The organism is Actinobacillus equuli, from assembly GCF_900636745.1.
Lineage (GTDB): Bacteria > Pseudomonadota > Gammaproteobacteria > Enterobacterales > Pasteurellaceae > Actinobacillus > Actinobacillus equuli.
Genome location: NZ_LR134310.1, coordinates 1,232,501 through 1,290,171, shown reverse-complemented (window position 1 = coordinate 1,290,171; position 57,671 = coordinate 1,232,501). Strand labels below are relative to the sequence as shown.

The window sequence follows — 57,671 nt, the reverse complement described above, 5'->3', positions numbered from 1 at the left end:
TGTTCGTCAAGAAATTCTGGCTGCAAAATAAGATATAAATAAAAACCCTCGTGAATAGATGCACGAGGGTTTTAATCTTTGAACAAGCGTTATTCATAGCAAAAAATTTCCACAAATCGACCGCTTGTATGCTTTAACGCAACACTAAATATTACGCCCAATATTTATCAATTTCAGCACGAATCGCTTCGGCGGTTTGTTTTCCTTTTTCACCGACTAAAGCGCGACCGGCAATAAAGGCCTTCGCATTTTTAATTTCTTTAAATAAATGAATTTCTTCCGGTACGATACCACCGGTAATCGATAATTCTAAGCCGAGTGCAGAAAGTTGTTTCATCAGCTCAACGTCTTCCGCCGTCCAACCCTTACCTGCTAATTCCGCATCGCGAGAACGGTGGTAAATCGCTTGTTTTACGCCTAATTCAACCCATTCTTTCGCATCTTTTTCTACTGTCCAGTTGCCGTAAATTTCGATTTGGATTTCTTTCTTCACTTTTAATTCCGGATGTGCCGCATTGAAATCATCCGCTACTTTCTTACACGCCGCTTTAGTTGCCGGATGTGCTGCTGCTGAAACCGTTAACCAGTCTGCGCCCGCTTCAAATGCCATTTTCGCTAAAATCGCCCCACCGTCCGTGGTTTTTAAGTCACATACGATAATATGGTTCGGGTGTAACGCACGTAAAGTTGAAACCGCTTTCATCCCTTCTGCACAGGCAAGAATCGTACCGCACTCAATAATTTCTACTACACTTTCCGCTTGTTTTGCATCTGCAACCGCTTTTTCTAAACTTAATGAATCTAATGCAATTTGAAGTAATGGTTTTGACATATTTTGTTCCTTTTACGAATTTTTAAATGGTACTTTATTCCACTCTCCCGCTGGCGGGAGAGAGACCGCTTGTTAAAGCGTTGAGCGAAACAAGCAGAGAGAGGAAATTTCTAGCCAGCCAACGCTTGATCAATCACCGCATAAACATCTTCTTTAGTTTGGCAGCGTAAGATTTTGGCTAAATCGACTCCCGTATCACTTTCCGGATCATCCAATACTTGGGTAATTTCCATTAAACCTTCCATATGTTTATCCGAATCACTACCGGCTAAGGTGACAAATACCGAAACAGGCTCATCTTCGCCATCAAAATAAACCGGCTCTTTTAAGGTCACTAAGGCGAACGAGGTTTTAATAACACCTTCTTCCGGGCGAGAATGCGGCATCGCAAGACCCGGTGCAAGAATGATGTAAGGCCCCATTTTTTCAATATTTTCAATAATACTGGTGTAATAACGAGGTTCAATCGCACCTGATTTTTCTAAAACATCTGTGCCTAATTTAATCGCTGCTTTCCAATCTGCCGCACTTTGATTTAAAAGGATTGAGTTATTTTCGATAAGCGATTCTTTTAACATAGCTTTACTTCCTTTAAGTTGGATAGGTTTAAATCGAGGTGACCACCTCCCTTCTTGGAAGGTGGCCTTGAGGGTTATTGATATTTTTTGATAAGAGCCAATAACTCTTCACCAAAGGTATTCGGATTTAACATATTTTGTACGCCTAATACCGAGATATGATCATTGGCCACAATCTCATTTTGTAAGTGTTTAGAACATACGATGATATCTACCGAACCGACTTTACCTTTATGGTCGGTTACCGCACATGAATCCATCACATTTGGAATACCGCGTTTATCAAGGTATTGTTTAATTTTCATTTTCATCATCATTGATGAACCTTGACCTGAACCACATACCGCTAAGATACGCACCGCTTTTGCATCACCTTCTACATTGCTTTCCATAGTCTGAGCCGGTTCAGCTTCTTGTTCCGCCGGTTCACCGAAACCGTATAATTGGTCTACGGTTTTGCCTTCTGCTTTCGCTCTTGCTTCGTCAGCACGTAATTGTTTGCCCGCAAATGCCATATATACAAGCGCTAACACGATACATACGAAAGTTGCACCGGTCGGGCTAAAGAACATACCCTGGATAATCGGTGGGAATAATAACGCCCAGTCCGCCATACCCATCCAGCCGTTAAAGCCTGCACCACCTTCTGTGCTGGTAATTAAACTTACTACCCATGCAGAACCGAGTACTTCAATAATACCCATCACGAAACAGATTTTCATCACCGCTTTCCAACCACCGAAATGGTTTGCGAATACACCGATTGTCGCATTAGAGAAGAACATCGGGATAAAGCCCGGAATAATTAATACCGCAGCTGAAGCGTCACCACCACCGAATTGTTGATAAGCAATTAATCCGCCCACCGCAACAAACTGACCGATAGCACCCCACATGAAACCGAATACCACCGCATTTGGCGAGAATGCATAAGTTGCCGCACAGTCAATCGCTAATACTGCATTTGGAATTAAACGTTCAGAAATCCCTTTGAATGATTCAGATAATTCCGCTACGAACATACGCACACCAAGCACGATAACTTGGATTGCCACCGCAAATTTTAAGCCGGTTTCAAAGATGTAAATTGTCCAGTGCGTTTTACCTGCCATTTGTTGTAGGTTATCTAAACCGAATGACATCAGGATAATACCGAAGAACACCGTCATCACGATTGCTGTTGCAGAGATACTATCATGGAAAATATGTAACCATTTAGGTAAGTTGAGTTTATCAACCGTTTCTTCTTTTTTACCTAATTTCGGTGCAACTTTTGCCGCTAACCAAGACGCAAATTGTTGTTGGTGACCGATAGAGAAACCCGCACCACCGGTAATTTGTTGGGTTGCTTGGTACATCATATTAGAGAAGATACCCCAATAGAGCGCCATAATGATTGCGGTATATACAACCACTTCCCACGGTTTTGAGCCGAGTACCCAGAACACTACTGCAACTAAGCCTGCTTGTTGGAACATAATATGACCGGTAAGCATAATGGTACGAATACCGGTAAAGTGTCTGAATAATACAAGTAGGATATTAAGGAATAAGGCTAAAATTACCGCATAGCCCACATACGCATAAGCATCCCCCATAGTACTCATTGTGGCTTGCCAACTTGTATATGGGTCAATCACCGCACCTTTTAGGTTGTGATATTTAGATAAGCCTTCAATAACCGGTTTAAAGTTTTGTACAAGCGTACCTGAACCGACTTGTACCAACATAAAACCGACGATCGTTTTAATGGTACCTTTAAGAATGGTAGTTGAATCTTTTTTTAGGAAAATGTAACCGATACACGCGACAAGACCGAGTAACAACGGCGCTTTCGAAAGAATCTGGTCATTGATTGCCATAAAGATACTCATTACTGTATCCATAGTGAGCCTCTCTTTTATATGTTGAGTAAGAATGATGAGATTTGGAAGATCTCGTTATTTTTAGATTGGTTAAGTTAAAGATTAAAATATATAGGCATATTTATACCTACAGAACAAATGATAAACAGTTATTGCACCTCAAAAAAGATTATTTTTGATTATTTGTGAGCAAGATCACATTTTATTTTTCATTTTCGTGATTTTCGTGTTCATTTGTTAAAAATATGTATAATCCATTTTCCTCCCCTTCCACCACAAAAATAAATAACTCATTGATTTTATTAGAAAGCAACCGTTTGTTAAATTTTACAGAAAACACAAGAAAAATAAGAACAATTCCTATCTATGCAGAATCGACGAAAAAATTAGAGGTAGATCACATTTTTAACAAAAAGCGTTTTACAAAAAAATATGATTATTTATGATTGCACTTGATTAAATCTTTCATCTTTTCCTTATTACACAAACTAGGAGTTTACTATGGCGAACGTTAATGAAATCACACGTGAAAGTTGGATTCTTTCTACCTTCCCTGAATGGGGTACTTGGCTAAACGAAGAAATTGAAGAAGAAGTGGTACCGGAAGGTAACTTCGCAATGTGGTGGCTAGGTTGCGTAGGCGTGTGGATTAAAACACCTGCAGGTGCAAACATTTGTATGGACTTATGGTGTAGTCGTGGTAAGTCTACTAAAAAAGTAAAAGATATGGTGCGTGGTCATCAAATGGCGAATATGGCGGGTGTGCGTAAATTACAACCGAATCTACGTGCGCAACCGATGGTATTAGACCCGTTTGCAATTAACGAAGTGGATTTTATTCTTGCGTCTCACTATCACAGCGACCATATTGATGTAAACGTTGCAGCAGCTATCGTAAACAATCCTAAGTTAAATCATGTGAAATTTGTTGGTCCATGGCACTGCGGTGAATTATGGAAAAAATGGGGCGTGCCGGAAGATCGTATCATTGTAGTAAAACCGGGTGATGTCGTAAAAATTAAAGACGTAGAAATTCACGCATTAGATTCTTTCGACCGTACTTGTTTAGTGACCTTACCGGTGGAAGGTGCAGAAGAACGTGGCGGCGAATTAAAAGGTTTATGCCCGTCTGACGAAGAAATGGGTCGCAAAGCGGTAAACTACGTTTTCAAAACACCGGGCGGTAATATCTATCACGGTGCAGACTCACACTACTCAATCCAATTTGCGAAACACGGTAAAGAATTCGATATTGACGTAGCGTTAAATAACTATGGTGAAAACCCGGTGGGTATCGCAGATAAAATGACTTCTATCGACTTACTCCGCATGGCGGAATGTTTACGTGCGAAAGTCATTATTCCAGTACACCACGACATTTGGACAAACTTTATGGCAAGTACGCAAGAAATCATTGATTTATGGCGTATGCGTAAAGATCGCTTACAATACAAATTCCATCCATTTATTTGGGAAGTTGGTGGTAAATATGTTTATCCGCGCGATAAAGACTTAATTGAGTATCACCACCCACGTGGCTTTGATGATTGCTTCGAGCAAGAACCAAATATTCAATTTAAATCTATGCTTTAATTGAAGTAAAGCCACTCTTAATTCTAATTAGGAGTGGCTTCTTTAGTAATTGTTCATGATTTAAAACGTGATAAGAATGAAAAGGGAAATAGTCATGAATGAAAGTTTTAGACATAAGAAATTATTAGCCATGTTAGAAGCAAGACAAATGCTTTCTACCTTGGAAATTATGAATCTTTTAAATATTTCGCCGGCAACCGCCAGACGAGATATTAATAAATTAAGCGAACAGAAAAAATTACGTAAAGTGCGTAACGGTGCTGAAGCAATCACACCGCATCACTCGCTAGAAAAAGACAAACCGATTAATAATTTTGAAGAAAAACGCCGCATTGCCGAAGCAGCCAGTAAATTATGCCGAGAAGGTGATAGCGTTCTTCTTACATGCGGCTCGACCATGCAATTGCTCGGGCAGGCTTTATGCGGCCAAAAATTGCAAATTATTACCAATTTTCTACCGCTTGCGAATTATCTGATCGAGCACCAACACGAAGATATCGTGATCATGGGCGGACAATACAATAAAAATAAAAAAATCACCCTATCGCTCAATCAACAAAATGAATTTACTTATGCGGCAAATATTATGTTTACCAGCGGAAAAGGCTTTACCCATGAAGGTTTATTTAAAACCGATATGATTATCGCTAATTCCGAAGCGCAAATGTCATCAAAAGCGAATAAATACGTGGTATTGCTAGATAGCACCAAACTCGGCACGGAAATCGGTATGCTGTTTAGAGAGATTAGTCAGGTCGATTTACTGATCACCGGCAAAGAAGCTGACCCGAAAATCATTCAAGCGATTCGAGATAAAGGACTGGAAGTAATCCTTGCATAGTAACATTTAGAGAAACCATCAAAACAAGCGGTTAAATTTACCTGATTTTTTACCAAAAGCATCATTCAAACCAGGGGATGAATATGAGAAAACATAAACTCGGTATCTATGAAAAAGCATTGCCAAAACATATTTCTTGGCAAGACAGGCTTTCTATTGCTAAAGCATGCGGTTTTGATTTTGTGGAAATGTCTGTTGATGAAACGGATGAACGCTTAGCTCGCTTAGATTGGACAAAAGAACAACGTATCGAATTAGTGAAAGCGATCATCAATACCGGTGTAACAATTCCGTCAATGTGTTTATCCGGTCACCGCCGTTTTCCGTTCGGATCTCGTGACGAAGCTACACGTCAAAAAGCCTATGAAATCATGGAAAAAGCAATCCAACTTGCGGTGGATTTAGGTATTCGTACCATTCAATTAGCCGGTTACGACGTGTATTACGAAGAACAAGATGAAGGCACGATTGAACGTTTCCAACAAGGCTTAGAATGGGCAACCGAGCTGGCGGCAAGTAACCAAGTTACTCTCGCAGTCGAGATTATGGATACCAAGTTTATGAGTTCGATTAAACGTTGGAAAAAATGGGACGAAATTATCAAATCACCATGGTTTACCGTCTATCCGGATATCGGCAACGTTTCGGCTTGGAATGATGATATTGAAGCGGAATTTGCCTTAGGCATCGATAAAATCTCGGCGATTCATTTAAAAGACACGTATAAAGTGACCGAAACGTGTAAAGGACAATTCCGTGACGTGCCGTTCGGTGACGGCTGTGTTGACTTTAAAGGCTTCTTTGAAATTCTCGCCAAATTAAATTATCGCGGTGCGTTCTTGATTGAAATGTGGACGGAAAAAGCGGAAGAGCCAATTGCAGAAATTATTAATGCTCGCCGTTGGATTGAACAAAAAATGAAAGAGGGTGGTTTCCAATGTTAACAGAATTATCTCCAAAATTACTGGCAATGCGTGATCGCGTATTTAAAGCAAATCTTGAATTACCAAAATACAAATTAGTCACTTTCACTTGGGGCAACGTGAGTGAAATCGACCGTGAAACCGGTTACGTTGCAATTAAACCTTCCGGTGTGGAATATGAAACAATGAAGCCGGAAGATATCGTGTTTGTCGATTTGCAAGGTAACAAAGTATTCGGCGATAAAAAACCTTCGTCTGATACCGCAACCCATTTAGAGTTTTATCGTCAATTCCCGAATATCGGCGGCGTAGTACACACCCATTCACGCCATGCAACCGCATGGGCGCAAGCTGGTGAAGATATTCTTGCGTTAGGCACAACACAAGGGGATTATTTCTATGGTTCAGTGCCTTGTACACGTCGTATGACACCGGAAGAAATTGCCGGCGAGTACGAATTAGAAACCGGTAAAGTGGTCGTGGAAACCTTCCGTAAACGTGGTATTAATCCGGATATGGTACCGGGCGTATTAGTCCACTCACACGGACCTTTCACTTGGGGTAAAGATGCGCATGATGCGGTACATAATTCCGTGGTGTTAGAAGAAGTGGCGTATATGAACTTCGTTAGCCACCAAATCCGTCCGAACATCGGTTCAATGCAACAAGAATTACTTGATAAACATTACCTACGCAAACACGGTGCGAATGCGTATTACGGTCAATAAGCTTTTTTGAGTTTGTGTGTGTTTAAGCGGTCAAATTTGCAGAATTTTTTGCAAATTCGACCGCTTTTTTATCAGCTATTTCTGAATTAAATAACGTAAAGTCGGTCCGTCCTGCTCCACGCTTAACAAGGTATAACCGTGATTTTTAACATCTACGGGAATATTATTAATCGATTGAGCGCAATCACTTAACACTTCCAACACTTCACCTGATTTTAACGTCGGCATCGTTTCTAAAGTTGCAATCGCCGGATAAGGGCAAGGTTCACCGAGCATATCCAAAGTGTAATCCGGTGTAATTTCCGAAGGGTGCTTATCTTGTTGTTGAATTACTGTAAAAGCCATAATGTTTTCCTTATTTCTTAATTACGACAAGCGTTATGCCGTTGTATCACGCTGAGTTGCTGCCAGGCGAGCTTTTGCTTTGCGAATAAAGCGTTTTTCCCACCAAACCACAAACACTAAACAAGCAATCATTAAGCCGTAATTGAGTAATAACCCCGAGATAGGCCCAAATGATTTCAATAAATTGATTTTTTCATAATCTAACGCCAATACCGGTGCGAGACTATCCCACCAATATGCAAGCAAGGTTGAGCCGGCGACATTACCGACACCCACCCACATAAAATGAACTTGTCCTTCCATCGCTCGATACATCCAGCCGGTTTCACAACCGCCGGCAACGACAATACCGAATCCAAATAACAAGCCACCGATCACTGCGTTTGGCCCCGCCCACATAATTTTCGGATTCGCGCCAAGCTGAATATAACTAAACACACAAATCGTACTAATCAACATGCCATAAATAATCGCCTTACCCATATAAGCACGACCGGTTGCCCACAAGTCACGAAAGGCGGAAGTAAAACAAATTTGCGCCCGTTCAATTAACAAACCGAAGCCCAAACCGAATAGCATCGCAAAACCTAATTTGATTGAATTTTGCATCACATATAAAGAAGCGATTAACCAAATCGAAAAGATCAACATACCGAATCTAAAACGGCGTTTAGCTTGCTGAGGATCCGCGTGCTCTACTTTGCCCGCGCCTTTTTTGAGTTTCAACGGCGGACGAAATATCGGTAGTAAAGTAAATTTCACCCCCACATAAGCACCGATTGCGGTGGTTAAGGTGAAAAACCAAGCATGTAATGAAAACTGAGGAATACCGGTAAACAACGAAGCCAAATTACAACCCATGGCTAAACGCGCCCCAAAGCCGGCTAATGCGCCGCCGATTAAAGCTTGCACAATACGAATCCGATTTTGCGGCATCCGAATCTTGATATTGTTTGCCCATAACGCAGCGGCAATACAGCCGGCAAACATCCCCAGAATCATCAACCCGTCAATGCGGCTGAAGATCGTACCGTCTAAACCAATTATTTTGTAATAGCCCCAGTCTGAGACATTTACCCCCATAGACTCTAGAATTTCTCCGCCCCAACGAGTGAATTCTCCCGTCACTGCCCAATATGTGCCGGTTAGCCCAAAATAATAGGCAGAAAGAATACCTGCAGCAATAACCGCCGCAGTCGGGTTCCAAAATCTAATCAGGTAATCTTGTTTGAATTGTTGCCAAATTTCTAACATAAAATTTCCTAAGCAAAATATGAAGAAAGGCAAGCAGGTATAACGATGAATAAATAGAATTGCGCCTAAAGCGACGATTGGATTTGCTCATTTCCTATACACAAAACTTGCGATATAAATAAATGATGTCAAAAGACGTATAAATTCTAGCCTTTTTTCTTCCATTGTCAATTTAGATGTAAAAAAGCCCCGAACTGAGTTTGCTCGGGGCTTGGATTTCTATAACAAGCGGTCAAATTCCGCCGTTTTTTTGCAAATTATAGGATATCTAATAATTCCACTTCGAAAATTAAGGTTGCAAACGGAGGAATTGATGCACCTGCGCCACGCTCACCGTATGCTAACTCTTGTGGAATAGTTAAACGCCATTTTGAACCGACTGTCATTAATTGTAACGCTTCCGTCCAACCTTTAATTACGCCGCCAACCGGGAATTCTGCCGGAGTACCACGTTTTACTGAACTATCGAATACCGTACCATCAATTAAAGAACCGGTGTAATGTACACGAACCGTGCTGTCTGCTGTTGGTTTTGCACCTGAGCCTTCCGTTAATACTTCATACTGTAAACCAGACTCAGTAACCACAACGCCTTTTGCTTTCTTGTTTTCTTCTAAGAATGCTTTGTTGTCTGCTTCAATGGCTTTAAATGCTTCCGCTTGCGCCGCTTCCGCACGAGCACCTAACTCTTGTAACGCTTGAGTCACTTCGTTAAGGTCAATTGCCGGTGGATTTTGATTTAATACATCATTGATACCACGTGCAACCGCTTCGGCATCCACTTCCATACCGCTACCTAATAATTGTTGACCGATTTGTAAACCGATACCGTAGCCACCTTTTGCTTCTGTGCTTTCTAAAGCAACCGCGTTGAAATCTAATGCCATTTGTTGTTTCCTTTTTTGTTAAAAAATATAAAGATGTTCAATGTTATGGGGGTAATTTTTGAAAATACAAGCCTGATAACAAAGAAAGCGGTCAAATTTGGCAAATTTTTTGCTAAATCCGACCGCTTGATTCGTATTGAGTTTAAATTAGAAACTTAAATACGGCACAACTTTTTGAATGGTTGCTTCACCAATACCGGAAATGTTTGATAATTCTGCGGCGTTTTTGATTTTGCCAACTTTGTTACGATAATCAATAATGGCTTGAGCCTTCACTTCACCGATACCGCTTATTGTTTGTAACGTTTTCGCATCTGCCATATTTACGTTTACTTTTTTCGCTGCTGGTACTTTTACGGTTGACGTTTTAGCCGCTACCGTTGTTTTTTCCGCAGCCTGTGTTTTAACCTCTCTCACTTTTTCTTTCGTACTTGCTTTCACATCATCTAATGCGTTTGCTTTGCTCACTTTAGACGTATTCAACGCCTCTTTTGCATTGGTTACTTTATCAGTTGCAGACACTTTCGCTTTAGCTAAGTTTTCTTTTGTCGCCGTCACTTTGTCAGTCACTTGTGTTTTAGCTGTTGCTAATGCTTCTTTTGCGGTAGGCGCTTTACTTGCTACCGAAACTTTTGCTTGCGTCACTTGATTGCTTACGGCACTTTTGGCTTTATCGTTTACCGAAGTTAACGGGTTTGCCACCTCAGCGAATGAAGCTGCCGAAACAGTCATTGCAATACCTAATGCTAAAAGAGTTTTTAATGATTTCATAATTTTTGCTTCCTATAAAAGTTGCGGATATCCAAAAAGGGAAAAGTCTCGAGAGGTCAACTCAACTTGAGCTGAATTCTAAGACTGAATAATAAAATATTAGTTCAAGTTTATTAAACGAATGAATATTGTACAGCATTTTGTGTAAAATTTTGTTCTAATAATAACCTTTTCGCCTATCGTTAAGATAAGCAATTAAATGAGTGTGACAGGATAAAAAATAATGAATATAAATAACGAATTATCACAAGCGATTTTAGCTACCGTGCAACAAGAAGTTGTACCTGCGTTAGGCTGCACCGAACCTGTTTCTTTAGCATTAGCATCTGCCGTTGCCCGACAATATTTAGGCTCATTGCCGGATCGTATCGAAGCCAAAGTCTCACCTAATTTGATGAAAAACGGCATGGGTGTAACCGTACCCGGTACAGGTACGGTCGGCTTAACGATGGCGGCGGCAATTGGTGCAATTGGTGGCGATCCGAACGGTGGTTTAGAAGTCTTAAAGCACATTACCACTGAACAAGTAGCACTGGCAAAACAAATGATCAATGATCATAAAATCGAAGTCAGCATTTCCGACACTGAACATATTCTCTATTCTGAAGCGACACTCTTTAATGCGGATCAGCAGGTAAAAGTACGTATTGCCGCTCACCATACCAATGTCATTTATATTGAGAAAAACGGCGAATTACTGTTTTCCAAACCGTGTGTAGTTGAAAATGAGCACGCGGAAAATGTTTTTGCTAACCTTACGGCGAAAGATATTTATGATTTTTCCTTAAATGTAGAATTAGAAAAGATTCGTTTTATTCAACAGGCGGCAATTTTAAATAGCGCACTTTCACAGGAAGGACTGAATCAAGATTACGGTTTACATATCGGACGAACTTTGCAAAAACAAATCGGCAAAGGATTAATTAGCGATGATTTGCTCAATCGTATCGTGATTGAAACCACCGCTGCCAGCGATGCACGTATGGGGGGAGCAAATTTACCGGCGATGAGTAATTCCGGTTCGGGTAACCAAGGGATTACTGCTACCATGCCGGTAGTGGTGGTGGCTCGTCATTTAAGCGTAACGGAAGAACAACAAATTCGCGCGTTATTCCTTTCGCATTTAATGGCGATTTATATCCATAGTAAATTACCTAAGCTCTCCGCATTATGTGCGGTAACCACCGCAGCCATGGGCAGCTGTGCCGGTGTAGCATGGTTATTAACCGGTAAATTTGAAGCGATCAGTATGGCGATCAGCAGCATGATCGGCGACATCAGCGGCATTATTTGTGATGGTGCGGCAAACAGTTGTGCCATGAAAGTATCAACCAGTGTCAGTTCAAGTTATAAATCGATTTTAATGGCGTTGGATGATACGCAAGTAACTGGTAATGAGGGAATTGTTGAGCATCAAATTGACCGTTCAATCAACAACCTTTGTGCAATAGCTTCTCGCAGTATGCAATATACTGATCGCCAAGTGATAGAAATTATGGTGAGCAAACCTAAAAACCTCTAATCATATTCCCATAAAATCATGGTGCTAATACGATTTTATTAGCACCATATTATTTATCTAATATTTGACAAAAATCTAAAAATCATATACAAATCATTATTAATCTTTAACAATTACTGAAAAAATCTGATTTATTATTGAACAATTGTAAATTTTGAAATATAATTTATAGCCTCTTTTTTGATCGATACGAGGTACTCGAAACGGATGCTTAGAATTATCAACAAAATTGTCTCTTCTTCTCTTTCAATGGCTTTTCTTGGAGCGCTTAGTTGGTCAGCAGCTTATTCATACGGATGGGCACAAGCTTACTTCTATGGATTTTCATGGTGGTATGTTGATGTCGGCGCAGGTAACGTAGCTCGTAGTTTAGGCTATGTGTTATATGTCACTTTAATACTTTGTTCCACCTATTTAATCGGTTTATTCTTATTAGTAAAAGCCAAACCCTATCTCAGTCAAGCTTGTATAAAAATGGTACGCGCAGGCGTTTTATGTGCAGTAACCTTCTTACCTATTTTAATCGTAACCGTTTTAATTACTGGTAAAATTTATCAACTATCAGTAATTGCCTACTTCTGTACCGTGTTAGGTTCTACACTTTTATTCCGCAACCCGATTAATCGCCATATTAGTAATATCAATGTTCATACGGCAATTAACTTTGTTCAAAGTCACAAAAATTATGTGATGATTTCTACCTACGCTTACTTCGTATTATTTGCCTTTCTGGTCGGTTACTTGCGCCCAAACTTTAAAACCCGTTTTGATATGCTAGAGGTCGATCACAAGATGTATTATGTACTCGCTAAATATAACAAGACCTTTATTCTGTCCGAAGAACTTAGAATTGATAACGATGATTTTTATCTCTACGAATTAATACCTAACCAATTAGGTCATGTTCAAATGGTTTGTATTAATCATCCGTTTTAAACGATAAAAAAGCGGTTAGATTCTGCAAAAATATTGCAAAATTTAACCGCTTGCTCTATGTGTTAAATTAGTTTTTCATTGACTGAACCGGTGCCGGAATACGTCCGCCACGATTCACAAATACTTCGCATGATCCTTCTTTAACCGGCATAATCGGCGCATAACCGAGTAAGCCGCCGAATTCCACGCTTTCACCAACATCTTTACCGGTGACCGGAATAATACGCACCGCTGTGGTTTTGCTGTTGATCATACCGATTGCCGCTTCATCAGCGATAATACCGGAAATAGTATGTGCCGGTGTTTTTCCCGGTACGGCGATCATATCTAAACCAACCGAACAAACTGCCGTCATCGCTTCTAGTTTATCTAAAGTTAAGATTCCGCGCTCTGCGGCTGCAATCATACCTTCATCTTCCGAAACCGGAATAAATGCACCGCTTAAACCACCTACAGAGCTAGACGCCATCATACCGCCTTTTTTCACCGCATCATTTAACAATGCTAACGCAGCTGTTGTGCCGTGTGTACCACATACACTTAAACCCATCGCTTCTAAAATACGAGCAACGGAATCACCGATTGCCGGTGTTGGTGCCAGTGATAAATCTAAAATACCGAACGGAATATTCAGCATTTTTGACGCTTCTTGACCGATTAATTCGCCGACACGCGTGATTTTAAATGCGGTTTTCTTCACGACTTCAGCCACTTCGGTTAAGGTTGTCGCATTTGAATTTTCTAACGCTTCTTTCACCACACCCGGGCCTGAAACCCCCACGTTAATAATCGCATCCGCTTCACCCGAACCGTGGAATGCACCCGCCATAAACGGATTATCTTCCACCGCATTACAGAACACCACAATTTTGGCACAGCCGAAACCTTCCGGGGTAATCTCGGCAGTACGTTTAATCGTTTCGCCGGCAAGTTTTACCGCATCCATATTAATTCCGGCACGGGTTGAGCCGATATTGATAGAGCTACATACGATATCGGTGGTTTTCATTGCTTCCGGAATCGAACGAATTAAAACTTCATCGGAAGGTGACATGCCTTTTTGTACTAATGCAGAAAAACCGCCGATAAAAGATACGCCGATCGCTTTTGCCGCTCGGTCGAGTGTCTGTGCAATAGAAACATAAGAATCCGCTTTAGTTGCCGCAGCAATTTGTGCGATAGGCGTGACGGAAATACGCTGATTAACGATAGGTACGCCGTATTTGGCGGAAAGGATTTTTGCGGTTTCGACTAAGTCTTTGCCGACAGTAGTAATTTTGCGGTAAATATTTTGGTTTAATTCCTCGATATCGGCACTGATACAGTCGTGCAAATCGATACCGATCGTAATGGTTCGCACATCAAAGTTCTGGTCGGCGACCATTTTTATCGTTTCAATAATTTCGCTGGATTGAATACTCATTTCGCCACTCCCTTAAATACGGTGCATAGCTTTGAAAATTTCTTCGTTTTGGATACGAATATCTAACGCCAATTTTTTGCTTTCTTGCGTAAAAAATTCGGCTAATTCCGGGAATGACTTTTCACATTTTGTTGTATCCACCAAAATCACCATCGTGAAAAAGTCATCCATTAATTGTTGGCTAATATTCACGATATTAATTTGATTTTCCGCTAAGATTTTCGATACATCGTATACGATACCTACACGGTCTTTACCGATAACAGTAATCACTGAATTGCTCATTGTTGCTTCCTCGAGTTTGCATATTATTAGATAGGAATGTCGAGTATAACGCTGTTTTAATTATTTGACCAGCTCACTTACGCAAACGTTTGCGCAATTAAAAATAAAAAACCACGGAACGCACCCCGTGGTTAACACTTACACTAAATCAAATAATAAAAATTCAACATCACTATCGGCTTGAATCGTAAGAAATTGCTCCGCTCTAATCCCTAACGCATCGCTAGTTTCAACCTTTGTACCGTTTACGCTTAATTGACCTTTTACCACTTGTAGCCAATATGAACGATTCGAATCTAATTCAATTTGCACATTTTTGTTTGCCGCATATTGATAACGCCAAAGTTTCATATCTTGATAAATCTTAAATGAACCTTGTTCGGCAGTCGGCGATAAAATTAACGTGCCGCCTTCACGATCGGCAAATTTATCTTGACTATAACGAGGCGTTACGTCTTTTTGATTCGGGATAATCCAGATTTGATAAAGATGTAGCGTTTCCTCTAAATCCGGGTTCATTTCCGAGTGGAAAATGCCCGTACCTGCCGACATAATTTGGAATTCACCCGCTTTAACCTCGGTTTGGTTACCCATACTGTCCTTGTGTGCAACACGTCCGTTAAGTACATAAGTGAGGATTTCCATATTGTCGTGCGGATGCATACCAAAGCCACGTGCCGGTGCAATAAAATCTTCGTTAATCACACGTAAATGTGAAAAATGGATATGCTTCGGATCATAATAATTGGCAAAAGAGAATGTATGATAGCTTTCCAACCAATCAAAAGAACCGTCACCTCGTTCATTTGCCTTTCTAACTTGTAACATTTTAAATTCCTTATATTTGCTATTTTTTGCGGAAATTAGACCGCTTGTCGATGACGAACATTGTAATATTGATCTTACAAGTAAATAAATATACGGAATATTGAATAACTATTTACTGTTAGTTAATAATATGCTTATTGCAAATGAATTTCAGAATCATTAATAGAAATTAACTATCACAATACACTATTTTGATTAGTGTTAACTATTAAAACCAATCACACTTATCAGTGATAACAATTAGACAGTAGCATAACTTTTACTCATAATTCGCCCAGTTAAATGATGAAAAAGAAAACAATAGGAGTATAAATTATGATAAACAAAACGATTACTTTCCCAGTATTAAAATTAAATACCCAAACACAAGAATTAAGTGCTGATATCAATAAAAATGCGACACACACAGTTCCCGGTTTAACCGTGTCTACCGGTCATTTAATTGCTGATGCGTTACAAATGCGCTTACAAGGTTTAAATGAATTATCAATGATCTTAAAACATGCACATTGGAATGTTGTCGGCCCAAATTTTGTCGCGGTACACGAAATGTTAGACAGCCAAGTGGATGAAGTACGTGATTTTGTCGATGAAATTGCGGAGCGTATGGCGACATTAGGCGTTGCACCGAACGGTTTATCAGGCAATTTAGTTGCAATACGTCAAACGCCTGAATATCCGTTAGGTCGTGCCACAGCGCAAGATCACTTAAAAATGATTGATTTATATTACTCGCACAATATCGAAGCGCATCGAGTGGTACTTGAGCATAATGGTCACCTAGATCCGATTAGCGAAGATTTATTAGTAGCACAAACTCGTGCATTGGAAAAATTACAATGGTTTATCCGTGCCCATCTAGATAACGGCAGTGGTAATATTTAGTTAATCATTCAAATGTTCTCTTCTAACAAGCGGTCAAATTTGCAAAAAATCTTACAAATTAAACCGCTTGTTATCCGTTATGGAATATCATACCCTTGCGAGGCGACATAAACGTTAATCCACTCCTCTTCACTAAAAGCAATATCTAACGCTCGTACTGCATTTTCGACTCGGGTAATCTGTCCGGAGCCAATAATCGGCATAATCTTCGCCGGATGTGCTAAAAGCCAAGCGTAGCTCAAAACGTCCAATCGCTGTTCACCGTATTTTTCACCAATTGTTCTCAATGCTTTTGCCACTCGTAAACTTCGCTCGTCTTGATTAAACATTTTACCGCCGGCAAGTGGCGACCAAGCCATTGGACGAATCCGTTTTTCCAATAAGAAATCTAGCGAGCCGTCATCAAACGGTGCTAACTGCAATGGGGAAATTTCAATTTGATTGGTTACTAAAGGCAGGGAAAGATAAGACTGCAACATCGAGAACTTAGCCGGTGTGTAATTCGATACACCAAAATGGCGCACTTTTCCGGCTTGATGTAAATTTTCAAACGCACGGGCAATTTGTTCCGGATCGGCACAAGGCGAGAGGCGGTGAATCAATAAAACATCCAGATAATCACTATTGAGTTGTTGCAAAGAACGTTCTGCCGACCAAACGATATGTTCATAACTGTTATCATAGTGGTGTGTTTTGATAGCCGGTAATGTTTGATTCGGGTATAAAATTCCGCACTTTGTGACTAACGTCAGTTTCTCACGCAAAGACTTATCCAGCGCCAATGCTTTGCCAAATTGTCCTTCGGATGTAAAACCGCCGTAACACGCAGCGTGGTCTAACGTATCAATCCCGAGTTCTAACCCCTGCTGTACAAAGCGTAACAGCTCCTGCGGTGTTTTCTGCCATTCATTTAATCGCCAAAATCCTTGAATCAAGCGGCTAAATCTCAGTGTCGGTGTGAGTTGAATATATTGCATAGCGGCTCCTATCACTCTTGTTTAAATTACAGTCAGTGTACACCCGCGCATTTATTTATTCTATGCTTTTGATATATCCATTTAGATAAAAAAATACCTTTAACGTATTACAAACCGCTAAAGGTATTGATATGTAAGAGCCATTGGTTCTCTAAGCATTACAGCAATAATGCCGAACCCCATTTAATAATATCGAAGAAGAATTTGTTATCATTCGTTGCAACACCGTCTCCGCTTTTCGCATCGGTTTTTACTTCTTCAACCATTCCGCTCTTATACTGACCTTTGACTACAGCCAAGTCATCTTTGGCTTGAGCACGTAGAGTTTGGCACTGTTTATTGCTCATCTTTTCGATATCAGCCGGCGAATTTTTAAATTTCTTAAATTGATATTGTGCATAGCCCATAGACTTCTCATCGCCTTGCACGATCTTCACGTATTGTTCGCCAATTACTTCTTCCAACGGATAGAAGAACACATACTGTGAATGAATGTAAGCATCTTCTTTAGAAAAATGCGCTTGCTGAATACGTGTCAGATTCGGATAAATACACTGAGAAGCTTGTTCGCTTAATGCTACCCAACGTTGTGCATCCTTATCCGATAACACATAATCGGCATTCGCAAATTCGCCCGGAAATGCTTCTTGCTGTACCGATTTACCTGAGAATGAACAGCCTACGGTCAACACTGTCATTCCGACTAACATAATTTTTTTTAACATGGCTAACCTTGAATTAAATCTAAATAAAGGTGGCTGATTGTAGCATTTATCAATAAATGCGCAAACAAGCGGTCAAATTTACCTATTTTTTTGCACATTTAACACAAAGCCCTCTACAAAGAGAGGGCTTTATCTATATGGCACTATTATTTAACTAATTCGCCTTTCGCCTGTAAATCTGCATGATATGAAGAACGAACAAACGGGCCGCAAGCAGCGTGTTCGAAGCCCATTTTTTCCGCTTCACTACGGAACATATCAAACTCTTCCGGCGGTACATAACGTTCTACTTTTAAGTGATGACGACTCGGTTGCAAATATTGACCGATAGTCAACATCGTTACGCCATGATCACGTAAATCCTGCATTACTTCTAAAATTTCTTCGTTGGTTTCACCAAGACCTACCATTAAACCTGATTTAGTCGGAATACCCGGGAATTCTTGTTTGAAGATTTTAAGTAACTCAAGCGACCATTTATAGTCTGCACCCGGACGCACTTCACGGTATAAACGTGGCACGTTCTCAAGGTTATGGTTAAACACATCCGGCGGATTTTGTTTTAAAATTGCAACCGCTTGTTCTACACGTCCACGGAAGTCCGGTACTAAAATTTCAACTTTACATTCCGGATTTAACGCTTTGATTTCACGTACAGTGGCAGCAAAATGCGCCGCACCGCGATCAGCTAAGTCATCACGGTCAACCGAAGTAATTACCACATATTTTAGCTTCATATCTTGTACGGTTTCCGCCACTTTACGCGGTTCTTCCGGATCTAACGGTAACGGTTTACCGTGTGCAACGTCACAGAACGGACAACGACGAGTACAAATTGCGCCCATAATCATAAAAGTTGCCGTACCGTGGTTAAAACATTCGTGCAAGTTCGGGCAAGACGCTTCTTCACACACAGAATGTAAGCCGTGGCGGCGCATACCGTGCTTGATACTATCAATTTTTGCCGAAGCCGCCGGTAATTTAATTTTCATCCAACTTGGTTTTGGTAATAACTCTTGGTCAGGGTCAATATTACGCACTTGGATTACAGAAGTTTTGGCTGCGTCGCGATATTTAACGCCACGCTCCATTTTAAATGCTTCCATTTTTGTAGGCTTAGTGCCTGTAGCAGTTGTCATTAAGTTCTATCCTTTTCTATGCAATTTTAAAGGGCGGAGATAAACCCCGCCCCTACACAGATCTTACAATTCTGATAATCTTTTTATTAACGGGCAAATGCCTTACGAACATTATTTGTTAACAATTTGTTGATCATTATACCCTAAAATGTTGCAAAAGTGAGCTACTAATTTAGGGGCAACTAAATCACATTGCGCTTCTGCTTCCACAATATAATCTTTCAATTGCGCCATTTCCAATCCGGCATAGCCGCACGGATTAATATTTCTAAACGGCGTTAAATCCATATTCACATTAAATGCCAAGCCATGAAACGAGCGACCTTGGCGAATACGTAACCCTAACGAACAAATTTTCTTACCGTCAATATACACGCCCGGTGCATCCGGTTTCGGATAACCTTCAATCCCATAATCCGCTAATGTTTTAACCACGCATTGTTCTAAAGCAGTAACAAGATCTCGTACCGATACCTCTTTGCCCTGTGCTTTTAAACGCTTGATATCGATCAGCACATACATAATTTGCTGACCTTCACCGTGATAAGTAATTTGCCCACCGCGGTCGGTTTGCACCACAGGAATATTGGTCGGATTAAGTAAATGTTCCGGTTTACCGGCAGAACCTTGGGTAAATACTGCCGGATGCTGGACGAGCCAGATTTCATCTGCAGTATTTTCATCGCGAGAATCGGTGAAATCTTGCATTTTGTGCCAGATTTCTTCATACGGTTGCACGCCAAGTTGGCGAATGATGAGTTGATTCATTAGATTATCTCCGTCCGGAAAAAGGGTTCTTATAAAACCATTCTCACGCCGGCAATTTTAGCAAGCTCGGTATAAAGCGTTTCAACTTGGTCAATATGTTCAGCAATAATATCAATTGAAACCGAGTTATAAGTCCCTTTTGAGCTACGTTGCTGACGTGGGTTGTAATCACCTTTTGCGTGAATTTGCGTTACCGCCACTACGTCATCCACTAAATCTTCACGATGTGTACCCACCACTTTGAATGTAAATGAACATGGGAATTCTAATAAATCTTTTAATTTTGCTTGGGGTAAATCTTGTAGGTTTACTGTTCTTGATTGTGTCATATTTATATCCTTTTCTCTCTTTTGCTATTAAGACCAAGCGGTATGATTTTGCAAATTTTTTGCGAAATCACACCGCTTGTTAATTTGTCGCCTGAATATGGGGGCGATTTTGAATATTACAAGCTAACAAAAATTAGTCGAATAAACTCTTAACCGTTAATACTACCCAATCCCATGCTTTGCCGAAAACACCCGCTTCTGGCACGTCTTGTAGTACTTGTAAATCGCTGCTTGCAACATCTTTGCCATCTAATTGATAAATAACTTTACCGATTACCTGCCCTTTCGCTAATGGCGCTTCAAGGTTTTTACGCTCAAGTTCATAACGCGCTTTTAACTCCGAAGCCTTACCTTTTGGCACGGTCACAAAACTGTCTTGAACTGAACCAAGCTGAACTTTATCCGCTTCACCATAATAAACACTTTGTTCGGAAACCGCTTGACCAGCCGGCAGAGATTTAATTGTCTCAAAATTTGCGAAGCCCCATTGTAACAATTTTTTGCTTTCAACTTCACGGCCTTTATAGGTTCCTACACCCATTACTACCGAAATCAAACGGGTATTGCTGTTAGTTGCCGATGCAACTAAGTTATAACCCGCTTGGCTAGTATGGCCGGTTTTCATGCCGTCCACATTCATGGTTTTATCCCACAATAAACCGTTGCGGTTTGGTTGTGGTTTTTTAATGTTGTATTTAAATTCTTTTTCAGCGTAAATCTTATATTCTTCCGGCTGATCACGAATAATATGCGCACCGATAATTGCCATATCACGTGCTGAAGAATATTGGTTTGGCTCATCTAAGCCGTGCACAGTTGTAAAGTGGGTATTTTTAAGACCAAACTGCTGTGCAAATTTATTCATTTGGTCGATAAAGGCTTGTTGTGAACCTGAAGTATGTTCCGCTAATGCCACCGCAGCATCATTACCCGATACGATAATCAAACCACGCATTAAATCCGCAACCGATACTTGCGTATTTAAATCTAAAAACATTAATGATGAGCCTGGGAATTTTTGTGCCCAAGAATTCTCAGTCACCGTCACCATATCGCTGTTTTTCACTTTACCTTGTTTAAGCGCGTCACCTACCACATAACTTGTCATCATTTTAGTTAACGATGCCGGATATTGGCGCTGATCAGGATTTAAACTTGCTAAAACATTGCCTGAGTTATAATCCATTAAGATATAACTTTGCGCATTTAATTGCGGTGCCGAAATACCGAAATCCACATTTGCGTCAGCAACGGCAAATTGGGAGAAAGCTAAAGCACAAAGGCCTACTGATTTAAATAATGTTTTTTTCATATAAAAGCATCCAATCCTTCAGGAAATGACAGGTTATATAACGTAAGCAAGGGTTTGTTGATTGCTCAACAAACCCTAATGCAAGAAAAGCTAAACGATTAACCTTCTTCTCTTACTGCTTGAGTATTTTTCTTGTTTTTATTTAGCACTGCTAATTTGACGTGAGCCGTTCCGCTATTGTGCATTCCTAATTGGCGAGCAGCCGCTTTAGATAAATCCACTACGCGAGCGTGTGCATAAGGCCCCCGATCATTTACTCGTACCACAACTGAACGTCCGTTACGCATATTGGTCACTTCTACTAAAGTGCCAAACGGCAACGTTTTGTGTGCTGCGGTCATCGCTGAATTGCTAAATCTTTCGCCGTTTGCGGTACGGCGGCCGTTAAATTTATCTGCATAGTAGCTTGCGATGCCAGACTGATAATGGCTACGTGCAGTATTTTTATGTAATTCTTTAAGCGATCTGCTTTTAACTAGTGCGATTTTATTCGCTCTCGCTTTTGCCACTAAAGCGGCGTGTTTTACTGATTTTTGTGCAGTTTTAGCAATTAAATACTTCTTTACTGCGCTAGGTTTTGCGTGTTTGGTTGCTGCAACAGAATTCAATGATCCGAATGTTAAGAATCCAGCTAACAACAGGGTTACCATTTTACTTAATCGCATAAGTTTTCCTCATTTAGATATCGTACTGTGTAACGATGTGTTTTGCCCACAAAACAGGATTATCTTGTGGTGGCTGTTTATCTTTCTTTTGATAGATAACTGCTCTTGTATGTGCTTTTTGATACCGCAAAAAAGCAAAGGTTCAGACTTTATAAATCAGTCTGTAAAGTCTGACTAAAGTTTGCTGTAAGGATTATTTGTGTACGCACGCTTACGATGAACATAAGCGGACATCATTAATCCGAACGCTGCCATTAGGGTCACATAGGAAGTTCCCCCATAGCTAAACAGCGGTAAGGGTACACCAACTACCGGTAAAATACCACTCACCATACCAATGTTTACAAAAACATAAACAAAGAATAGCAGTGATGTACCGCCTGAAATCAAGCGTCCGAAAGCGCCGTCCGACTTAGCGCCGATAACCAATCCTCTAGCAATAATAAACAAATAAATCGCTAATAAGATCAATATACCAATCATGCCGTGTTCTTCGCTCAACACGGCAAAAATAAAGTCCGTATGCGGTTCGGGTAAGAATTCCAACTGCGATTGAGTACCTTCCATCCAGCCTTTACCGTTAATCCCGCCCGAACCGATCGCAATTTTCGACTGAATAATATGATAACCGGCACCAAGAGGGTCTTTTTCCGGGTCAATTAAAGTCATTACACGGGTTTTCTGATAATCGTGCATCAGAAAAAACCACATAATAGGAATGAATCCCGCCAAGAAGACCACGCCGGCACTAATTAATTTCCAACTTAATCCGGCTAAAAACAGCACGAAAATACCGGCGGCACACACTAAAATCGAAGTACCTAAGTCCGGCTGCGCCGCCACTAATAAGGTTGGCACGATAATTATGCCCAATGCAATAAAGGTATCTTTTAAACTTGGCGGTAAAGCACGTTTTGCCAAATAAGTCGCCACCATCAACGGTACGGAAAGCTTAGCGATTTCTGATGGTTGGAAACGTACAAAACCCAAATTCAGCCAACGTTGCGCCCCTTTACTGGTCTCGCCGACCAAATCCACCAAGATCAGCATCACAATACAGACTAAGTAGAGGTAAGGTGAAACTCGCTCATAAAAACGAGGCGGAATCATTGCCATAAAGAACATGACTCCCAACCCAAGCGTCACTTGAATCACTCGGTTAGAGAACATTCGCTCACTTCCGCCACTGGCACTATATAACACTAACAGCCCGTAGCCGGTGATGGACAACAGACCTAGCAATAACCATAAGTCGAGAGAAAAAATTTTCCAGAAAAGTTTTTTAAAGCCACTATTCATTGTGAGTATTTCCTTGCTCGCTTATAAGCGGTTGAATTTGCTCAATATTTTGCGAAGGTTGTTCCGACGTTCCGATCGGTTCTTTTAGCGTTTTGCTTAATGCAAAATCCATCACTTGGCGCGCCACCGGTGCGGCATTTGAACCGCCACCGCCCGCATTTTCTAAAATAATCGCCACCGAAACTTTTGGATCTTCATACGGTGCATAACTAATAAACCACGCATGGTCGTGTAGCTCTTTTTTCAACGCATTCTTATTGTATTTACCACCGTTTAAGTTAAATACCTGCGCCGTACCGCTTTTACCTGCGGCACGATAAAACGAACCGCCGGCTTTGCGTCCGGTACCGTTTGCCGCATTCACTACATTGTACATTCCGAATTTTGCCACTTGCCAAAAACGCTCCGGCACGCCTTTAATATCTTCATATTTAAGTGGGTCTTTATACGGTTCGACTTTATCGCTGCTGATAACTTCCATCATTAAATGCGGCGTATTAACACGACCGTTATTAATTAATATCGCTTGTGCTTTTGCCACTTGTAACGGGGTTGCAATCCAGTAACCTTGTCCGATCCCTACCGGAATCGTATCACCTTGTACCCAAGGCTTTTTATGACGGCGTTGTTTCCACTCACGATTCGGATACACACCGGCGGATTCTTCAAAAATATCAATTCCCGTTTTCTGCCCAAAACCGAATTTACGCATCCATTCCGACATTTTTTCGATACCGGTATCATACGCAAGTTGGTAGAAGAACGTATCGGAAGACTCGGCAATCGCTTTATTCACATTGGTTGAACCGTGACCGCCTTTCTTCCAATCTCGATAACGCTGTGTTGTGCCTGGTAATACCCAAAATCCCGGATCGTAAATCGCCCCATAAGGCGTAATTTTGCCTTCCGCCAATCCCATCACCGCATAAAACGGTTTTACCGTAGAAGCAGGGGGATAAGTCCCTTGCGTGGCACGGCTATATAACGGACGGGCAGGATCTTCCAATAATCGTTTATAATCCGCCCCCGAGACGCCGCCGACAAATAAGTTATTGTCATAGCTCGGGTTGGTTACCATCGCCAATACACTGCTGTCACGAGGGTCAAGCACTACGACCGAGCCTTTTTGGTTGCCCAACAAATTCTGAATATATTGTTGTAACTCAACATCAATGGTTAAGCGAATACTACTGCCCGCCACACCCGGCTGATCACGCAATTTGCGAATCACTTTGCCTCGGTTATTGATTTCTACTTCTTCAAAACCGGTTTGTCCGTGTAATTGGTCTTCGTAATATTTTTCGATGCCCAATTTACCCATATCGTGCGAGCCGGCATAATTACCGAATTTTCCCTCTTCTTCGAGCTTTTTCTTATCTTTTTCGTTGATTTTCGCCACATAACCGAGAATATGGGTTAAGGTTTCGCCGTAAGGATAATTACGTTTGTAGTACGCCTGTACGTCTAAACTTGGGAAACGATATTGATTTACCGCAAAACGTGCCATTTGTTCTTCGTTTAAATTGCCCTTTAATAAAATCGGCGTATAACGAGAGGTACGTTTTTTCTCTTTGCGGAAAGCCTCCACATCTTCATCGGTTAGCCCAACCACATCTCGCAATTCAACTAACGTTTCTTCCAGGTTTTCCGTTTTCTCAGGAATGATATAAAGCCCGAAATAGGTAATATTTTCGGCTAATACTTTACCGTTGCGGTCATAAATCAAACCGCGGGTAGGCGGAACCGGGAGCAATTTGATACGGTTGCCGTTGGAACGAGTTTGGTAATCGTCATAATTCACAATCTGTAAATGATACAAATTGGTTAATAACACGCCCGTAAGCGCCAATACCCCAATAAATGCAACTAATGCACGACGAGCAAACAGATTGCTCTCCGCTTGCCCATCTCGCACTTTCTCACGAGGCTTTGGATTGGTTAATTTTCCGAGTTTACCAAACATTGTTTATCTCATTTTGTTCTAGAGCGAACGGAACAAGCGGTCAAAATTTTAGAATTTTTTACCATGTCCATTCGAGATCAAGCTATTCTCGATGATAAGGGTGATTTGTTGTCAGTGACCACGCACGATATAAACTTTCCGCTACGATCACTCGCACCATTGGGTGCGGTAAGGTTAGAGGTGAAAGCGACCAACTTTGTTCCGCTGCTGCTTTACATTCCGGCGAAAGTCCTTCCGGCCCGCCAATCAACAAGCACACATCTCGTCCGTCATTTTTCCATGCTTCCAATTGGCTCGCCAATTGTTCGGTTGTCCAAGGTTTGCCCGGAATATCCAACGTCACAACTTTGCCTTTACCGGCAGCCGCTAACATCGCTTTGCCTTCTTGCTCTAAAATGCGTTTAATATCCGCATTCTTACCACGTTTACCGGCAGGAATCTCAATCAGTTCAAACGGCATATCCTTTGGGAAACGGCGTTGGTATTCTTCGAAACCAACCTTCACCCAATCCGGCATTTTTTGTCCGACCGCAATTAGTTGTATTTTCATTGTGCCACCACAAAAATGACGGTTATGCCCAAAGTTTTTCTAATTGATACATTTCACGGGCATCCGCTTGTAATAAATGCACAATTGCTTGACCAAAATCGACCACGATCCAATCCGCTACCGCTTTACCTTCTTCACCAAATACTTCAAAGCCCGCTTGTTTTGCTTCTGCGCTTAAACGATCTGCGGTTGAAGCTACGTGACGCACCGAAGTACCGGTTGCGATAATCATGGTATCGGTAATGCTCGATTTACCGCGCACGTCAATCGCTAAAATATCTTGCGCTTTTAAATCATCTAAAGTTTTTGTTAAAAATTCGACTAAATTTTGTTCCACGTTCAGTTCTCTTTCAAATTTACTAAAATACAAACGTTAAATTTTAACACAAATTCGTTGCAATATAACAAATAGACAAAAGTAAAGCGGTCGTATTTGCAAATTTTTTTACCAATACGACCGCTTGTATTTAACCAGCTTAGAGCTGTGCCATTTGTTCTCGTTTTACTCCATACGAACCGTATGGCGCTAACTTACCCGAGCTAAATTGCGTTTTTTCCTTTAAGCAATTAATTTCTTCAAACGATATAACTCATCCAACGCTTGGCGAGGGGTGAGTTCATCTGGGTCGATGCTCATTAATGCTTTTTCCACGTCACTTTGTTGTACAACAAGCGGTTGAATTTGCGGTGTTTCTTGCAAATCAGCACCGAATAATAAATCGCCTTGCGGGTTATCGTGCGCTTCTTTGGTTTGTAATGAGATCTCTTCCAAATGCGCTAAACGCTGTTTCGCCAGTTGAATAACCTGTTTCGGCACACCGGCAAGCGCCGCTACCGCCAAACCGTAGCTTTTACTTGCCGCACCTTCTTGTACGCTGTGCATAAACACGATGGAATCCTGATGTTCTCGAGCATCTAAATGCACATTCGCCACGCCTTTTAACTGACTCGGCAGACTGGTCAGCTCAAAATAGTGCGTCGCAAATAAGGTGAGTGATTGGGTTTTCTTGGCTAGCCATTCAGCACACGCCCACGCCAGCGATAAACCGTCATAAGTGGAAGTACCACGCCCGATTTCATCGATCAGCACTAAGCTGTTTTCGGTTGCCTGATGCAGAATATTCGCCATTTCGGTCATTTCCACCATAAAAGTCGAACGACCAGAGGCTAAATCATCACTTGCGCCGATACGGGTAAAAATGCGGTCTAATGCACCGATTTCCGCACTATCCGCAGGCACAAAACTGCCGATATACGCCATTAGACTAATCAATGCAATTTGACGCATATAGGTACTTTTACCGCCCATATTCGGACCAGTTACCACCAATAAATGACGTTGTGCATTTAAGAATACAGGGTTAGCAATAAACGGATCTTTCAACACTTGCTCCACCACCGGGTGGCGACCTCCTTTGATATTCACGCCTCGTTGTAAGCTGAACGTCGGACGCACATAGTTCAAACTTTCCGCTCGCTCGGCAAGATTGGTCAGTACGTCTAATTCGGATAATGCCATCGCCGCCAACTGCAATTCGCCCAAACGCGGCATAAGTAAATCGAACAACTCATCATAAAGTTGTTTCTCCAATGCTAATGACGCACCTTTTGCTTTCAGCACCTTATCTTCATAGGTTTTCAGCTCGGGAATAATATAACGCTCAGCATTTTTCAAGGTTTGGCGGCGTACGTAGTGCATCGGGGCTTTATGCGCTTGTCCTTGGCTAATTTGAATATAGTAGCCGTGTACTGCATTAAAGCCGATTTTAAGCGTATCAATACCGGTTGCTTCTCTTTCTCGAATTTCGAGATTTTCCAAATATTGCGTTGCACCGGCAGAAAGCTCTCGCCATTCGTCCAACTCCGCATTGTAACCTGCGGCAATTACACCGCCGTCACGAATTAATTGTGGAGGCGTTTCAATAATCGCACGTTCAAGCAGTGCGTGTAATTCGCTGAAATCGCTTACTTGTGCCACAAGTGCATCAAGCGAAGCTGTCAAATTTTTCGCATTTTTTGCAATATCAGGCAATTGCGCCAAGGCGGTACGCAAACGGGTTAAATCACGAGGGCGAGCCGAGCGCAATGCAACACGTGCAAGAATTCGCTCCATATCGCCAACGTTTTGGAGTAACGGCTGAAGCAGTTCGATACGTTGCTCTTTTTGTAAAGTGTCAATTATATCTTGACGCTTTTTCAATTTTTCTAAATCACGAATCGGTTGATGAATCCAGCGTTTCAGCAAACGGCTACCCATTGGCGTAACACATTTATCTAAAACTGCCGCTAACGTATTTTCCGTTCCGCCGGCTAAATTTTGGGTCAGTTCTAAGTTACGACGAGTTGCCGCATCCAGCAAAATAGTGTCACTATTTTGCGCCAAATGAATACTGTTGATATGCGGTAAGGCGGTACGTTGCGTTTCTTGTGCATAGTGTAAAACGCAACCAGCCGCACATAATGCCACCACGGCTTTTTCCACTCCGAAGCCGGCTAAACTTTGCGTACCGAATTGGCGATTTAATAAATTAATCGCCGTGACTAACTCAAATTCCCACACCGGACGGCGACGTAAGCCTTTATAATTATTTAAAATCTCAGCGGCAGAAAAATCTTCCGCATATAGAATTTCCGCCGGTTGTAAGCGTTGTAATTCGGCAGCGAGCGCTTCTTTATTTGGTAATTCGGTAATTAAAAAACGCCCGGAAGTCATATCCAAAGTTGCAATCGCAAACACACCCTTTTCTTCGTAAATCGCTGCAACTAAATTATCCTGTCGTTCCGGCAATAACGCTTCATCACTTACGGTGCCGGGGGTAACGATGCGCACGACTTTACGTTCAACCGGCCCTTTACTGGCTGCCGGATCACCAATCTGCTCACAAATCGCTACCGATTCGCCCAAAGCGACCAATTTAGCTAAATAGCCTTCTACTGCATGATAAGGCACGCCCGCCATCGGAATCGGCTCGCCTGCCGATGCACCTCGCTTGGTCAAAGAAATATCTAACAACGCCGCCGCTTTTTTGGCGTCGTCATAAAACAACTCGTAAAAATCGCCCATACGGTAGAACAACAAAATATCGGGATTTTGCGCTTTAAGTTGCAAATATTGCGCCATCATCGGCGTGTGTTTAGAAAGATCTTGAGTCATGGCTTCGCAGTTAAGTTAGTCAAAATTGGCAGTTAGTGTAACAGATTGAGGGAGTGGAAAAAACTGCGGGGCATAAAAGGAATGATGAAGGGAATGATCAGATAAATGAAACAAGCGGTCTAAATTTGCAAAATTTTTGCTAATTTAAACCGCTTGTCATAAGGGTTAATCCGCACGAATTTGATGTAAGAAGCGTTTAGTACGTTCGTGTTGCGGATTCTGGAAAAGCTGTGCCGGCGAACCTTGCTCGACAATTTCACCGCCGTCCATAACGACCACCACATCCGCCACATCTAATGCGAATTTGATTTCGTGCGTGACCACTACCATTGTCCAGCCTTCTAGCGCCAACTCTTTCATGGTATTCAGCACATCTTGCACTAATTCCGGATCAAGTGCCGAAGTCGGTTCGTCAAATAACATCAATTCCGGTTGAATCGCTAATGCACGTGCAATGCCGACCCGCTGTTGCTGACCACCGGAGAGTTGGAACGGGTAAAGCTGCGCTTTATCGGATAAACCGACTTTTGCCAACAATTTCTCGGCTTCTGCTTTAGCTTGTTCCGGCTTTTTACCTTGCACAAATACAGGACCTTCCATCACGTTTTCTAATGCGGTTTTGTGTGGAAATAAGTTGTAATTTTGGAACACCATACCCGATTTACGGCGTAGGGCAAGAATCTGTTTTTTGATGTTTTTCGCTGAAAAATCTACGCTTAACGGCTCTGATCCGTCAAAAGTGATCGTGCCTTGTTCCGGCATTTCCAGCGCATTTAAACAGCGTAAAAACGTGGTTTTACCGGAACCGGAAGGCCCGAGAATCACCACCACCTGACCTTTTTTAATTTCTAGATCGATGCCACGTAAAATCGTGTTGTCGCCAAAAGTTTTATGAATATTGCTAATTTTTATCATCTTGTTTTCCGTGGTTAACCATTATTTCGCCACAAAGCGATTAAAGCGGCGTTCGAGTTTCGCTTGAATCAAGAAAAGCACCCAGCAGAAACACCAGTAAATTAAACCCGCCTCAATATATACCGGCAAGAAGTCGTAGGACATATTCGCCATTTGTTGTGCGACACGGAACATTTCCGTTACTGTCACCACAGAAGCCAATGAAGTATCTTTAAACAAACCGATAAACGTATTACTTAACGGCGGCACTGCAACTCGAATGGCTTGCGGCGCAATAATACGGCGGAAGGTTTGCATATAGGTCATACCGATTGTATAACCGGCTTCCCATTGCCCTTTCGGCACGGAAGAAATCGCCGCACGCACGGTTTCCGAACCGTATGCACCAATATTCAACGAGAAACCGATAATCGCCGCCGGAATCGGATCAATATACACACCGATCGCTGGCAAGCCGTAAAACACCACAGAGATTTGCACCAACATCGGCGTGCCTCGAATAATTGAGATATACACTTTCACAATCGCAAGTGCAATGCGGTGTAGCATACCGTTTACCGGTGTCACTCGAATTAACGCAACACCGACCGCAATCGCCATACCGATAATAAAAGAAGCGATTGCTAGCGGAATAGAAACCAAGACTGCCGCTTCAACCATTGGGAAGAAAGCATCCATCACCAGTTTCACACGTGCCTCGTCCATAAATGGAATTTGCAGTAATAAATTTTCTAACACAAACTATCCTAATAAAAATTGATTTAATGAAATTCTAAGGGATATAGATAGAAATGTATACGTCTAGACGTCTAAATAATCTAAAAAGAAAAACAAGCGGTCTAAATTTGCTAAAAATTTGCAGATTTAGACCGCTTGCTCCAAAGCGTCTGAACGTATTAAATTATTTCACACTAATATCACGGCCAAAGAATTGTTCGCCAAGCTTTTTCAACGTGCCGTCTTTTTGTAACTCAACTATCGCCGCACTAATTTTGTTTAACGCTTCTTGGTTACCTTTGTTCGCCACTAAACCGGCGCCTACTTTTTCAGGTGATTCCCAAACAATTTTTAAACCTGATTTCGGGTTTTTCTTCAGATAATCCAATAACGCAAGATTGTCGTTGAAAGTTGCATCCGCACGTTTTTGTTGAATGAGCAATAAGCCTTGCGCCATACCGTCAATCGGCACAATATTCGCACCGTTATCACGCGCTAATTCGCCGTAGTTTGAGCTTAATGTTTGAGCGGTTTTTACGCCTTTAACATCCGATGCCTGCTTGATTTTTTCTTCATCGTTACGCACCACTAACGCCGCACCAGACCAACTATACGCTTCCGATTTATCAAAAGTCGCTTGGCGTTCCGGTGTGGTTAAACCTACTTGGTTTGCCACTAAATCGAAACGATCCGCTTTTAAACCGGCTAACATTGCGTCCCATTGGGTTTCTTTAAACTCAACTTTAACGCCTAATTTTTCTGCAACCGCACGAGTTACTTCCACATCATAACCGGTTAATTTACCGCTCGCATCGTGATAAGTAAACGGCGCATAAGTCCCTTCAGTACCGACTGTAATCGTACCTTTGGCATTAATTCTTTCGAGTAACGTTTCTTTAGCAAACGAAGTTGCTGATGTTGCAAGTGCAATCGCAGAAACCGCAATCACTGATAATTGTTTTAACATAGTAGGAACCCTCTTAATTCGAGAAAATTAATAGATAAAACATATGATGTTGTGTTTTTTTCGAATTATTAGAGAAATTTATGCAGGCTTCAAATAACTAAATGGAATAATAATTAGCTAAATGTTGTAAGGATGTTAATTTGAACGAATTGGAGGTAAAACAAGCGGTCGAAATTCACAAAATTTTGCAAAAAAATAACCGCTTGTAATCAAGACTAGACGAGATATGCGCCGCAACAATGTTTAAATTTTTTAGCAGAACCACATACACAATTTTGCTTTTGCGAAGGCAGCGGCACCGTTGGGTCAACGAAATACCAGCGGTTATTTACTAACACAAACAGTGACAATTCGTGGTGTGCCTCTACGCCATTTTCTGTGTTAAATAGGGCTTTAAATTCTACTAAACTGTGGATTTTACTGACATTCGGCTTGAGAGAGAGAATTTCTAATCCCGCCCATTTGGTGTTTTCACCCCACGCTTTCATCGCCGCCTGATCCAAAAATTTCTGCTGGCTAGGGACGGTAGTCTCCACAATATAATCAATATTCACCAAAGTATAAGCCGCATAGCGTGAACGCATTAACTGCTCCGCCGTTGCCGGATAAGCTTGCTTGAGATGAAACGGCTGGCAACATTGCGCATAATGCTTACCCGACTGACACGGACAAGCGGTTAAATTTTCTGACATTTTTGCATTCCTCTTTTTACGCACGATATTGTAACGATGAAACAAATGAAATACAGCAAAAATCCCATCACCATAAAAAGAAAAGAGCACAATTAATCATGTGCTCTTCCGTTTAGAAAATCTAATTAGTGTAATTCCGCCCGAGTTGGAATCGAACTTTGTGCGCCCATACGGGTGACTGAAATAGAGGAGGCTTTGTGGGCGAACATTACCGCATCTCGCATCGATTTGCCTTCTAATAAGGCTATCGCTAATGCACCGTTAAAGGTATCGCCGGCGGCGGTTGTATCCACCGGTGTGACTTTAAAGCCGGCAATGATTTCACCGTTGCCGTTTTCACTTAAAAACGCCCCTTTCGCTCCCAAAGTAATTAACACGATTTGAATACCTTTTTGATGGAACACATTCGCTGCTTGTTGGGCGGTTTGTTCATCGACCACTTGAACGCCTGTCAGTAAGGCGGTTTCAGTTTCATTTGGGGTAATCATATCGATATTCGCTAAAATTTCGTCCGAGAGCGGCTGTGCCGGTGCCGGATTTAAAATCACTTGGGTGTGATGAGCTTTCGCAATTTTTAGTGCTTTTTCGACCGCTTGTAACGGCGTTTCAAGCTGAACTAGTAAGCAATCCGCACTTTCAATCGTAGCTTGATGTTGTGCCACCACGCTTTCATCTAGCTTTGCATTCGCACCGGCGGAAATCACAATGCTGTTTTCGCCTGAATCAGCCACTTGAATCATCGCAATGCCGGTCATTTGATCAGCAACTTCAACAATGTGTTCGGGATTAATGCCGTCTTGTACAAACGCTTGTTTCATCGCTCGCCCAATATCATCAGCGCCGATACAAGCGATAAAATCCACATCAACTAATGATGTATCTCGCACACGAGCCGCAGCTACTGCTTGGTTCGCACCTTTGCCACCATAAGCAATGTGATAATTGCCGCCTTTCAGCGTTTCGCCCGCTTTCGGGAAATAAGGGACTCGAATAACATGATCCGCATTTACGCTGCCTAACACACAAAGTTTTTTCATAATTACCTCAAACCGACCTCAAACAAACCTAGCGATGCCGGAACCGTCAAAATAACGGTTCCGGAGCCAAAATTACTGACTAATCACTTTTAACGGTACAGGGATTTTCGCTTCGACTTTTTCGCCTTTAAGCAATTTATCCGCTGTTTCTACGCCTAACTCACCGATTTTATCCGGTTGTTGTGCGATAGTTGCCGCCAGTTTTCCGCCTTTTACCGCTTTTACCGCATCGTCCGTACCGTCAAAGCCGACGACGATAATATCTTTACCTGCCGCTTTAATCGCACGTAACGCACCTAACGCCATTTCATCATTTTGTGCGAATACCGCTTTTGCCGCACCGTGACTTGCTAATAAGTTTTCGGTTACGTTTAAGCCTTTAGTACGGTCAAAATCCGCCGGTTGGCTAGCTAATACTTCAAATTGGTTTGCCGCTACCGCTTGTTTAAAGCCTTCACCACGCTCACGAGCCGCTGATGTGCCGGCGATACCCTCTAATTGAATAACCTTAGCGTTTTTGCCGACTTTCTCCGCGATAAAATCGCCCGCCATTTTACCGCCGGCAACGTTATCCGAAGCGATGTGGCTCACCACTTCACCTTTATTCGCACCACGGTCTAAAGTGATTACAGGAATATTTTTCTTATTCGCAATCGCCACCGCATTACCAACCGCTTCCGAATCTGTCGGGTTGATGAGTAATACCTTCGCGCCACGCACCGTGAGATCTTCCACGTTCGCTAATTCTTTTGCCGGGTCATTTTGGGAATCTAACACCACTAATTTGTAACCGAGGTCTTTGGCTTTTTTCTCCGCACCTTCTTTTAAGGTAACGAAGAACGGGTTATCCAGCGTAGATACCGCTAACGCCAATGTGTCTTGCGCCATTGCTTTTGCACCGAATGCCAAACCTAGAGCAAGTGCTAAAGAAGTTAATTTTTTCATAGGAATCTCCTTTTGAGAGTAGGTTACGCTTTTTTACGGCCAAGGAAGTTATCCAAAATAACCGCTGCTAAAATTACTAACGCTTTTGCAACAAGCTGATAGTAAGAGTCAATATCTAATAAATTCAACGCGTTGCTGAGGAAGCCGATAATTAACGCACCGATTAGTGTGCCGATAATACGACCTTTACCGCCCATTAAACTGGTTCCGCCAACCACAACCGCAGCAATCGCATCGAGTTCATAACCGGTACCGGCGGTCGGTTGTGCCGAACCTAAACGAGAGGTGACAATTAAACCTGCAAGTGCTGCTAACACGCCGCTGACTGCAAACACAAACAATTTGATTTTATTCACGTTGATACCGGAAAGTGCGGTTGCCGATTCATTACCGCCAAGCGCATAAATATAACGACCGATGCGGGTTTGAGTCAGAATAAACCAACCGATAGCAAATAAGATAAACATTAACCAAACCGGCACCGGCACACCGAATAATTCGCCGGTACCAATCTCGGCAAAGTAATCGGCATTGTCGGAAAAACCGGTAGAAATCGGGCGACCTTCCATATAAATCATGGTGACACCACGTAATAACAACATAGTGATTAACGTTGCCATAAACGCTTGTACTTTACCGAAGGCGACTAATGCACCATTTAACAAACCGATTGCCGCACCAAATAACAATACTGCCGGTACCACTAAATAAATCGAGAGATCTAAACCGATTAAAGTTGCCGCTACCGCTCCGGTTAGTGCTAAGACCGAACCGACCGAAAGGTCAATGCCTGCAATTAAAATCACAAACGTCATACCGATCGCAATAATCGCATTTACTGACGTTTGGCGTAGGATATTCAGTAAGTTATCGACACTAAAAAAATTCGGATTTAAAAATGACACCACCGCAATTAATGCGAGTAATGCAATGATCGAACGTTGTTCTATCAGGAATTTTTTTAGATTAAATGCTTTGTTCATATTGATTCCTTTTGCAAAATTCTTGCTAAATTTAACCGCTTGTAAAAGCGTCTAACTTATTTGCCGATTGCGGCGGATAATAATTTTTCTTGGGTGGCTTCTGTGCGAGAAAACTCGCCACGAATGGCACCTTCTCGCATTACAATAATGCGATCGGACATCCCTAATACTTCCGGCATATCGCTTGAGACTAAAATAATACTCAAACCTTCAGCTTTGAATTTATTAATCAGCTGATAGATTTCTTTTTTCGCCCCTACGTCCACACCTCGGGTCGGTTCATCTAAAATCAACACGTTCGGGCGAGTCATTAAGCCTTTGGCAATCGCCACTTTTTGCTGATTACCGCCGGATAATTCGCCGATAATCTTATCCGGACTTGGGGTTTTAATATTAAACAGATCGATAAAATCCACCACGGTCATATTCTCTTTTTCGTGGTTAATACGTCCCCAATTCGATAAATATTCCAAAGCGGTCAGCGACATATTTTCTTTGACCGACATACCTAAAATTAAGCCGTCACCTTTACGGTCTTCCGAAATATAGACAATACCGTTATTTAAGCCGTCTTGGCTGGAGCGGTTATCAATCGTTTTGCCGTCTAATAGCACTTCGCCGGCGGTTTTCGGTAATGCGCCGTACAATACCTTCATCAGCTCGGTACGCCCTGCGCCCATCAAACCGGAAACACCTAAAATTTCGCCTTTATGCAATTCAAACGAAACGTTATTCACACCGCTACCTGATAAATTTTTAACCGATAAACAAACCTCGCCGATCGGATTATCAATATGCGGATATTGATCTTCTAACTTACGCCCAACCATCATCTCAATTAAACGATCTTCGGTTAAATCCGCCACTGTACTTTCACCGATAAATTGACCGTCACGTAATACGGTTACATCATCACAAATTTGGAAGATCTCTTTTAAACGGTGAGAAATATAAACAATGCCTCGTCCTTCTGCTTTGAGTTCTCGAATCACGCTGAATAACGCTTCGGTTTCGGTATCGGTTAACGCATCGGTCGGTTCGTCCATTACAATCACTTGTGATTCAAAACTTAAGGCTTTGGCAATTTCCACCATTTGTAATTCGCCGATCGATAATTCGTTTGCCGCTTGGCGACTGGAATGTTTTACCCCGAGACGCGCCAACAAGCGGTCGGATTCCTCATACATTTTGCGCCAATCAATACCGCCCCAAGCATTGGTAAATTCACGCCCGAGAAAGATATTTTCCGCAATCGACAAGTTACCTAAAATATTTAGTTCTTGATGAATAATGCTTAAACCAGCTTCTTGCGAGGCTTTTGGATTGGCAAAGCTGACCGCTTTACCTAGGTATTCAATCGTACCGGCATCACGCTGATAAATACCGGTCAGAATTTTCATCAGGGTTGATTTGCCCGCACCGTTCTCGCCCATTAGCGCCATCGCTCTACCCGCATACACATTTAAACAGGCATTTTTTAACGCTTGTACGCCCGGAAAGGCTTTATCAATTCCGCTGATTTTCAACAAGGTTTTCATATTTTCCTCGCTCTAGAACGGTACGCCTGAGTAAAGAATCACATTCGCATACGGCGAACATTCACCGGTACGCACCACTGCTTTCGCTTGATTACTACGTTGCTTAAATTCACTGTGCGCCACGTATTCCACCTCAATTCTACGCCCTTGCTCTTGCTCAAGTTCATAAATAATTTCAATTAATTGCTGTTCAACGGTCGGGTTAAATTGTTTAATTTCTTCCGCCAATAAAATACGTTCGACAAAGAGTTCAGTTAGCACCACTTCCAAGGTAGATAAAAAACTTGGTACACCTTTAGTAAGGGCTAAATCAACACATTGTTGTCCAGAAGGAATCGGTAAGCCGGCGTCACAAATGGTTAAGCCGTCCGTATGCCCTAGGCTGGCAATCACACCGGAAAGTTGTGCATTTAATACCGCTGTTTTTTTCATATTTCCTCCTTTTAGGTTACTTTTTATTTTATCGAAACGTTTCGATGAATAAAAAAATAGAAAAAATCACGAAAAAAAGCAAACGCTTCTTGTCGGATTTGAGAGGTCTATCACAAATTTTTTAAAAGGAACGGCGAACGACAAGTTCGGGGGTAAGTTCGATTTCTTGATAGGCTTTATCCGGCTGATGAATACGGGCAATCAACTGTTCCACCGCATTTTTTGCCAAACGGGCTTTGGGTTGATGAATCGTAGAAAGCGGCGGAGCGAGATATTGTGCTAATTCGATATTATCGTAACCGATCACCGCAATATCTTGCGGAATACGCAAACCGGCTTGCCAAGCGGCTTGATATACGCCAATGGCAATACTATCGCTCATCGCAAAAATCGCTTGAGGGCGAGCATTTAGCGCCAATAATCGGCTTGCACATTCCAAACCGGCTTGATAATCAAAATGACCTTCAACTATCCATTCGGGACGAATTTGCAAATTTGCCTCTAAAATCGCCCGCTTGTAGCCTTGTAAACGGTTTAATGTATGGGATTTCGATTGCTCGCCGGTAATCACCGCAATCTCGCTATAGCCGGCATCAATTAACGCTTTTGTCGCAAGATAACCACCTAATTCTGAATTTTCATGCACTTTGTCCGCATTTAGCGCCTGTTGCCACCAGTCAATCACCACCATCGGTAATTGAATATTCGCCATCACGCTTTCGTCTAAATCTTGTGGCTCGGAACACATCAATAATAAACCGTCCACTTGTTTACGTAACAAGCGGGCTAAATGTTGTTCTAAATTGGTACTGTTACCGTCAGTATTCACCAAAATTAAATGATAGTTATGTTGCTCACAATAACGTTCAACATGACGCACCACTTCCGCAAAAAATGGGTTGCTGCTGGTGGTGACTAACATGCCGATTGTGTTGGTTTCTTTTACTTTTAGGCTACGAGCCACCAATGAAGGCATGTAATTAAGTTCCACCACCACTTTTTCGATACGCTGACGAATTTCGTCACTCACAAAACGCGAGTTATTGATCACATGGGAGACGGTGGAAGTGGAAACGCCCGCAATACGAGCTATATCTTTCATTGTTGCCATAAAATTACCTTCATAGGGGTTTACAAAATAGGGTTTTGCAAAATTTTGCTAAAATCTTACCGCTTGTTATTTTGCAAATAAAACATAAAATCATACTTTCCGTTAAAATAGCGACATACTTCACAAAATTTAACCCTATGAGCAAACATAAACGCCCGACTTTACAAGATATTGCCGAACATTTAGGCATTACCAAAATGACGATCAGTCGCTATTTACGTAATCCCTCCTCGGTTGCCGAAGAGACCGGTAAACGAATCGCCGTTGCGATTGAACAATTCGGTTATATTCCGAATCGTGCGCCGGATATTCTGTCCAATGCCAAAAGTAAAGCGATTGGCGTGTTGCTGCCGTCTTTAACCAACCAAGTTTTTGCCGATGTGTTAAAAGGGATTGAGAGCGTAACCGATGCAGCCGGTTATCAAACCATGCTCGCCCACTACGGCTATAGCGAACAAAAAGAAGAACAACGCATTGAATCACTCCTTTCTTATCACGTGGACGGCTTAATTTTATCGGAAAATCACCACAGTGAGCGTACGCTCAAAATGTTAAGAGTTGCAAAAATTCCGGTGATTGAAATAATGGATACCAGTGAACAAGGGCAGCAACAAGCGGTCGGTTTTGACAATATTTTTGCAGCTCAAGCCATGGTTGAAACCATGATCAAACGAGGTTGTCGCCAAGTAGTTTATTTTTCGGCAAGAATGGATAAACGCACCCGTTTAAAGATGCAAGGCTATGAACTTGCTATGCAAAAACATAAATTAACGCCTTATACTATTGCAACAGAAGAATCCTCTTCATTTACGTTGGGCGCTCGTCAATTACACATTGCGTTGGAAAAGTATCCGAATATCGACGGCATTTTCTGCACCAATGACGATTTGGCGATCGGCGCATTGTTCGAATGCCAACGGTTAGGCATTAAAGTGCCGCAACAAATTGCAATTGCCGGCTTTCACGGACACGATGTCGGTCAATCGATTACACCTCAATTGGCGAGCGTAATTACCCCTCGGTTTGAAATCGGCAAAGTTGCCGCCCAGCAATTACTAAATCGAATTAATCACCAAACGCCACAAGATGAGGTTATCAATCTTGGCTATAAAATTCATATCGGTGAAACGATTTAAGCGATAAAAAAGCGGTCAAATTTCGCAAAAAATTTGCAGAAAATGACCGCTTGTTCTACTCAACATTCCGTTATCTTTATCACTGAGCTTGAATTGCCTGTACGCACAGTTGCACTACATCTTCAAAACTGCCACTAATATCAATCGAAATCACATCAGATTCGTCCGCTTGCGGAATTTCTAACGTATCAAACTGGCTTTTCAGCATTTCTGTTTTCATAAAATGGCCTTTGCGTTTTTTCATTCGCTCTAAAATAAGCTCAAATGAACCATGTAAATGAATAAACGTCACCTTTTGATTGCCTTGGCGAATTTGATCACGATATTTTTTTTTCAACGCAGAACAAACAATAATTCCGATTTCATTTTTTTGTTCTAAACTAAATGCAGCATCATTAATCCGTTCCAACCATGGAAAACGATCTTGATCATTTAGCGGTTGCCCTTGACTCATTTTGAGGATATTCGCTCTCGGGTGCAGATCATCGCCATCAATCAATTTAATGCCTAAACGGCGCGCCACTTCACTGCCTATTGTGGTTTTACCGGTACTTGATACACCCATTAAAATAAAACTTTGACCAGATTTCATTTGAGCTCCCTCCTATTTCCTTCCAACATAACAGATTTTTTCATTCAATGTTACAGGTAACATTTAATTTTGTGACATATATCTCAAATTTAAAATTAATTCTAACAATCTATTTACATCGCAAACGATTAAATTTATGTTACCAGTAACAATTTAATACTTCTGTTCGAGGTTCTTATGTTAATTTTCATTATGGCAGTAGCGATCATCGCGCTATTGGTATTGATCATAAAATTCAAAGTACATGCGTTTGTCGCATTGCTGATTGTTAGTTTATTAACTGCACTGGCCGCAGGTATTCCGGTGGATAAAATTCTGCCGACTTTACTTAGCGGCTTTGGCAATACATTGGCGTCAGTTGCCTTATTAGTCGGTTTAGGGGCGATGATTGGTCGTTTATTGGAAATTACCGGTGGAGCAAAAGTATTAGCTGATACGCTGATCAATAAATTCGGCGAACAAAAAGCACCATTCGCATTAGGTGTGGCGGCATTACTCTTCGGTTTCCCGATTTTCTTCGATGCCGGTCTGGTGGTGATGTTACCGATTGTATTTAGCGTAGCAAAACAATTCGGCGGTTCGGTATTACGTTATGCCTTTCCGGTTGCCGGTGCGTTTGCGGTAATGCACGCTTTTCTACCGCCACATCCGGGTCCGGTCGCTTCGGGTGATTTACTTGGGGTAAATATGGGATTGATGGTAATCATCGGTTTAATCTGTGCCATTCCTACTTGGTATATCGGTACTTACCTCTTCAGTATGTTTATCAGTAAACGTATTCACGTAGAATTACCGAAAGCATTTTTAAATGCGGCGGCAATCAGTGAAACCTCGGTACAAACACCACCGTCATTCGGTCGAGTGTTATTTATCTTAGTATTACCGATCTTCTTAATTTTATTTGATACCGGTTTAAATACGTTAAGTGTGGCGAAAGTGATTGACGGTTCCGAACTTTGGGTACAAAGCTTACGTTTAATCGGTAAAACACCGGTGGCGTTATTAATCACTTTATTACTGGCGATTATGTTATTACGTGGTGAGCGTAGTTATGAACAAATCGAAAGTTTATGTAACAATGCGTTAGGCCCTATTTGTTCGATTATTTTGGTAACCGGTGCGGGCGGTATGTTTGGCGGTGTATTACGTGCCAGCGGTATCGGCGATGTATTATCTTCAATGCTTTCGGATACCGGTATGCCGATTATTGTGGCGGCATTTATTATTGCGGTGGCGATGCGAGTCGCACAAGGTTCGGCAACCGTTGCATTAACTACCGCAGCGGCATTAATCGCACCGAGTGTTGCTGCCTCAACCGATTTAAGCCAATTTGATCTTTGCTTTATTGTGATTGCAATTGCTTCCGGTGCGACAGTTCTTTCTCACGTGAATGATTCCGGTTTCTGGTTAATGAGCCGTTTTTTAGAAATGGATACCAAAACCACTTTAAAAACGTGGACGGCATTAGAAACCTCAATTGGTGTAGTCGGTTTTATCATTGCTCTAATCGGTAGTATTTTGCTTTAAAAAATCACAAGCCCTTTGTTGCTAACAAAGGGCTTTTTTTTATAAAAAACTGATCTAGATCTCATATTTGTCATTCTCTGTTTGCAAAAAAGCAAACGTTTTCATATTCTCACCACACCGCTAAAGCGGTTTAGCAAATTAATAAATGAACACAAACACAGAGGTGAAAAATGGTGCATTTGATCATCGCCGCTCATGGAAAATTAGCCCTTGAGTTGGTCAATTCCGCACAAATGGTATATGGAGAAACGGATAATGTTCATCCGGTTATCTTTGTGCCGGGAGAAGGTCAAGATACGCTAGTCGAAAAATATGAAGCGATTATTGCAACGCTTCAGCCGACAGACAGCGTGCTATTCTTGGTCGATTTATTTGGCGGTAGTCCGTACAATGCGGCAGCCAGAATTGTCGCAAAACGTCCGCAAGACGATATCGTGACCGGTACGAACCTACCAATGCTACTTGAAGTTATGGATGCTTCAGCCGATGCAAAAACGGCAACCGAACTTGCTGCAACGGCAAAAGAAATCGGGCACTTAAGCGTTAAAACGTTCCATACTTCACAACCAACATCTCCTATTCCATCAGAGGAAGCCTCTTCCGAAGAATCCTCATCTCTTCCTGCCAATTTCGATCCGAACGGACGTATGAATATTTCATTAATGCGTATCGACAGCCGTTTAATTCACGGTCAAGTGATGACATCTTGGGCGAAAACCGTGAAATGCGAAGCAATTTTTGCGATCAGTGATGAAGTGGCAAATGATGATATTCGCCGTGAATTATTGCTACAAATCGTACCGGAACACTTAAAAGGCTATGTGATTACAGTCGATAAAGCGATCAAAGTCTGGCATAACCCTAAATACGCCGGTAAAAACATTATTTGGTTGGTCACCAACCCGTCAGATATCGTTCGCTTAATTGAAGGCGGCGTAAACATTAAAAATGTCAATGTCGGCGGTATGACTTTCCGTGAAGGCGACAAACTTATCTCTCAAGCGGTGGCAATTAACCAAACCGATTTAGCCGCATTCTACAAACTCCTCGAGTTAGGCGTAGATATGTCGTTACAACAAGTGGCGGCAAACAAAAAAGAACCGCTTGATAAAGCACGTCTTGATGCAATCAAATTCTAATTAAGGATTTTATTATGACTAGTATTGAAATTATTTTAGTAACCTTAGTCGCTGCAATCTGCGGTATGGGTTCCGTACTTGATGAACGCCAAACTCACCGCCCGCTTGTGGCTTGTACCTTAATCGGCTGGGTGTTAGGCGACTTACAAACCGGTATTATTGTTGGCGGTACGCTTGAAATGTTGGCGTTAGGCTGGATGAACGTTGGTGCGGCAATGGCGCCGGATGCAGCATTAGCGTCTGTGATTGCAGCAATCTTAGTAATCAAAGGCGGACAAGATAAAGGTACGGCAATCGCTATCGCCATTCCGGTGGCTGCGGCAGGTCAGGTATTAACCATCTTCGTGCGTACCCTAACCATCTTTTTACAACATAAAGCGGATAAATTTGCCGAACAAGCAAACTTCCGTGGTATTGAGTTCTGTCATTTTGCCGGTCTTTCTTTACAAGCGTTACGTGTTGCGATTCCAACTTTCTTCGTGGCGCTTGTAGCAGGCACCGATACAGTAACCGAAGCATTAAATGCAATTCCGGAAGTGGTAACTCGCGGTTTACAAATCGCCGGTGGCTTTATCGTGGTGGTAGGTTATGCGATGGTTATCAATATGATGCGTGCCGGTGCGTTAATGCCGTTCTTCTTTATGGGATTTGTAATTGCATCATTCTCAAACTACAACTTAGTCGGTCTTGGTTTCTTAGGTGCGTGTTTAGCAATGCTTTACATCCAATTAAACCCACAATTCAACCAATCGGTAAATGCGCCTCGCACCACTAAAAAATTAGCGGATAACGAGTTAGAAGGTCTATAAGGAGCAAATTATGTCAGAGAAAAAACAACTTACCAGTGCAGATATTCGTGCGACTTATTGGCGTTCAACTTTCCTCTTAGGTTCATTTAACTTTGAACGTATGCAATCAATGGGCTTCTGCGTATCGATGATCCCAACGATTAAACGTCTTTACAGCCGCAAAGAAGACCAAGCGGCAGCATTAAAACGCCATTTAGAGTTTTTCAATACACAACCATGGGTCGGTTCGGCAATTATGGGTGTAACCGCAGCAATGGAACAAGAGCGTGCGAACGGTGCAGATATTGATGATGCGGCAATTAGCGGGGTAAAAGTCGGTTTAATGGGGCCGCTTGCCGGTGTCGGCGACCCGATTTTCTGGGGGACATTACGTCCGGTATTAGCCGCACTGGGCGCTGGTTTAGCGATTAGCGGTAGCCTATTAGGCCCATTATTATTCTTTATCGGCATTAACCTTTGCCGTGCGCTTACCCGTTGGTACGGCTTTAAATACGGCTATCAAAAAGGGACGGAAATCGTTTCGGATATGGGTGGCGGTCGTCTGCAAAAAGTAACGCAAGGCGCTTCTATTCTCGGTTTATTTGTGATGGGTTCCTTGGTGTCGAAGTGGACCAGTATCAATATACCGTTTGAGCTTTCTCGTTATAAAAATGCAATGGGCGAAGAAGTGGTTACTACTGTGCAAAGCGTGCTTAACGACTTATTACCGGGTTTAGCGGCATTATTGCTAACCTTCTTATGTATGTGGTTATTACGTAAGAAAGTGAATGCGATGTACATTATCTTCGGCTTATTCGGCGTGGGGATTTTAGGTTATTGGTTAGGTATCTTAGCTTAATCTACCCATACAAATCATTCACCCCCCTCTTTATCCTAGAGGGGGGATTTTTTTATAATACAAGCGGTCAATTTACAGGAAATTTTGCAATGGATTTAAAAAAAGCGTTAAAAGCGCCAGAACAACAGTACATCAAAAACAGTTCGATGTTAGTTACCGCCTTATTTATTATTGCCGGTGTTTTATATTACCCGACTGACGGCTACGGCTCGGTGATTGCACTTGCATTGGCTATTATTGTAATGTTTGGTCAGAAAATGTTGATTAGCCAAACCCGTAAATATTTTGCTGAGATGTATGCGGCAAAACAGCAATATGAACAAACCCAAAATAAAGATTATTTAGAATTTATCCGCTTGCGCGGCACACAAATGTTAAACGACAATAAAGTGCTTTCCGAGCAAGCAAAACACGAAATAGACACATTACTCAATTTCGTCAAACAAAATAGCCAATAATTAACAAGCGGTCATATTTTTGCAATTTTTTGCAAAAAGGCGACCGCTCGTTCTTTATGAAAATAGCTTATCTAACACTAAAGCAATACCGTCCTCATTATTCGAGGCTGTCACATAGCTTGCTGCGGCTTTAATCTCATCCGGCGCATTCGCCATTGCCACGCTGAAACCAACATATTGCAACATATCAAGATCATTAAAATTATCACCAAAGGCAACTATATGTTCCGTTGCGATCCCTAAACGTTTTTGCATAAAACGGATCGCCGCTGATTTTGTTGCATTACGATTCATGATCTCTAAATATTCTGCTTTCGAACGATGAATGGAAAGTTGTGGAAACAACCGCTTTAATAACGCTTCTAAACGCAAAATTTCATCTGCCTCCCCCATAACCAAGATCTTATGTACATTGGTAAGTTTTTCTACTTTTTTAACCGCTTGTAAGCCTGTAATCTCCGCTTCTTGTTGTGTCCACGCATTAGCTAAGTCATTACTAAACCATGAAGTATTGGCATAATAATTAATAGATAAATGTTGAAAACTTTGTAGTTGCAGATCTAATTGAATAAGATCCGTTTCATTGATGGATACACTATAAAGAGGAGTTAGATCACGATCTAAAATTAACGCTCCGCTATAACAGATGATTGCTTGATGTGTTTTGAGCAGTTCGGTATAAGGCGTTATCGCCAAAGGCGGGCGGGCGGAAACGGGAATAAAAGGAATTCCCTGTTGCGTTATCCGCTGAATAGCCGCTATCGTTTTGGGGGTTATTTGATGTTGATCATTGAGTAATGTGCCGTCAATATCGCTAAAAACAGCTTGATAGTGAGTCGTTTGCATTCTATTCACTCCATTTTTGTGTACAGATAGGTGCACTTTTTAAACAAACTTTCAGGTACATAAATTATTTTCACCTGTGGATAACTCTTTATTTTCTTCTTTAAAACTTGAGATCTATTCTTGAATAACTTTTAAATCTTGCTGCATTGTGGATAACTATGTATTTTATCCACAGCTAAGATCAGAACAACATTCAAGATCTTTACACAAAAAGATCTAACATAACTTTATGATTATATTCTAAAAAATTGAGTTATCCTCAACTATTCTAATCCCTAATAATAACAATAATAAAGATCTTTATATAGAGATCTATATTATTACTAGCGATCCACTGATCGTTATCTAAGATCCACTTTGGGATCCGAAAAATGCATTTTCCAGATCGATGTATTTTAAGGTAGAATAGCGATCTTTTTATTTAGGCAAAACAGAATATAAAACAGCAAAGGCAAAGAATATGATTTATCGTGAAATTTACGATGTAATTGTGGTTGGTGGTGGCCACGCTGGGACCGAAGCGGCTCTCGCTCCGGCCCGTATGGGATTAAAAACCCTGCTTCTAACACATAATGTAGATACTTTAGGACAAATGTCTTGTAACCCAGCTATCGGTGGTATCGGTAAAGGCCATTTAGTAAAAGAGATCGATGCTATGGGCGGTTTAATGGCAATTGCGACCGACCAAGCAGGGATCCAATTTCGTACTTTAAATAGTTCAAAAGGACCAGCCGTGCGTGCAACTCGTGCGCAAGCAGACCGTGTGCTTTACCGCCAAGCAGTACGTACAGCACTAGAAAATCAACCGAATTTAGATATTTTCCAACAAGAAGTAGTCGATATTTTGGTTGAAAATAATCGTGCAGTAGGTGCGGTCACCAAAATGGGATTGACCTTCAAAGCTCGTTCGGTGGTTTTGACCGCCGGTACTTTCCTTGCCGGTAAAATTCATATCGGTTTAGATAACTATGCTGGCGGTCGAGCTGGAGATCCTGCTGCAACTATGCTTGCAGATCGTTTGCGTGATCTAAATTTACGTGTTGATCGTCTTAAAACAGGCACTCCACCGCGTTTAGATGCTCGTACGATCAATTTTGACGTGTTGGCAAAACAGCATGGTGACGCAGAGTTGCCGGTAATGTCATTTATGGGCTCAGTTGATCTTCATCCGCGCCAAATCCCTTGCTATATAACGCATACTAATGAACAAACTCACTATTTGATCCGCAATAGTTTAGATCGTAGCCCTATGTACACAGGTATCATTGAAGGGATCGGTCCTCGTTACTGTCCGTCGATCGAAGATAAAGTAATGCGTTTCAGCGATCGTAACAGCCACCAAATTTATCTCGAGCCGGAAGGTTTAAGCACAATTGAAGTTTATCCTAACGGGATTTCAACCAGCTTACCGTTTGACGTACAGATGGGGATCGTAAATTCAATGAAAGGTTTGGAAAACACACGCATTATCAAACCGGGTTATGCAATTGAGTACGATTATTTCGACCCGCGTGATCTAAAACCGACATTGGAAACCAAGGCGATTGAAGGCTTATTCTTTGCCGGTCAGATTAACGGTACTACCGGTTATGAAGAAGCGGCTGCACAAGGTTTGTTAGCGGGTATTAATGCAGCATTACAGGTTCAAGGCAAAGAGGCGTGGTTCCCTACACGTGATCTTGCTTATACCGGTGTATTGGTTGATGACCTTTGTACACTTGGCACAAAAGAACCGTATCGTGTATTTACCTCACGTGCGGAATATCGTTTATTGCTACGTGAAGATAACGCTGATATTCGTTTAACACCTATTGCTCACGAATTAGGCTTGATTGATGACGCTCGTTGGGCGAGATTTAATCAAAAAATGGAAAATATCGAGCGTGAGCGTGAACGTCTAAAACAAATTTGGATTCACCCGCAATCGGAACATTTAGCGGCAGTCAATGAATTGGTAAGTAGTCCGCTTACTCGTGAAGCGAGCGGTGAAGACTTATTACGTCGTCCGGAAGTAACTTATGACAAACTCACGCAAGTCGCAGCATTTGCACCAGCATTGGAAGATAAACAGGCTGCGGAGCAAGTTGAAATTTCGATTAAATACCAAGGTTATATCGAACATCAGCAAAATGAGATTGAACGTCATAAACGTCATGAAAATACCTTAATTCCTGCTGAATTTGATTATGACAAGGTTGAGAGCCTTTCAAACGAAGTACGTGCGAAGCTGATGCAACATCGTCCAGTTTCGATTGGGCAGGCAAGCCGTATTTCAGGTATTACACCGGCTGCGATTTCAATTCTTCTCGTGAATTTGAAAAAGCAAGGTATGCTGAAACGAGGCGAATTATAATTTAGCTGAGGAAGCACGGAATATACGGAAATTAATTCAATGGTTACTTTCAGTGTATTCCGTGTTTTATTGTGTAAACCATAAGGATTTTTGCAAAATGAAACAAAAATTAGACCGCTTGCTAGCGCAGGCGAAAATTAATTTGACCGATCAGCAGAAAGAGCAGTTGGTTGGTTTCGTGCGTTTATTAGATAAATGGAATAAAGCTTATAACCTTACTTCTGTGCGTAATCCAGATGAAATGTTGGTGAAGCATATTTTAGACAGTTTAGTGGTAAGCGAACATTTACAGGGCGAAAAGTTTATTGATGTCGGCACCGGACCAGGATTACCAGGTATTCCACTTGCGATTGCAAATCCGGATAAACAATTTGTATTGCTGGATAGCCTTGGTAAGCGTATTACCTTTATCAAAAATGCGTTACGTGAGTTAGGTATCACTAATGTAACTCCTGTGCTTTCTCGTGTGGAAGAGTATACGGAACAAACCTTTGATGGGGTATTAAGCCGTGCTTTTGCCAGCTTAAATGATATGGTGGATTGGTGTTACCATTTGCCAAATCCGCAAGGCAAATTTTATGCGCTTAAAGGGATTTATGCTGAAAGTGAAGTGCAAGACATTAAAAAGCCGATTCAGTTAGAGCAAGTGATTACTCTATCAGTGCCAGAATTAATTGGAGAACGTCACTTAGTTGTACTTATGAAGTAATTGATGAAATATTATTATATTTGTATTAAGTGGTACTTTTTACTTTTTGATATGTAAGTGTCATTTATATGTTACTTACAACGCTTTTTATGAATAGTAAATTGCCGATTTTTTGTTGATAATGTAAATATAATGTGAATAAAGAATGGTTGTGATGGCTTACTTTTCCTTATGTTTTTCTATAAAAAAATGCAAAATTAACCTTTTTGTAACAAAATCGACAAAAATCGCTTTTTTGTGAAGTTTTCATATTTTAATCTATTGTTTTGTATCGTATAATCTGAAGAAACATTTCATTTTTTACAGAGGGCATTAGCCTGTTAGATAGGAAATAAGATGTCTACTGTAATAAATAAAGCTAAACAACACTATATAAGTGCGTTAAAAACTGAAATTTTACTTCTTTTGAGTATGGTCGGTTTATTAATAGTTTGGAAAGGTGTTGATAGCATTTCATTCTTGGGCGGTGCTTTATCAAGTTTTCTCCCTCATTGTGTCTTTGTTTATTGGATTTTTTTCAAAAAGACTACAAAAAATCAGTCAAGAATGGGCGATTTTTACCGTGGTGAAGGATTAAAATGGTTAATCACTATTTTATTAGTGATTATGTGTTTTAAATTACTTCCTTCTCTCCATATTGTGCTGTTTTTTGTGGGGTTTTTAATGGCATTATTTTTAAATAATGTCATTCCGTTTATTTTAAGTAAACGAACTCATTAATTTTTTATTCTAAAAGGATTCATTATGGCTGGAACTACCGCAGAATATATTAGCCACCACTTGAGTTTTTTGGCTTCAGGTGATGGCTTTTGGGCTGTGCATTTAGATACGCTCTTCTTTTCTCTTCTTGCTGGAGTTATTTTCCTTTTTGTATTTTCTAAAGTTGCTAAAAATGCGACTGCCGGAGTACCAGGAAAATTACAATGCTTAGTGGAAATTATTATTGAATGGGTTGATGGCTTAGTTAAAGATAACTTCCATGGACCTCGTAATGTAATTGCTCCACTTGCGCTCACTATTTTCTGCTGGGTATTTATTATGAATGCCATTGACTTAGTTCCAGTAGATTTCTTACCTCAGTTAGCGAATATGTTAGGTATTCATTACCTTCGTGCCGTACCTACAGCTGATATCAGTGCTACATTAGGTATGTCTATTTGCGTATTCTTCTTAATTCTGTTCTATACCGTAAAATCAAAAGGTTTCGGTGGCTTAGTAAAAGAATATACGCTCCATCCGTTTAATCATTGGGCTTTTATTCCAGTAAACTTTATCCTTGAAACGGTTACTTTACTTGCAAAACCTATTTCTTTAGCATTCCGTTTATTCGGTAATATGTATGCGGGTGAGTTAATCTTTATCCTGATCGCAGTAATGTATATGGCAGATAACTTTGCATTACAAGCGTTAGGTATTCCATTGCATTTGGTTTGGGCTATTTTCCATATTTTAGTAATTACGCTTCAAGCCTTTATTTTTATGATGCTAACGATTGTTTATTTGAGTATCGCTTATAACAAAGCGGATCATTAAACGAACCTAAAGAGCGGTTAAATTTTCTCAATATTTTGCAAAAGTTTGATCGCTTGAATTATTTGTATTAACAACAACCTGCCTTCGGGCGAATTCCTCAATCTTAATGGAGAACATTATGGAATCAGTAATCACAGCAACAATTATTGGTGCATCAATCTTATTAGCTTTCGCTGCTCTTGGTACAGCTATCGGCTTTGCTATCTTAGGTGGTAAATTCTTAGAATCATCTGCTCGTCAACCTGAATTAGCAAGTAGCTTACAAACTAAGATGTTCATCGTGGCAGGTCTTTTAGATGCTATCGCAATGATCGCTGTAGGTATTTCTTTACTTTTCATCTTCGCGAACCCGTTCATTGATTTATTGAAATAAGTCGGGTCTCTCTTTTCCGTTATTCTTTGAATAACTTAACCGACTTTTAGGAGGGCGTTGTGAATTTAAATGCAACACTAATTGGTCAACTTATTGCATTCGCACTGTTCGTTGCGTTTTGTATGAAATATGTTTGGCCTCCGCTTATTAAAGCGATCGAAGAGCGCCAAGCGAATATCGCTAACGCTTTAGCATCAGCTGAAAAAGCGAGACAAGAACAAGCAGATTCTAAAGCTGCAGCGGATCAAGAAATCCTCAAAGCGAAAGAAGAAGCACAGAAAATTATTGATTTAGCAACCAAACGTCGTAATGAAATTTTAGAATCTGTACAAGCAGAAGCTGAAATCGAACGTCAACGTATTATTGAACAAGGTCGCGCAGAAGTAGAAAGCGAGCGTAAACGTGTTCAAGAAGAGCTTCGTCAAAAAGTGGCTGCATTGGCTGTTGCCGGCGCAGAGAAGATTGTTGGTCGTTCTGTTGATCAAGCAGCGAACAATGACATTATTGATAAGCTAGTTGCAGAACTATAACAAGGTGGGGCAGATGTCAGAATTAAGTACAGTAGCTCGCCCCTACGCTAAAGCAGCTTTTGATTTTGCTTTAGAGCAAGGTCAGTTGGATAAATGGCAAGAAATGTTACAGTTTTCAGCATTAGTTGCTGAGAATGAACAGGTGGCGGATTATATTAATTCGTCTCTTGCAAGCGGTCAGATTTCGGAAACTTTTCTCCAAATTTGTGGCGACCAGCTTGACCAATATGGGCAAAATTTTATTCGTGTAATGGCTGAGAACAAACGTCTTGTTGTGTTACCTGCGGTACTTAATGAATTTATTGAGTTACGTGCGCAACATGAAGCGGTAAAAGATATTATCGTTGTTTCAGCTAGCGAATTAAGTCAAGCACAAATAGATAAAATCGCAAGCGCGATGGAAAAACGCTTAAATCAAAAAGTACGTTTAACTGTTCAATTAGATAACTCTCTCATTGCCGGCATTATTATTAAGTATGATGATATTGTCATTGATGGCAGTAGTCGAGGTCAGTTAAATCGCTTAAGCCAAGCGTTGAGCTTGTAAGAGGAATAAAAAATGCAACTAAATTCAACTGAAATTAGTGAATTGATTAAAAAACGTATTGCCCAGTTTGATGTGGTGAGCGAAGCTCAAAGCACAGGGACAATTGTTTCAGTAAGCGATGGTATCATTCGTATCCATGGTCTTGCTGATGTAATGCAAGGTGAAATGATCGAATTACCTGGCAATCGTTATGCTATTGCGTTAAACCTAGAACGTGATTCTGTAGGTGCGGTAGTAATGGGACCTTATGCTGACTTAGCTGAAGGTATGACGGTTAAATGTACCGGTCGTATCTTAGAAGTTCCGGTAGGTCGCGGTTTATTAGGTCGTGTGGTAAATACACTTGGTCAACCGATCGATGGTAAAGGTGAAATCGATAATGACGGTTTCTCTCCGGTTGAAGTTATCGCGCCGGGTGTTATCGACCGTCAATCAGTAGATCAACCTGTACAAACCGGTTATAAAGCGGTTGACTCAATGGTTCCAATCGGTCGTGGTCAACGTGAGTTAATCATCGGTGACCGTCAAACAGGTAAAACAGCATTAGCAATCGATGCGATCATTGCACAGAAAGATTCAGGTATTAAATGTATCTATGTCGCAATCGGTCAAAAAGCATCTACTATCGCTAACGTAGTACGTAAATTAGAAGAACATGGCGCATTAGCAAATACAATCGTTGTTGTAGCATCAGCTTCTGAATCTGCGGCACTACAATATCTTGCACCATACTCTGGTTGTGCAATGGGCGAATATTTCCGTGATCGTGGTGAAGATGCGTTAATTGTTTACGATGATTTATCTAAACAAGCGGTTGCTTATCGTCAAATTTCATTATTATTACGCCGTCCGCCAGGTCGTGAAGCTTTCCCAGGTGACGTATTCTACCTACACTCTCGTTTATTAGAGCGTGCAGCACGTGTAAGTGCGGATTATGTAGAGCGTTTCACTAACGGTGCGGTAAAAGGTCAAACAGGTTCATTAACTGCATTACCTATTATCGAAACACAAGCAGGTGACGTATCTGCGTTCGTTCCTACAAACGTAATTTCAATTACTGATGGTCAGATCTTCTTAGAATCAAGCCTATTTAACTCAGGTATCCGTCCGGCGGTAAACCCGGGGATTTCGGTATCTCGTGTAGGTTCTGCGGCTCAAACTAAAGTAATTAAGAAATTATCTGGCGGTATTCGTACCGCATTAGCTCAGTATCGTGAATTAGCGGCGTTTGCTCAGTTTGCTTCAGACTTAGATGATGCGACACGTAAGCAACTTTCTCACGGTCAGAAAGTAACAGAATTACTTAAACAGAAACAATTTGCGCCAATGCCAGTAAGTGAACAAGCATTAGTTCTTTTTGCGGCTGAATTTGGTTATTTAGATGATGTAGAACTTGAGCGTATCGGTTCATTCGAATCTGCTTTACTTGCTTACGCAAATAGTAATCACACTGATTTTATGAAGGATTTAGCAAAATCTGGCGATTATAACGATTCAATCAAGGATCAATTAAAAGCTATCGTAGAAGACTTCAAAAAGAACGGTGCGTGGTAATCACGACTAGCGGAGAAAGATTATGGCAGGTGCTAAAGAGATAAGAACCAAAATTGCGAGTGTGAAAAATACCCAAAAAATCACCAAAGCAATGGAAATGGTTGCTACCTCTAAAATGCGTAAAACGCAAGAGCGTATGGCTGCCGGTCGTCCTTATTCGGAAACAATCCGTAAGGTGATTAGCCATATTGCTAAAGGAAGCATTGGTTATAAGCACCCGTTTTTAACTGAACGAGATATTAAAAAAGTTGGTTACTTTGTCGTATCAACCGATCGTGGCTTATGTGGCGGTCTTAATATCAATTTATTCAAAGCAACTTTGAATGAATTTAAAACGTGGAAAGATAAAAACGTTAGTGTTGAGCTTGGCTTAGTAGGTTCAAAAGGCGTGAGCTTTTACCAAAGTCTCGGTTTAAATGTGAGATCTCAGGTAACGGGCTTAGGTGATAATCCTGAAATGGAACGTATTGTCGGTGCGGTTAATGAAATGATTAACGCTTATCGCAATGGTGAAGTGGATGCGGTTTATATCGCTTATAACCGTTTTGAAAATACGATGTCGCAAAAACCTGTTATTGCACAATTACTTCCATTACCAAAACTAGAAGATGATGAATTAGAAACTAAAGGTTCATGGGATTATATCTATGAACCAAGTCCACAAGTTTTATTGGACAGTTTACTTGTTCGTTATTTAGAAACCCAGGTATATCAAGCAGTTGTCGATAACCTTGCTTCTGAACAAGCCGCTCGAATGGTAGCAATGAAAGCCGCAACAGATAATGCGGGTACATTAATTGATGAATTACAATTAGTGTATAACAAAGCTCGCCAAGCAAGCATTACAAATGAATTAAACGAAATTGTTGCGGGTGCCGCAGCAATTTAATGGAGAATAGGTAATGGCAACAGGAAAAATTGTACAGATTATCGGTGCGGTAATCGACGTTGAATTCCCGCAAGATGCAGTACCAAAAGTATATGATGCCTTAAAAGTTGAATCAGGTTTAACCCTTGAAGTTCAACAACAATTAGGTGGTGGACTTGTGCGTTGTATCGCATTAGGTACATCAGACGGTTTAAAGCGTGGCTTAAAAGTTGAAAATACGGGTAACCCGATTCAAGTACCGGTTGGTACAAAGACTCTAGGCCGTATTATGAACGTATTAGGTGAACCGATCGATGAAAAAGGTCCTATCGGCGAAGAAGCTCGTTGGGATATTCACCGTGCAGCACCAAGCTACGAAGAACAATCAAACAGCACGGAATTACTTGAAACCGGTATCAAAGTTATCGACTTAATTTGTCCATTCGCGAAAGGTGGTAAAGTTGGTTTATTCGGTGGTGCGGGTGTAGGTAAAACCGTTAATATGATGGAATTAATCCGTAATATTGCGATCGAACACTCTGGTTACTCAGTATTCGCTGGTGTTGGTGAGCGTACGCGTGAAGGTAATGACTTCTATCACGAAATGACGGATTCTAACGTATTAGACAAAGTATCACTTGTTTACGGTCAGATGAATGAGCCACCAGGTAACCGTTTACGTGTTGCTTTAACCGGCTTAACTATGGCGGAAAAATTCCGTGATGAAGGTCGTGATGTATTATTCTTCGTAGATAATATTTACCGTTATACCTTAGCTGGTACAGAGGTATCTGCATTATTAGGTCGTATGCCATCTGCGGTAGGTTATCAGCCGACACTTGCAGAAGAAATGGGTGTATTACAAGAACGTATTACGTCAACTAAAACTGGTTCGATTACTTCTGTACAAGCGGTTTACGTTCCTGCGGATGACTTAACGGACCCATCTCCGGCAACAACTTTCGCACACTTAGACTCAACAGTTGTATTAAGCCGTAACATCGCATCTCTTGGTATTTACCCAGCGGTTGACCCATTAGATTCAACTTCTCGTCAATTAGATCCATTAGTTGTTGGTGAAGAACACTATAATGTAGCACGTGGCGTACAAGGTACATTACAACGCTATAAAGAGTTAAAAGATATCATCGCTATTTTAGGTATGGATGAGTTATCTGAAGACGATAAATTAGTGGTTGCTCGTGCACGTAAGATCGAACGTTTCTTATCACAACCATTCTTCGTTGCGGAAGTATTTACCGGTTCTCCGGGTAAATATGTATCATTAAAAGATACAATCCGTGGCTTCAAAGGTATCTTAGAAGGTGAATTCGACCATATCCCAGAACAAGCGTTCTATATGGCGGGTTCAATTGACGAAGTAGTGGAAAGAGCGAGCAAGATGTAATTGTTCCCTAACCTCAATTAGGAACTAAAGGAGAACAACATGGCATCTCAATTTGAGCTTAGTATCGTAAGTGCTGAAAAAGAAATCTTCAATGGAGACGTAGTTAGCGTTCGTGTAACGGGTATAGATGGTGAATTAGGCGTGTATGCAGGGCATACACCTTTATTAACGTCTATTAAACCAGGTATGGTTAAATACACGCTTGAAGACGGTAAAGAAGAGTTTATCTATGTGTCTGGCGGCTTCTTAGAAGTACAGCCTACCATCGTAACTGTTCTTGCCGATATTGCAATTCGTGGTGAAGAGTTAGATCAACAACGAATCCTTGCTGCAAAACGTAAAGCGGAAGATACATTAAGCAAATCAAATAATGCAGAGCTTTCTGCAAAACTATCTCGTGAAATTGCTAAATTACGTGTTTACGAAATTGTGAATTCAAAATTAGCAAATCGACGTTAATCAAAAAACCTCAGTGTTTCACTGAGGTTTTTCTTTTGGGTTTCGTCATATTTATTTTTCTGTCTTTTATTAAACTATTTTTATATATCATTGTAGTAACGTCTTTTAGACCAAAAAGAAAGAATTAAGTTTTATTCGATAATTGTTAATAATTTATTCGTTTTGTTCTAAAAATTAGCAAGCGGTAGATTTTTCTAAACTTTTTGCAAAAAAGTGCTTGCAAGGATTTTAGATTTCTCTATAATGCACCTCACACAACGACGCACTGTTGTGAACGATTTAAAATTGATTGCCAGTGCGTCGTTTCTTTTTGTTCTTTAACAATTTATCAGACAATCTGTGTGGGCACTTGTTGATTGACTTAATTAAAAAATATTTTTGATTTTGAAGTCTTAATAGGTGCTTAAACTAGAAATTCATTTTTACTTTTAAAGTAATATGTAAACTTAGCTAAGCAGTTTATTGAGCGATTAAACTTTTTGAATTGAAGAGTTTGATCATGGCTCAGATTGAACGCTGGCGGCAGGCTTAACACATGCAAGTCGAACGGTAGCACGAAGGAGCTTGCTCCTTGGGTGACGAGTGGCGGACGGGTGAGTAATGCTTGGGAATCTGGCTTATGGAGGGGGATAACTACGGGAAACTGTAGCTAATACCGCGTAATATCTTCGGATTAAAGTGTGGGACCGCAAGGCCACATGCCATGAGATGAGCCCAAGTGGGATTAGGTAGTTGGTGGGGTAAAGGCCTACCAAGCCGACGATCTCTAGCTGGTCTGAGAGGATGACCAGCCACACTGGAACTGAGACACGGTCCAGACTCCTACGGGAGGCAGCAGTGGGGAATATTGCACAATGGGGGGAACCCTGATGCAGCCATGCCGCGTGAATGAAGAAGGCCTTCGGGTTGTAAAGTTCTTTCGGTAGCGAGGAAGGTATCAAATTTAATAGATTTGGTAATTGACGTTAACTACAGAAGAAGCACCGGCTAACTCCGTGCCAGCAGCCGCGGTAATACGGAGGGTGCGAGCGTTAATCGGAATAACTGGGCGTAAAGGGCACGCAGGCGGTTGATTAAGTGAGATGTGAAAGCCCCGGGCTTAACCTGGGAATTGCATTTCATACTGGTCAACTAGAGTACTTTAGGGAGGGGTAGAATTCCACGTGTAGCGGTGAAATGCGTAGAGATGTGGAGGAATACCGAAGGCGAAGGCAGCCCCTTGGGAATGTACTGACGCTCATGTGCGAAAGCGTGGGGAGCAAACAGGATTAGATACCC

The 57,671-nt window shown here is 41.3% G+C and carries 59 protein-coding genes and 1 rRNA gene (2 of these 60 running past the window's edge); 26 read left to right on the top strand and 34 right to left on the bottom strand.

The annotated features are described in order from the left end of the window. Window positions 1-31: the 3' end of a methionine synthase gene (locus tag EL121_RS06085; RefSeq protein WP_039198405.1), read on the top strand. Its footprint begins 1,004 nt before the window's first position; only the last 31 of its 1,035 coding nucleotides appear in the window; the start codon falls outside the window, past its left edge; the stop codon is at window positions 29-31. A 120-nt stretch (window positions 32-151) separates the two neighbouring features. On the opposite strand, the gene EL121_RS06080 is transcribed toward EL121_RS06085, so the two are convergent. The 3 genes from EL121_RS06080 to EL121_RS06070 form a co-directional block, all read right to left on the bottom strand. Then, the gene (locus EL121_RS06080) at window positions 152-832 is read right to left on the bottom strand and encodes a 3-keto-L-gulonate-6-phosphate decarboxylase UlaD (RefSeq protein WP_018651504.1); all 681 of its coding nucleotides are present in this window, start codon (window positions 830-832) and stop codon (window positions 152-154) included. A gap of 110 nt (window positions 833-942) precedes the next feature. Further along, complete coding sequence (locus EL121_RS06075) at window positions 943-1,410, bottom strand: PTS sugar transporter subunit IIA (RefSeq protein ID WP_039198403.1); 468 nt, start codon at window positions 1,408-1,410, stop codon at window positions 943-945. A gap of 74 nt (window positions 1,411-1,484) precedes the next feature. After that, window positions 1,485-3,296 (bottom strand): PTS ascorbate-specific subunit IIBC, encoded by a 1,812-nt coding sequence (locus EL121_RS06070; RefSeq protein ID WP_039198402.1) that lies wholly within the window; start codon window positions 3,294-3,296, stop codon window positions 1,485-1,487. A 480-nt stretch (window positions 3,297-3,776) separates the two neighbouring features. Between EL121_RS06070 and ulaG the strand changes: the two genes are divergently transcribed. The 4 genes from ulaG (at window position 3,777) to EL121_RS06050 (ending at window position 7,360) form a co-directional block, all read left to right on the top strand. Next, window positions 3,777-4,868 (top strand): L-ascorbate 6-phosphate lactonase, encoded by a 1,092-nt coding sequence (gene ulaG / locus EL121_RS06065; RefSeq protein WP_018651501.1) that lies wholly within the window; start codon window positions 3,777-3,779, stop codon window positions 4,866-4,868. A 94-nt stretch (window positions 4,869-4,962) separates the two neighbouring features. After that, complete coding sequence (gene ulaR / locus EL121_RS06060; protein ID WP_039198399.1) at window positions 4,963-5,709, top strand: HTH-type transcriptional regulator UlaR; 747 nt, start codon at window positions 4,963-4,965, stop codon at window positions 5,707-5,709. 83 nt (window positions 5,710-5,792) lie between these two features. Beyond that, complete coding sequence (locus EL121_RS06055; protein WP_039198397.1) at window positions 5,793-6,653, top strand: L-ribulose-5-phosphate 3-epimerase; 861 nt, start codon at window positions 5,793-5,795, stop codon at window positions 6,651-6,653. Next, complete coding sequence (locus EL121_RS06050) at window positions 6,647-7,360, top strand: L-ribulose-5-phosphate 4-epimerase (RefSeq protein ID WP_005609131.1); 714 nt, start codon at window positions 6,647-6,649, stop codon at window positions 7,358-7,360. The genes EL121_RS06055 and EL121_RS06050 overlap by 7 nt, the downstream gene beginning before the upstream one ends. Window positions 7,361-7,435: 75 nt before the next feature. Here EL121_RS06050 and yedF read toward each other — a convergent pair whose 3' ends face one another. From yedF to EL121_RS06030, 4 genes are all read right to left on the bottom strand, one after another. Further along, entirely contained in the window at window positions 7,436-7,705 is a 270-nt protein-coding gene (gene yedF / locus EL121_RS06045) for a sulfurtransferase-like selenium metabolism protein YedF (RefSeq protein WP_039198395.1), read from the bottom strand. Window positions 7,706-7,738: 33 nt separating this feature from the next. Continuing rightward, window positions 7,739-8,959 carry a selenium metabolism membrane protein YedE/FdhT gene (gene yedE, locus EL121_RS06040; RefSeq protein WP_039198393.1) on the bottom strand — a complete coding sequence of 407 codons (1,221 nt, stop codon included), beginning with the start codon at window positions 8,957-8,959 and terminating at the stop codon, window positions 7,739-7,741. Window positions 8,960-9,216: 257 nt separating this feature from the next. Then, window positions 9,217-9,846, bottom strand: a complete 630-nt coding sequence (locus EL121_RS06035; RefSeq protein ID WP_039198391.1) for an FKBP-type peptidyl-prolyl cis-trans isomerase — start codon at window positions 9,844-9,846, stop codon at window positions 9,217-9,219. Window positions 9,847-9,993: 147 nt separating this feature from the next. Continuing rightward, complete coding sequence (locus EL121_RS06030; RefSeq protein WP_039198390.1) at window positions 9,994-10,617, bottom strand: ComEA family DNA-binding protein; 624 nt, start codon at window positions 10,615-10,617, stop codon at window positions 9,994-9,996. A gap of 223 nt (window positions 10,618-10,840) precedes the next feature. On the opposite strand from EL121_RS06030, the gene EL121_RS06025 reads away from it, so the two are divergent. Beyond that, window positions 10,841-12,139 carry an L-cysteine desulfidase family protein gene (locus EL121_RS06025; protein WP_039198388.1) on the top strand — a complete coding sequence of 433 codons (1,299 nt, stop codon included), beginning with the start codon at window positions 10,841-10,843 and terminating at the stop codon, window positions 12,137-12,139. Window positions 12,140-12,346: 207 nt separating this feature from the next. Then, on the top strand, window positions 12,347-13,075 hold the full coding sequence (locus tag EL121_RS06020) for a hypothetical protein (protein ID WP_039198386.1): 729 nt from the start codon (window positions 12,347-12,349) through the stop codon (window positions 13,073-13,075). Window positions 13,076-13,142: 67 nt separating this feature from the next. Here EL121_RS06020 and EL121_RS06015 read toward each other — a convergent pair whose 3' ends face one another. The 3 genes from EL121_RS06015 to EL121_RS06005 all read right to left on the bottom strand — a co-directional run bounded on the left by EL121_RS06015 (window position 13,143) and on the right by EL121_RS06005 (window position 15,611). Then, window positions 13,143-14,498, bottom strand: coding sequence for a PFL family protein (locus EL121_RS06015; RefSeq protein ID WP_039198383.1), 1,356 nt, complete (start codon window positions 14,496-14,498; stop codon window positions 13,143-13,145). A gap of 12 nt (window positions 14,499-14,510) precedes the next feature. Continuing rightward, on the bottom strand, window positions 14,511-14,783 hold the full coding sequence (locus tag EL121_RS06010; protein ID WP_005621499.1) for an ACT domain-containing protein: 273 nt from the start codon (window positions 14,781-14,783) through the stop codon (window positions 14,511-14,513). A gap of 138 nt (window positions 14,784-14,921) precedes the next feature. Next, window positions 14,922-15,611, bottom strand: coding sequence for a pirin family protein (locus EL121_RS06005; protein WP_039198381.1), 690 nt, complete (start codon window positions 15,609-15,611; stop codon window positions 14,922-14,924). Between the two features lie 315 nt (window positions 15,612-15,926). Between EL121_RS06005 and EL121_RS06000 the strand changes: the two genes are divergently transcribed. Beyond that, the gene (locus EL121_RS06000) at window positions 15,927-16,496 is read left to right on the top strand and encodes a Dps family protein (RefSeq protein ID WP_039198380.1); all 570 of its coding nucleotides are present in this window, start codon (window positions 15,927-15,929) and stop codon (window positions 16,494-16,496) included. A gap of 77 nt (window positions 16,497-16,573) precedes the next feature. On the opposite strand, the gene EL121_RS05995 is transcribed toward EL121_RS06000, so the two are convergent. The 22 genes from EL121_RS05995 to EL121_RS05890 all read right to left on the bottom strand — a co-directional run bounded on the left by EL121_RS05995 (window position 16,574) and on the right by EL121_RS05890 (window position 38,714). Beyond that, window positions 16,574-17,473: an aldo/keto reductase gene (locus tag EL121_RS05995; RefSeq protein ID WP_039198378.1), complete on the bottom strand. Its 900-nt coding sequence runs from the start codon at window positions 17,471-17,473 to the stop codon at window positions 16,574-16,576. 158 nt (window positions 17,474-17,631) lie between these two features. After that, window positions 17,632-18,198 carry a DUF5358 domain-containing protein gene (locus EL121_RS05990; RefSeq protein ID WP_039198377.1) on the bottom strand — a complete coding sequence of 189 codons (567 nt, stop codon included), beginning with the start codon at window positions 18,196-18,198 and terminating at the stop codon, window positions 17,632-17,634. A gap of 146 nt (window positions 18,199-18,344) precedes the next feature. Continuing rightward, window positions 18,345-19,337 (bottom strand): lipoyl synthase, encoded by a 993-nt coding sequence (gene lipA / locus EL121_RS05985; RefSeq protein WP_039195488.1) that lies wholly within the window; start codon window positions 19,335-19,337, stop codon window positions 18,345-18,347. Window positions 19,338-19,448: 111 nt separating this feature from the next. Next, window positions 19,449-20,105 carry a lipoyl(octanoyl) transferase LipB gene (gene lipB / locus EL121_RS05980; RefSeq protein ID WP_015674141.1) on the bottom strand — a complete coding sequence of 219 codons (657 nt, stop codon included), beginning with the start codon at window positions 20,103-20,105 and terminating at the stop codon, window positions 19,449-19,451. A gap of 29 nt (window positions 20,106-20,134) precedes the next feature. Continuing rightward, entirely contained in the window at window positions 20,135-20,434 is a 300-nt protein-coding gene (ybeD, locus tag EL121_RS05975; RefSeq protein ID WP_005621036.1) for a DUF493 family protein YbeD, read from the bottom strand. 133 nt (window positions 20,435-20,567) lie between these two features. Next, complete coding sequence (locus EL121_RS05970; protein ID WP_039198376.1) at window positions 20,568-21,746, bottom strand: D-alanyl-D-alanine carboxypeptidase family protein; 1,179 nt, start codon at window positions 21,744-21,746, stop codon at window positions 20,568-20,570. A gap of 98 nt (window positions 21,747-21,844) precedes the next feature. Further along, complete coding sequence (locus EL121_RS05965; protein ID WP_039198375.1) at window positions 21,845-22,411, bottom strand: septal ring lytic transglycosylase RlpA family protein; 567 nt, start codon at window positions 22,409-22,411, stop codon at window positions 21,845-21,847. A 174-nt stretch (window positions 22,412-22,585) separates the two neighbouring features. After that, window positions 22,586-23,710 carry a rod shape-determining protein RodA gene (gene rodA, locus EL121_RS05960; protein ID WP_039198374.1) on the bottom strand — a complete coding sequence of 375 codons (1,125 nt, stop codon included), beginning with the start codon at window positions 23,708-23,710 and terminating at the stop codon, window positions 22,586-22,588. After that, on the bottom strand, window positions 23,703-25,673 hold the full coding sequence (mrdA, locus tag EL121_RS05955) for a penicillin-binding protein 2 (RefSeq protein ID WP_039198373.1): 1,971 nt from the start codon (window positions 25,671-25,673) through the stop codon (window positions 23,703-23,705). Before mrdA ends, rodA begins: the two co-directional genes overlap by 8 nt. A gap of 82 nt (window positions 25,674-25,755) precedes the next feature. Further along, window positions 25,756-26,223: a 23S rRNA (pseudouridine(1915)-N(3))-methyltransferase RlmH gene (rlmH, locus tag EL121_RS05950; protein ID WP_005598965.1), complete on the bottom strand. Its 468-nt coding sequence runs from the start codon at window positions 26,221-26,223 to the stop codon at window positions 25,756-25,758. A gap of 22 nt (window positions 26,224-26,245) precedes the next feature. Beyond that, a complete protein-coding gene (gene rsfS, locus EL121_RS05945) occupies window positions 26,246-26,560 on the bottom strand; it encodes a ribosome silencing factor (RefSeq protein ID WP_005619625.1) in 315 nt (104 codons plus the stop codon). Window positions 26,561-26,782: 222 nt separating this feature from the next. Next, window positions 26,783-29,377 carry a DNA mismatch repair protein MutS gene (mutS, locus tag EL121_RS05940; RefSeq protein WP_039198371.1) on the bottom strand — a complete coding sequence of 865 codons (2,595 nt, stop codon included), beginning with the start codon at window positions 29,375-29,377 and terminating at the stop codon, window positions 26,783-26,785. A gap of 165 nt (window positions 29,378-29,542) precedes the next feature. Then, window positions 29,543-30,292 carry an amino acid ABC transporter ATP-binding protein gene (locus EL121_RS05935; RefSeq protein WP_015674150.1) on the bottom strand — a complete coding sequence of 250 codons (750 nt, stop codon included), beginning with the start codon at window positions 30,290-30,292 and terminating at the stop codon, window positions 29,543-29,545. Between the two features lie 21 nt (window positions 30,293-30,313). After that, the gene (locus EL121_RS05930; RefSeq protein ID WP_005605560.1) at window positions 30,314-31,030 is read right to left on the bottom strand and encodes an amino acid ABC transporter permease; all 717 of its coding nucleotides are present in this window, start codon (window positions 31,028-31,030) and stop codon (window positions 30,314-30,316) included. 163 nt (window positions 31,031-31,193) lie between these two features. After that, window positions 31,194-31,976, bottom strand: a complete 783-nt coding sequence (locus EL121_RS05925) for an amino acid ABC transporter substrate-binding protein (protein WP_039198370.1) — start codon at window positions 31,974-31,976, stop codon at window positions 31,194-31,196. 215 nt (window positions 31,977-32,191) lie between these two features. Beyond that, window positions 32,192-32,668: a YchJ family protein gene (locus EL121_RS05920; protein ID WP_039198369.1), complete on the bottom strand. Its 477-nt coding sequence runs from the start codon at window positions 32,666-32,668 to the stop codon at window positions 32,192-32,194. Window positions 32,669-32,793: 125 nt separating this feature from the next. Further along, on the bottom strand, window positions 32,794-33,705 hold the full coding sequence (gene rbsK, locus EL121_RS05915) for a ribokinase (RefSeq protein ID WP_039198368.1): 912 nt from the start codon (window positions 33,703-33,705) through the stop codon (window positions 32,794-32,796). Between the two features lie 72 nt (window positions 33,706-33,777). Next, window positions 33,778-34,650, bottom strand: coding sequence for a ribose ABC transporter substrate-binding protein RbsB (gene rbsB, locus EL121_RS05910; protein WP_039198367.1), 873 nt, complete (start codon window positions 34,648-34,650; stop codon window positions 33,778-33,780). 23 nt (window positions 34,651-34,673) lie between these two features. Next, complete coding sequence (gene rbsC / locus EL121_RS05905) at window positions 34,674-35,633, bottom strand: ribose ABC transporter permease (protein WP_018651472.1); 960 nt, start codon at window positions 35,631-35,633, stop codon at window positions 34,674-34,676. 56 nt (window positions 35,634-35,689) lie between these two features. Continuing rightward, on the bottom strand, window positions 35,690-37,171 hold the full coding sequence (gene rbsA / locus EL121_RS05900; RefSeq protein WP_039198365.1) for a ribose ABC transporter ATP-binding protein RbsA: 1,482 nt from the start codon (window positions 37,169-37,171) through the stop codon (window positions 35,690-35,692). 12 nt (window positions 37,172-37,183) lie between these two features. Next, window positions 37,184-37,603, bottom strand: coding sequence for a D-ribose pyranase (gene rbsD, locus EL121_RS05895; RefSeq protein ID WP_039198363.1), 420 nt, complete (start codon window positions 37,601-37,603; stop codon window positions 37,184-37,186). A gap of 121 nt (window positions 37,604-37,724) precedes the next feature. Further along, the gene (locus EL121_RS05890) at window positions 37,725-38,714 is read right to left on the bottom strand and encodes a substrate-binding domain-containing protein (RefSeq protein WP_039198361.1); all 990 of its coding nucleotides are present in this window, start codon (window positions 38,712-38,714) and stop codon (window positions 37,725-37,727) included. A 137-nt stretch (window positions 38,715-38,851) separates the two neighbouring features. On the opposite strand from EL121_RS05890, the gene gntR reads away from it, so the two are divergent. Then, window positions 38,852-39,850 (top strand): gluconate operon transcriptional repressor GntR, encoded by a 999-nt coding sequence (gntR, locus tag EL121_RS05885; protein ID WP_039198359.1) that lies wholly within the window; start codon window positions 38,852-38,854, stop codon window positions 39,848-39,850. 79 nt (window positions 39,851-39,929) lie between these two features. On the opposite strand, the gene EL121_RS05880 is transcribed toward gntR, so the two are convergent. Then, window positions 39,930-40,442: a gluconokinase gene (locus tag EL121_RS05880; RefSeq protein ID WP_039198357.1), complete on the bottom strand. Its 513-nt coding sequence runs from the start codon at window positions 40,440-40,442 to the stop codon at window positions 39,930-39,932. A 177-nt stretch (window positions 40,443-40,619) separates the two neighbouring features. Between EL121_RS05880 and EL121_RS05875 the strand changes: the two genes are divergently transcribed. The 5 genes from EL121_RS05875 (at window position 40,620) to EL121_RS05855 (ending at window position 45,213) form a co-directional block, all read left to right on the top strand. Next, window positions 40,620-41,969 (top strand): GntP family permease, encoded by a 1,350-nt coding sequence (locus EL121_RS05875; RefSeq protein WP_039198355.1) that lies wholly within the window; start codon window positions 40,620-40,622, stop codon window positions 41,967-41,969. Between the two features lie 170 nt (window positions 41,970-42,139). After that, a complete protein-coding gene (locus tag EL121_RS05870; protein WP_039198353.1) occupies window positions 42,140-43,108 on the top strand; it encodes a mannose/fructose/sorbose PTS transporter subunit IIA in 969 nt (322 codons plus the stop codon). Window positions 43,109-43,122: 14 nt separating this feature from the next. Beyond that, window positions 43,123-43,917 (top strand): PTS mannose/fructose/sorbose transporter subunit IIC, encoded by a 795-nt coding sequence (locus tag EL121_RS05865; protein ID WP_005610731.1) that lies wholly within the window; start codon window positions 43,123-43,125, stop codon window positions 43,915-43,917. Window positions 43,918-43,927: 10 nt separating this feature from the next. Continuing rightward, window positions 43,928-44,755 (top strand): PTS mannose transporter subunit IID, encoded by an 828-nt coding sequence (gene manZ / locus EL121_RS05860; protein WP_039198349.1) that lies wholly within the window; start codon window positions 43,928-43,930, stop codon window positions 44,753-44,755. 89 nt (window positions 44,756-44,844) lie between these two features. After that, window positions 44,845-45,213: a hypothetical protein gene (locus EL121_RS05855; protein ID WP_039198348.1), complete on the top strand. Its 369-nt coding sequence runs from the start codon at window positions 44,845-44,847 to the stop codon at window positions 45,211-45,213. A 54-nt stretch (window positions 45,214-45,267) separates the two neighbouring features. Here the strand turns inward: EL121_RS05855 and EL121_RS05850 are convergent, their stop codons facing one another. Further along, entirely contained in the window at window positions 45,268-46,059 is a 792-nt protein-coding gene (locus tag EL121_RS05850; RefSeq protein WP_039198346.1) for a Cof-type HAD-IIB family hydrolase, read from the bottom strand. Window positions 46,060-46,519: 460 nt separating this feature from the next. Here EL121_RS05850 and mnmG point away from each other — a divergent pair, with 460 nt between their 5' ends. The 12 genes from mnmG to EL121_RS05790 all read left to right on the top strand — a co-directional run. After that, window positions 46,520-48,412 carry a tRNA uridine-5-carboxymethylaminomethyl(34) synthesis enzyme MnmG gene (mnmG, locus tag EL121_RS05845; protein ID WP_039198344.1) on the top strand — a complete coding sequence of 631 codons (1,893 nt, stop codon included), beginning with the start codon at window positions 46,520-46,522 and terminating at the stop codon, window positions 48,410-48,412. Between the two features lie 97 nt (window positions 48,413-48,509). Then, complete coding sequence (gene rsmG, locus EL121_RS05840) at window positions 48,510-49,121, top strand: 16S rRNA (guanine(527)-N(7))-methyltransferase RsmG (RefSeq protein WP_039198343.1); 612 nt, start codon at window positions 48,510-48,512, stop codon at window positions 49,119-49,121. 336 nt (window positions 49,122-49,457) lie between these two features. Beyond that, window positions 49,458-49,841, top strand: a complete 384-nt coding sequence (locus EL121_RS05835) for an ATP synthase subunit I (protein WP_039198341.1) — start codon at window positions 49,458-49,460, stop codon at window positions 49,839-49,841. 24 nt (window positions 49,842-49,865) lie between these two features. Further along, window positions 49,866-50,654, top strand: a complete 789-nt coding sequence (gene atpB, locus EL121_RS05830; RefSeq protein ID WP_039198339.1) for a F0F1 ATP synthase subunit A — start codon at window positions 49,866-49,868, stop codon at window positions 50,652-50,654. Between the two features lie 118 nt (window positions 50,655-50,772). Continuing rightward, the gene (gene atpE, locus EL121_RS05825; protein ID WP_005599073.1) at window positions 50,773-51,027 is read left to right on the top strand and encodes a F0F1 ATP synthase subunit C; all 255 of its coding nucleotides are present in this window, start codon (window positions 50,773-50,775) and stop codon (window positions 51,025-51,027) included. Between the two features lie 59 nt (window positions 51,028-51,086). Next, window positions 51,087-51,557, top strand: a complete 471-nt coding sequence (gene atpF / locus EL121_RS05820; RefSeq protein ID WP_015674171.1) for a F0F1 ATP synthase subunit B — start codon at window positions 51,087-51,089, stop codon at window positions 51,555-51,557. 13 nt (window positions 51,558-51,570) lie between these two features. Continuing rightward, window positions 51,571-52,104, top strand: coding sequence for a F0F1 ATP synthase subunit delta (atpH, locus tag EL121_RS05815; protein WP_039198337.1), 534 nt, complete (start codon window positions 51,571-51,573; stop codon window positions 52,102-52,104). A gap of 12 nt (window positions 52,105-52,116) precedes the next feature. Further along, window positions 52,117-53,658, top strand: coding sequence for a F0F1 ATP synthase subunit alpha (gene atpA / locus EL121_RS05810; protein ID WP_015674173.1), 1,542 nt, complete (start codon window positions 52,117-52,119; stop codon window positions 53,656-53,658). A gap of 22 nt (window positions 53,659-53,680) precedes the next feature. After that, the gene (gene atpG / locus EL121_RS05805; protein WP_018651452.1) at window positions 53,681-54,547 is read left to right on the top strand and encodes a F0F1 ATP synthase subunit gamma; all 867 of its coding nucleotides are present in this window, start codon (window positions 53,681-53,683) and stop codon (window positions 54,545-54,547) included. 13 nt (window positions 54,548-54,560) lie between these two features. Then, window positions 54,561-55,934 (top strand): F0F1 ATP synthase subunit beta, encoded by a 1,374-nt coding sequence (atpD, locus tag EL121_RS05800; RefSeq protein ID WP_005599061.1) that lies wholly within the window; start codon window positions 54,561-54,563, stop codon window positions 55,932-55,934. 39 nt (window positions 55,935-55,973) lie between these two features. Continuing rightward, entirely contained in the window at window positions 55,974-56,393 is a 420-nt protein-coding gene (locus EL121_RS05795; RefSeq protein WP_039198335.1) for a F0F1 ATP synthase subunit epsilon, read from the top strand. 481 nt (window positions 56,394-56,874) lie between these two features. Further along, a 16S ribosomal RNA gene (locus EL121_RS05790) occupies window positions 56,875-57,671 on the top strand; it runs 743 nt beyond the window's last position.

Bases quoted from the DNA above. Each gene is read 5' to 3' on its own strand.
- ybeD (WP_005621036.1), bottom strand. From the start codon at position 20,434: ATGACACAATCAAGAACAGTAAACCTACAAGATTTACCCCAAGCAAAA.
- rbsC (WP_018651472.1), bottom strand. From the start codon at position 35,633: ATGAACAAAGCATTTAATCTAAAAAAATTCCTGATAGAACAACGTTCG.
- mnmG (WP_039198344.1), top strand. From the start codon at position 46,520: ATGATTTATCGTGAAATTTACGATGTAATTGTGGTTGGTGGTGGCCAC.
- EL121_RS06005 (WP_039198381.1), bottom strand. From the start codon at position 15,611: ATGTTACAAGTTAGAAAGGCAAATGAACGAGGTGACGGTTCTTTTGAT.
- ulaG (WP_018651501.1), top strand. From the start codon at position 3,777: ATGGCGAACGTTAATGAAATCACACGTGAAAGTTGGATTCTTTCTACC.
- EL121_RS05995 (WP_039198378.1), bottom strand. From the start codon at position 17,473: ATGCAATATATTCAACTCACACCGACACTGAGATTTAGCCGCTTGATT.
- rbsB (WP_039198367.1), bottom strand. From the start codon at position 34,650: ATGAAAAAATTAACTTCTTTAGCACTTGCTCTAGGTTTGGCATTCGGT.
- EL121_RS05875 (WP_039198355.1), top strand. From the start codon at position 40,620: ATGTTAATTTTCATTATGGCAGTAGCGATCATCGCGCTATTGGTATTG.
- EL121_RS06010 (WP_005621499.1), bottom strand. From the start codon at position 14,783: ATGAGCAATTCAGTGATTACTGTTATCGGTAAAGACCGTGTAGGTATC.
- EL121_RS05850 (WP_039198346.1), bottom strand. From the start codon at position 46,059: ATGCAAACGACTCACTATCAAGCTGTTTTTAGCGATATTGACGGCACA.
- rbsA (WP_039198365.1), bottom strand. From the start codon at position 37,171: ATGAAAACCTTGTTGAAAATCAGCGGAATTGATAAAGCCTTTCCGGGC.
- manZ (WP_039198349.1), top strand. From the start codon at position 43,928: ATGTCAGAGAAAAAACAACTTACCAGTGCAGATATTCGTGCGACTTAT.
- lipA (WP_039195488.1), bottom strand. From the start codon at position 19,337: ATGACAACTGCTACAGGCACTAAGCCTACAAAAATGGAAGCATTTAAA.
- EL121_RS06000 (WP_039198380.1), top strand. From the start codon at position 15,927: ATGATAAACAAAACGATTACTTTCCCAGTATTAAAATTAAATACCCAA.
- gntR (WP_039198359.1), top strand. From the start codon at position 38,852: ATGAGCAAACATAAACGCCCGACTTTACAAGATATTGCCGAACATTTA.
- EL121_RS05970 (WP_039198376.1), bottom strand. From the start codon at position 21,746: ATGAAAAAAACATTATTTAAATCAGTAGGCCTTTGTGCTTTAGCTTTC.
- EL121_RS05865 (WP_005610731.1), top strand. From the start codon at position 43,123: ATGACTAGTATTGAAATTATTTTAGTAACCTTAGTCGCTGCAATCTGC.
- EL121_RS06020 (WP_039198386.1), top strand. From the start codon at position 12,347: ATGCTTAGAATTATCAACAAAATTGTCTCTTCTTCTCTTTCAATGGCT.
- atpA (WP_015674173.1), top strand. From the start codon at position 52,117: ATGCAACTAAATTCAACTGAAATTAGTGAATTGATTAAAAAACGTATT.
- EL121_RS06080 (WP_018651504.1), bottom strand. From the start codon at position 832: ATGTCAAAACCATTACTTCAAATTGCATTAGATTCATTAAGTTTAGAA.
- EL121_RS06070 (WP_039198402.1), bottom strand. From the start codon at position 3,296: ATGGATACAGTAATGAGTATCTTTATGGCAATCAATGACCAGATTCTT.
- EL121_RS05920 (WP_039198369.1), bottom strand. From the start codon at position 32,668: ATGTCAGAAAATTTAACCGCTTGTCCGTGTCAGTCGGGTAAGCATTAT.
- EL121_RS06055 (WP_039198397.1), top strand. From the start codon at position 5,793: ATGAGAAAACATAAACTCGGTATCTATGAAAAAGCATTGCCAAAACAT.
- EL121_RS05855 (WP_039198348.1), top strand. From the start codon at position 44,845: ATGGATTTAAAAAAAGCGTTAAAAGCGCCAGAACAACAGTACATCAAA.
- yedE (WP_039198393.1), bottom strand. From the start codon at position 8,959: ATGTTAGAAATTTGGCAACAATTCAAACAAGATTACCTGATTAGATTT.
- EL121_RS05880 (WP_039198357.1), bottom strand. From the start codon at position 40,442: ATGAAATCTGGTCAAAGTTTTATTTTAATGGGTGTATCAAGTACCGGT.
- EL121_RS05990 (WP_039198377.1), bottom strand. From the start codon at position 18,198: ATGTTAAAAAAAATTATGTTAGTCGGAATGACAGTGTTGACCGTAGGC.
- atpH (WP_039198337.1), top strand. From the start codon at position 51,571: ATGTCAGAATTAAGTACAGTAGCTCGCCCCTACGCTAAAGCAGCTTTT.
- atpG (WP_018651452.1), top strand. From the start codon at position 53,681: ATGGCAGGTGCTAAAGAGATAAGAACCAAAATTGCGAGTGTGAAAAAT.
- EL121_RS06025 (WP_039198388.1), top strand. From the start codon at position 10,841: ATGAATATAAATAACGAATTATCACAAGCGATTTTAGCTACCGTGCAA.
- rlmH (WP_005598965.1), bottom strand. From the start codon at position 26,223: ATGAAAATACAACTAATTGCGGTCGGACAAAAAATGCCGGATTGGGTG.
- atpB (WP_039198339.1), top strand. From the start codon at position 49,866: ATGGCTGGAACTACCGCAGAATATATTAGCCACCACTTGAGTTTTTTG.
- rbsK (WP_039198368.1), bottom strand. From the start codon at position 33,705: ATGAAAAAACTTTGTGTGTTAGGCAGCGTAAATGCGGATCATGTTATT.
- EL121_RS05935 (WP_015674150.1), bottom strand. From the start codon at position 30,292: ATGATAAAAATTAGCAATATTCATAAAACTTTTGGCGACAACACGATT.
- EL121_RS06050 (WP_005609131.1), top strand. From the start codon at position 6,647: ATGTTAACAGAATTATCTCCAAAATTACTGGCAATGCGTGATCGCGTA.
- rsmG (WP_039198343.1), top strand. From the start codon at position 48,510: ATGAAACAAAAATTAGACCGCTTGCTAGCGCAGGCGAAAATTAATTTG.
- mrdA (WP_039198373.1), bottom strand. From the start codon at position 25,673: ATGTTTGGTAAACTCGGAAAATTAACCAATCCAAAGCCTCGTGAGAAA.
- EL121_RS05965 (WP_039198375.1), bottom strand. From the start codon at position 22,411: ATGCGATTAAGTAAAATGGTAACCCTGTTGTTAGCTGGATTCTTAACA.
- lipB (WP_015674141.1), bottom strand. From the start codon at position 20,105: ATGAATCAACTCATCATTCGCCAACTTGGCGTGCAACCGTATGAAGAA.
- rbsD (WP_039198363.1), bottom strand. From the start codon at position 37,603: ATGAAAAAAACAGCGGTATTAAATGCACAACTTTCCGGTGTGATTGCC.
- EL121_RS05795 (WP_039198335.1), top strand. From the start codon at position 55,974: ATGGCATCTCAATTTGAGCTTAGTATCGTAAGTGCTGAAAAAGAAATC.
- EL121_RS06030 (WP_039198390.1), bottom strand. From the start codon at position 10,617: ATGAAATCATTAAAAACTCTTTTAGCATTAGGTATTGCAATGACTGTT.
- EL121_RS05835 (WP_039198341.1), top strand. From the start codon at position 49,458: ATGTCTACTGTAATAAATAAAGCTAAACAACACTATATAAGTGCGTTA.
- yedF (WP_039198395.1), bottom strand. From the start codon at position 7,705: ATGGCTTTTACAGTAATTCAACAACAAGATAAGCACCCTTCGGAAATT.
- ulaR (WP_039198399.1), top strand. From the start codon at position 4,963: ATGAATGAAAGTTTTAGACATAAGAAATTATTAGCCATGTTAGAAGCA.
- EL121_RS06075 (WP_039198403.1), bottom strand. From the start codon at position 1,410: ATGTTAAAAGAATCGCTTATCGAAAATAACTCAATCCTTTTAAATCAA.
- rodA (WP_039198374.1), bottom strand. From the start codon at position 23,710: ATGAATAGTGGCTTTAAAAAACTTTTCTGGAAAATTTTTTCTCTCGAC.
- EL121_RS06035 (WP_039198391.1), bottom strand. From the start codon at position 9,846: ATGGCATTAGATTTCAACGCGGTTGCTTTAGAAAGCACAGAAGCAAAA.
- atpD (WP_005599061.1), top strand. From the start codon at position 54,561: ATGGCAACAGGAAAAATTGTACAGATTATCGGTGCGGTAATCGACGTT.
- EL121_RS05925 (WP_039198370.1), bottom strand. From the start codon at position 31,976: ATGTTAAAACAATTATCAGTGATTGCGGTTTCTGCGATTGCACTTGCA.
- EL121_RS05870 (WP_039198353.1), top strand. From the start codon at position 42,140: ATGGTGCATTTGATCATCGCCGCTCATGGAAAATTAGCCCTTGAGTTG.
- mutS (WP_039198371.1), bottom strand. From the start codon at position 29,377: ATGACTCAAGATCTTTCTAAACACACGCCGATGATGGCGCAATATTTG.
- EL121_RS06015 (WP_039198383.1), bottom strand. From the start codon at position 14,498: ATGAGTATTCAATCCAGCGAAATTATTGAAACGATAAAAATGGTCGCC.
- atpE (WP_005599073.1), top strand. From the start codon at position 50,773: ATGGAATCAGTAATCACAGCAACAATTATTGGTGCATCAATCTTATTA.
- EL121_RS05890 (WP_039198361.1), bottom strand. From the start codon at position 38,714: ATGGCAACAATGAAAGATATAGCTCGTATTGCGGGCGTTTCCACTTCC.